Annotated in this window: 55 protein-coding genes (2 of these 55 cut by a window edge); 29 read left to right on the top strand and 26 right to left on the bottom strand. The window is 71.1% G+C overall.

Features of this window, described 5'->3' with window-relative positions; all coding sequences use genetic code 11:
- Positions 1-421, top strand: the final stretch of a protein-coding gene (locus ACIBI9_RS44195; protein WP_397231841.1) for a hypothetical protein. 677 nt of this gene lie to the left of the window's left edge; 421 of the gene's 1,098 nt are visible here — the last part of the coding sequence; its start codon lies beyond the left edge, outside the window; its stop codon occupies positions 419-421.
- Positions 422-747: 326 nt separating this feature from the next.
- On the opposite strand, the gene ACIBI9_RS44190 is transcribed toward ACIBI9_RS44195, so the two are convergent.
- Complete coding sequence (locus ACIBI9_RS44190) at positions 748-2,013, bottom strand: RNA-guided endonuclease InsQ/TnpB family protein (protein WP_397231839.1); 1,266 nt, start codon at positions 2,011-2,013, stop codon at positions 748-750.
- Between the two features lie 23 nt (positions 2,014-2,036).
- On the opposite strand from ACIBI9_RS44190, the gene tnpA reads away from it, so the two are divergent.
- Both tnpA and ACIBI9_RS44180 read left to right on the top strand, forming a co-directional pair.
- Positions 2,037-2,465 carry an IS200/IS605 family transposase gene (tnpA, locus tag ACIBI9_RS44185; RefSeq protein WP_397231837.1) on the top strand — a complete coding sequence of 143 codons (429 nt, stop codon included), beginning with the start codon at positions 2,037-2,039 and terminating at the stop codon, positions 2,463-2,465.
- A 247-nt stretch (positions 2,466-2,712) separates the two neighbouring features.
- The gene (locus tag ACIBI9_RS44180; RefSeq protein ID WP_397231835.1) at positions 2,713-3,558 is read left to right on the top strand and encodes an NmrA/HSCARG family protein; all 846 of its coding nucleotides are present in this window, start codon (positions 2,713-2,715) and stop codon (positions 3,556-3,558) included.
- Here ACIBI9_RS44180 and ACIBI9_RS44175 read toward each other — a convergent pair.
- The gene (locus ACIBI9_RS44175; protein ID WP_397231833.1) at positions 3,551-4,246 is read right to left on the bottom strand and encodes a TetR/AcrR family transcriptional regulator; all 696 of its coding nucleotides are present in this window, start codon (positions 4,244-4,246) and stop codon (positions 3,551-3,553) included. The two genes, ACIBI9_RS44180 and ACIBI9_RS44175, sit on opposite strands and share 8 nt — an antisense overlap.
- A 102-nt stretch (positions 4,247-4,348) precedes the next feature.
- Here ACIBI9_RS44175 and ACIBI9_RS44170 point away from each other — a divergent pair, with 102 nt between their 5' ends.
- Positions 4,349-5,569, top strand: coding sequence for a saccharopine dehydrogenase family protein (locus ACIBI9_RS44170; protein ID WP_397231831.1), 1,221 nt, complete (start codon positions 4,349-4,351; stop codon positions 5,567-5,569).
- 48 nt (positions 5,570-5,617) lie between these two features.
- Positions 5,618-7,267 carry a dihydroxy-acid dehydratase gene (gene ilvD / locus ACIBI9_RS44165; RefSeq protein WP_397231829.1) on the top strand — a complete coding sequence of 550 codons (1,650 nt, stop codon included), beginning with the start codon at positions 5,618-5,620 and terminating at the stop codon, positions 7,265-7,267.
- A gap of 206 nt (positions 7,268-7,473) precedes the next feature.
- Here ilvD and ACIBI9_RS44160 read toward each other — a convergent pair whose 3' ends face one another.
- From ACIBI9_RS44160 to ACIBI9_RS44140, 5 genes are all read right to left on the bottom strand, one after another.
- Positions 7,474-7,896 (bottom strand): hypothetical protein, encoded by a 423-nt coding sequence (locus ACIBI9_RS44160; protein WP_397231827.1) that lies wholly within the window; start codon positions 7,894-7,896, stop codon positions 7,474-7,476.
- 159 nt (positions 7,897-8,055) lie between these two features.
- The gene (locus tag ACIBI9_RS44155) at positions 8,056-8,433 is read right to left on the bottom strand and encodes an STAS domain-containing protein (RefSeq protein ID WP_397231825.1); all 378 of its coding nucleotides are present in this window, start codon (positions 8,431-8,433) and stop codon (positions 8,056-8,058) included.
- 41 nt (positions 8,434-8,474) lie between these two features.
- Positions 8,475-9,452 carry a phosphotriesterase gene (locus ACIBI9_RS44150; RefSeq protein WP_397231823.1) on the bottom strand — a complete coding sequence of 326 codons (978 nt, stop codon included), beginning with the start codon at positions 9,450-9,452 and terminating at the stop codon, positions 8,475-8,477.
- Positions 9,453-9,510: 58 nt separating this feature from the next.
- A complete protein-coding gene (gene metG / locus ACIBI9_RS44145) occupies positions 9,511-10,923 on the bottom strand; it encodes a methionine--tRNA ligase (RefSeq protein ID WP_397231821.1) in 1,413 nt (470 codons plus the stop codon).
- Between the two features lie 282 nt (positions 10,924-11,205).
- Complete coding sequence (locus tag ACIBI9_RS44140) at positions 11,206-11,670, bottom strand: universal stress protein (protein ID WP_397231819.1); 465 nt, start codon at positions 11,668-11,670, stop codon at positions 11,206-11,208.
- An 84-nt stretch (positions 11,671-11,754) separates the two neighbouring features.
- Between ACIBI9_RS44140 and ACIBI9_RS44135 the strand changes: the two genes are divergently transcribed.
- A complete protein-coding gene (locus tag ACIBI9_RS44135; protein WP_397231818.1) occupies positions 11,755-12,120 on the top strand; it encodes a hypothetical protein in 366 nt (121 codons plus the stop codon).
- Here ACIBI9_RS44135 and ACIBI9_RS44130 read toward each other — a convergent pair.
- On the bottom strand, positions 12,081-12,710 hold the full coding sequence (locus ACIBI9_RS44130) for a DUF998 domain-containing protein (protein ID WP_397231816.1): 630 nt from the start codon (positions 12,708-12,710) through the stop codon (positions 12,081-12,083). The two genes, ACIBI9_RS44135 and ACIBI9_RS44130, sit on opposite strands and share 40 nt — an antisense overlap.
- Before the next feature lie 214 nt (positions 12,711-12,924).
- Between ACIBI9_RS44130 and ACIBI9_RS44125 the strand changes: the two genes are divergently transcribed.
- Complete coding sequence (locus tag ACIBI9_RS44125) at positions 12,925-13,899, top strand: aldo/keto reductase (protein ID WP_397231814.1); 975 nt, start codon at positions 12,925-12,927, stop codon at positions 13,897-13,899.
- Between the two features lie 15 nt (positions 13,900-13,914).
- Here the strand turns inward: ACIBI9_RS44125 and ACIBI9_RS44120 are convergent, their stop codons facing one another.
- Positions 13,915-14,844, bottom strand: a complete 930-nt coding sequence (locus tag ACIBI9_RS44120; RefSeq protein ID WP_397231812.1) for an anti-sigma factor RsbA family regulatory protein — start codon at positions 14,842-14,844, stop codon at positions 13,915-13,917.
- A 180-nt stretch (positions 14,845-15,024) separates the two neighbouring features.
- On the opposite strand from ACIBI9_RS44120, the gene ACIBI9_RS44115 reads away from it, so the two are divergent.
- From ACIBI9_RS44115 to ACIBI9_RS44105, 3 genes are all read left to right on the top strand, one after another.
- Positions 15,025-15,579, top strand: coding sequence for a DUF1707 domain-containing protein (locus tag ACIBI9_RS44115; RefSeq protein WP_397231810.1), 555 nt, complete (start codon positions 15,025-15,027; stop codon positions 15,577-15,579).
- A gap of 131 nt (positions 15,580-15,710) precedes the next feature.
- Positions 15,711-16,085: a hypothetical protein gene (locus ACIBI9_RS44110; RefSeq protein WP_397231808.1), complete on the top strand. Its 375-nt coding sequence runs from the start codon at positions 15,711-15,713 to the stop codon at positions 16,083-16,085.
- A gap of 93 nt (positions 16,086-16,178) precedes the next feature.
- Positions 16,179-17,648 carry a DUF2079 domain-containing protein gene (locus ACIBI9_RS44105; protein ID WP_397231806.1) on the top strand — a complete coding sequence of 490 codons (1,470 nt, stop codon included), beginning with the start codon at positions 16,179-16,181 and terminating at the stop codon, positions 17,646-17,648.
- Here the strand turns inward: ACIBI9_RS44105 and ACIBI9_RS44100 are convergent.
- A complete protein-coding gene (locus ACIBI9_RS44100; protein ID WP_397231804.1) occupies positions 17,624-18,721 on the bottom strand; it encodes a glycosyltransferase in 1,098 nt (365 codons plus the stop codon). The two genes, ACIBI9_RS44105 and ACIBI9_RS44100, sit on opposite strands and share 25 nt — an antisense overlap.
- Before the next feature lie 38 nt (positions 18,722-18,759).
- On the opposite strand from ACIBI9_RS44100, the gene ACIBI9_RS44095 reads away from it, so the two are divergent.
- The 3 genes from ACIBI9_RS44095 (at position 18,760) to ACIBI9_RS44085 (ending at position 24,148) form a co-directional block, all read left to right on the top strand.
- Positions 18,760-19,578 carry a PIG-L deacetylase family protein gene (locus ACIBI9_RS44095; RefSeq protein WP_397231802.1) on the top strand — a complete coding sequence of 273 codons (819 nt, stop codon included), beginning with the start codon at positions 18,760-18,762 and terminating at the stop codon, positions 19,576-19,578.
- 49 nt (positions 19,579-19,627) lie between these two features.
- Positions 19,628-20,686, top strand: coding sequence for a lysylphosphatidylglycerol synthase domain-containing protein (locus ACIBI9_RS44090; protein ID WP_397231800.1), 1,059 nt, complete (start codon positions 19,628-19,630; stop codon positions 20,684-20,686).
- 66 nt (positions 20,687-20,752) lie between these two features.
- Positions 20,753-24,148, top strand: coding sequence for a BTAD domain-containing putative transcriptional regulator (locus ACIBI9_RS44085; protein WP_397231798.1), 3,396 nt, complete (start codon positions 20,753-20,755; stop codon positions 24,146-24,148).
- Here ACIBI9_RS44085 and ACIBI9_RS44080 read toward each other — a convergent pair.
- Positions 24,117-24,617: a hypothetical protein gene (locus tag ACIBI9_RS44080; protein ID WP_397231796.1), complete on the bottom strand. Its 501-nt coding sequence runs from the start codon at positions 24,615-24,617 to the stop codon at positions 24,117-24,119. The two genes, ACIBI9_RS44085 and ACIBI9_RS44080, sit on opposite strands and share 32 nt — an antisense overlap.
- A gap of 151 nt (positions 24,618-24,768) precedes the next feature.
- Between ACIBI9_RS44080 and ACIBI9_RS44075 the strand changes: the two genes are divergently transcribed.
- Complete coding sequence (locus ACIBI9_RS44075) at positions 24,769-25,287, top strand: DedA family protein (RefSeq protein ID WP_397231794.1); 519 nt, start codon at positions 24,769-24,771, stop codon at positions 25,285-25,287.
- Here ACIBI9_RS44075 and ACIBI9_RS44070 read toward each other — a convergent pair.
- Complete coding sequence (locus ACIBI9_RS44070; RefSeq protein ID WP_192787332.1) at positions 25,264-25,473, bottom strand: YegP family protein; 210 nt, start codon at positions 25,471-25,473, stop codon at positions 25,264-25,266. The two genes, ACIBI9_RS44075 and ACIBI9_RS44070, sit on opposite strands and share 24 nt — an antisense overlap.
- Positions 25,474-25,574: 101 nt before the next feature.
- On the opposite strand from ACIBI9_RS44070, the gene ACIBI9_RS44065 reads away from it, so the two are divergent.
- On the top strand, positions 25,575-26,411 hold the full coding sequence (locus ACIBI9_RS44065) for a D-alanyl-D-alanine carboxypeptidase family protein (RefSeq protein WP_397231792.1): 837 nt from the start codon (positions 25,575-25,577) through the stop codon (positions 26,409-26,411).
- On the opposite strand, the gene ACIBI9_RS44060 is transcribed toward ACIBI9_RS44065, so the two are convergent.
- From ACIBI9_RS44060 to ACIBI9_RS44030, 7 genes are all read right to left on the bottom strand, one after another.
- A complete protein-coding gene (locus ACIBI9_RS44060) occupies positions 26,373-27,146 on the bottom strand; it encodes an ATP-binding cassette domain-containing protein (RefSeq protein WP_397231790.1) in 774 nt (257 codons plus the stop codon). The genes ACIBI9_RS44065 and ACIBI9_RS44060 overlap by 39 nt on opposite strands.
- Positions 27,143-28,120, bottom strand: a complete 978-nt coding sequence (locus ACIBI9_RS44055) for an ABC transporter ATP-binding protein (protein WP_397231788.1) — start codon at positions 28,118-28,120, stop codon at positions 27,143-27,145. Before ACIBI9_RS44055 ends, ACIBI9_RS44060 begins: the two co-directional genes overlap by 4 nt.
- Positions 28,117-30,036: an ABC transporter permease subunit gene (locus tag ACIBI9_RS44050; RefSeq protein WP_397231904.1), complete on the bottom strand. Its 1,920-nt coding sequence runs from the start codon at positions 30,034-30,036 to the stop codon at positions 28,117-28,119. Before ACIBI9_RS44050 ends, ACIBI9_RS44055 begins: the two co-directional genes overlap by 4 nt.
- 83 nt (positions 30,037-30,119) lie before the next feature.
- Positions 30,120-31,562 (bottom strand): ABC transporter substrate-binding protein, encoded by a 1,443-nt coding sequence (locus ACIBI9_RS44045; protein ID WP_397231787.1) that lies wholly within the window; start codon positions 31,560-31,562, stop codon positions 30,120-30,122.
- A 96-nt stretch (positions 31,563-31,658) separates the two neighbouring features.
- Complete coding sequence (locus ACIBI9_RS44040; protein ID WP_397231785.1) at positions 31,659-32,261, bottom strand: MBL fold metallo-hydrolase; 603 nt, start codon at positions 32,259-32,261, stop codon at positions 31,659-31,661.
- 410 nt (positions 32,262-32,671) lie between these two features.
- Positions 32,672-33,187 (bottom strand): hypothetical protein, encoded by a 516-nt coding sequence (locus tag ACIBI9_RS44035; RefSeq protein ID WP_397231783.1) that lies wholly within the window; start codon positions 33,185-33,187, stop codon positions 32,672-32,674.
- A 52-nt stretch (positions 33,188-33,239) separates the two neighbouring features.
- Complete coding sequence (locus tag ACIBI9_RS44030) at positions 33,240-33,419, bottom strand: hypothetical protein (protein ID WP_397231781.1); 180 nt, start codon at positions 33,417-33,419, stop codon at positions 33,240-33,242.
- A gap of 72 nt (positions 33,420-33,491) precedes the next feature.
- Here ACIBI9_RS44030 and ACIBI9_RS44025 point away from each other — a divergent pair, with 72 nt between their 5' ends.
- Both ACIBI9_RS44025 and ACIBI9_RS44020 read left to right on the top strand, forming a co-directional pair.
- On the top strand, positions 33,492-34,544 hold the full coding sequence (locus ACIBI9_RS44025) for a LacI family DNA-binding transcriptional regulator (RefSeq protein ID WP_397231779.1): 1,053 nt from the start codon (positions 33,492-33,494) through the stop codon (positions 34,542-34,544).
- A gap of 293 nt (positions 34,545-34,837) precedes the next feature.
- Positions 34,838-35,113, top strand: a complete 276-nt coding sequence (locus ACIBI9_RS44020) for a hypothetical protein (protein ID WP_397231777.1) — start codon at positions 34,838-34,840, stop codon at positions 35,111-35,113.
- Here the strand turns inward: ACIBI9_RS44020 and ACIBI9_RS44015 are convergent.
- From ACIBI9_RS44015 to ACIBI9_RS44000, 4 genes are all read right to left on the bottom strand, one after another.
- Positions 35,095-36,549, bottom strand: a complete 1,455-nt coding sequence (locus ACIBI9_RS44015) for an MmgE/PrpD family protein (protein WP_397231775.1) — start codon at positions 36,547-36,549, stop codon at positions 35,095-35,097. The two genes, ACIBI9_RS44020 and ACIBI9_RS44015, sit on opposite strands and share 19 nt — an antisense overlap.
- Before the next feature lie 13 nt (positions 36,550-36,562).
- Complete coding sequence (locus ACIBI9_RS44010; RefSeq protein WP_397231773.1) at positions 36,563-37,357, bottom strand: cyclase family protein; 795 nt, start codon at positions 37,355-37,357, stop codon at positions 36,563-36,565.
- A 75-nt stretch (positions 37,358-37,432) separates the two neighbouring features.
- A complete protein-coding gene (locus tag ACIBI9_RS44005) occupies positions 37,433-38,245 on the bottom strand; it encodes a TrmH family RNA methyltransferase (protein ID WP_397231771.1) in 813 nt (270 codons plus the stop codon).
- Positions 38,238-39,056, bottom strand: a complete 819-nt coding sequence (locus tag ACIBI9_RS44000) for a DUF4184 family protein (RefSeq protein WP_397231769.1) — start codon at positions 39,054-39,056, stop codon at positions 38,238-38,240. The genes ACIBI9_RS44005 and ACIBI9_RS44000 overlap by 8 nt, the downstream gene beginning before the upstream one ends.
- 117 nt (positions 39,057-39,173) lie before the next feature.
- Between ACIBI9_RS44000 and ACIBI9_RS43995 the strand changes: the two genes are divergently transcribed.
- From ACIBI9_RS43995 to ACIBI9_RS43940, 12 genes are all read left to right on the top strand, one after another.
- The gene (locus ACIBI9_RS43995; RefSeq protein WP_397231767.1) at positions 39,174-39,812 is read left to right on the top strand and encodes a hypothetical protein; all 639 of its coding nucleotides are present in this window, start codon (positions 39,174-39,176) and stop codon (positions 39,810-39,812) included.
- 192 nt (positions 39,813-40,004) lie between these two features.
- Positions 40,005-41,774, top strand: a complete 1,770-nt coding sequence (locus ACIBI9_RS43990; protein ID WP_397231765.1) for a substrate-binding domain-containing protein — start codon at positions 40,005-40,007, stop codon at positions 41,772-41,774.
- Positions 41,775-41,892: 118 nt separating this feature from the next.
- Positions 41,893-43,458 carry a sigma factor-like helix-turn-helix DNA-binding protein gene (locus tag ACIBI9_RS43985; protein WP_397231763.1) on the top strand — a complete coding sequence of 522 codons (1,566 nt, stop codon included), beginning with the start codon at positions 41,893-41,895 and terminating at the stop codon, positions 43,456-43,458.
- Positions 43,459-43,722: 264 nt separating this feature from the next.
- Positions 43,723-44,085, top strand: a complete 363-nt coding sequence (locus ACIBI9_RS43980) for a hypothetical protein (RefSeq protein WP_364248025.1) — start codon at positions 43,723-43,725, stop codon at positions 44,083-44,085.
- Positions 44,082-45,212 carry a GNAT family N-acetyltransferase gene (locus tag ACIBI9_RS43975; RefSeq protein WP_397231761.1) on the top strand — a complete coding sequence of 377 codons (1,131 nt, stop codon included), beginning with the start codon at positions 44,082-44,084 and terminating at the stop codon, positions 45,210-45,212. Before ACIBI9_RS43980 ends, ACIBI9_RS43975 begins: the two co-directional genes overlap by 4 nt.
- A 141-nt stretch (positions 45,213-45,353) precedes the next feature.
- Positions 45,354-46,187 carry a glycosyltransferase family 2 protein gene (locus ACIBI9_RS43970; protein ID WP_192787349.1) on the top strand — a complete coding sequence of 278 codons (834 nt, stop codon included), beginning with the start codon at positions 45,354-45,356 and terminating at the stop codon, positions 46,185-46,187.
- Between the two features lie 11 nt (positions 46,188-46,198).
- On the top strand, positions 46,199-47,140 hold the full coding sequence (locus tag ACIBI9_RS43965; RefSeq protein WP_397231759.1) for a glycosyltransferase family 2 protein: 942 nt from the start codon (positions 46,199-46,201) through the stop codon (positions 47,138-47,140).
- Entirely contained in the window at positions 47,137-47,940 is an 804-nt protein-coding gene (locus ACIBI9_RS43960) for a polysaccharide deacetylase family protein (protein WP_397231757.1), read from the top strand. The genes ACIBI9_RS43965 and ACIBI9_RS43960 overlap by 4 nt, the downstream gene beginning before the upstream one ends.
- Complete coding sequence (locus tag ACIBI9_RS43955) at positions 47,933-49,249, top strand: lipopolysaccharide biosynthesis protein (RefSeq protein ID WP_397231755.1); 1,317 nt, start codon at positions 47,933-47,935, stop codon at positions 49,247-49,249. The genes ACIBI9_RS43960 and ACIBI9_RS43955 overlap by 8 nt, the downstream gene beginning before the upstream one ends.
- 89 nt (positions 49,250-49,338) lie before the next feature.
- The gene (locus ACIBI9_RS43950) at positions 49,339-52,437 is read left to right on the top strand and encodes a hypothetical protein (RefSeq protein ID WP_397231753.1); all 3,099 of its coding nucleotides are present in this window, start codon (positions 49,339-49,341) and stop codon (positions 52,435-52,437) included.
- A 70-nt stretch (positions 52,438-52,507) separates the two neighbouring features.
- Positions 52,508-53,713, top strand: coding sequence for a DUF418 domain-containing protein (locus ACIBI9_RS43945; RefSeq protein ID WP_397231751.1), 1,206 nt, complete (start codon positions 52,508-52,510; stop codon positions 53,711-53,713).
- A 6-nt stretch (positions 53,714-53,719) separates the two neighbouring features.
- Positions 53,720-54,352 carry a GNAT family N-acetyltransferase gene (locus ACIBI9_RS43940; protein ID WP_397231749.1) on the top strand — a complete coding sequence of 211 codons (633 nt, stop codon included), beginning with the start codon at positions 53,720-53,722 and terminating at the stop codon, positions 54,350-54,352.
- Here ACIBI9_RS43940 and ACIBI9_RS43935 read toward each other — a convergent pair.
- The 3 genes from ACIBI9_RS43935 to ACIBI9_RS43925 form a co-directional block, all read right to left on the bottom strand.
- Complete coding sequence (locus ACIBI9_RS43935) at positions 54,345-55,043, bottom strand: uridine kinase (protein WP_397231747.1); 699 nt, start codon at positions 55,041-55,043, stop codon at positions 54,345-54,347. The genes ACIBI9_RS43940 and ACIBI9_RS43935 overlap by 8 nt on opposite strands.
- 216 nt (positions 55,044-55,259) lie before the next feature.
- Positions 55,260-55,664 carry a hypothetical protein gene (locus ACIBI9_RS43930; RefSeq protein WP_397231745.1) on the bottom strand — a complete coding sequence of 135 codons (405 nt, stop codon included), beginning with the start codon at positions 55,662-55,664 and terminating at the stop codon, positions 55,260-55,262.
- 228 nt (positions 55,665-55,892) lie between these two features.
- Positions 55,893-56,163, bottom strand: partial view of a tyrosine-type recombinase/integrase gene (locus ACIBI9_RS43925; protein WP_397231743.1) — the 3' portion only. Its footprint extends 200 nt past the window's final position; 271 of the gene's 471 nt are visible here — the last part of the coding sequence; its start codon lies beyond the right edge, outside the window; it ends in the stop codon at positions 55,893-55,895.

The raw sequence follows: 56,163 nt of genomic DNA, 5'->3' as shown, positions 1-56,163 counted from the left end.
GGCGCTGGTCGCGGACACGCTGCCCGCCGTGCGGCCGGTAGCGATCTCCAGGGCCCGCGCGGTGCCCGATCTCGTACGTGCGGCGCCCGACGACACCGTGAGCCGGTTCGGCGAGCTGCCGGACCTGCCGGGAGCGCGGGAGGCGTTCGAGAAGCTCGCCGAGTTCGTGGGCGATCGTCCTCTGTGGTGGAGCCCGGCGCGGGTCACCCAGTTCCTGACGTCCTGGTTGCCCAGGGAGGCCATCCTGTCGGAGGCGGGGATCGCGGCGATGCCGGAGGTGGTGCGGGCCTGGAGCCGGTTCTGCGGAGCGCATCCCGCGGTGCTCGCCCAGGTCGAGGCGGACGCGCCCCGGCTGCCCGCTCTCATGGCCGACGAGTCCCTGGCCAGCCTCGGCAAGCGCATCGCCAAGAACCGCCTCTGACGCCGACGTCCCGGCGCCCTCGGAGGTACGTCGGCGTTCCGGTACCCGATCCGGAAGACGTTGGCGAAGGCCAACGGCGTGAAGTCAGCGCCTCAGAGATACGCCGGCGTTCTGATGCTTCCACAGGGGGACGCCCGCCATATCCGGATGCGGCCGTCGGTGGCCCTCAGCTACGGCCGCTCGGGGAGCCGCAGTCCGTCGATGGCGAAGGTCAGCAGCCGCTCCCCCTGTTCGGGCGTCGTCTGCTTGCCCGCCCGAAAGCGCGTTGATCAAGGTTTGAACTCCGCCCCGGCCCGAAGGCCGGAGATTCTCCCGTCGCGTCGCGGTTAAGCGGCGTACGGGGGTTGACGCTTCACCGACCGGGTAACCCCGAAGTCTCCACGTCCTGACACCGCAGTCCCTGCGGCGTTTTCGATATTGATCGCGGCATTGTGGTCGGCGTTGCCGATCCAGCCGCAGGCCGGGCTGGTGCAGGAGAACACCGCCTGGCTGACACGGGCGGCCGGGTCACGATGCCCACACCGGTGGCAGGTCTGCGACGTCCCCGCGGCGGGAACCTTCACCACCTGGCCGCCACGATCAGTGGCCTTGTAGGCGAGCAGGGTCACGGTGCGGCCCCACGCCTGTTCGCTGATGGCCCGGTTCAGCCCGGCCTTTTGGGCAACGTTGCGGCCGGGCGCCTGTGCGGCGCCTTTCACCGAGCGGACCATGTTAATGACCCGCAGATCCTCTACCACGATCACACCGAAGGTGCCGGCGAGTTCGGTGGTGGTCTGGTGCTGCCAGTCGATGGCCCTGCGCTTGGCTGTCGCGCGAAGCCTGGCGATCTGGCCGTAGGTGCGGCTGATGCGCTGGGAGCGGGGTTCCCCCCTCCGGTGGGATGCCCTCTGGCGGGCGGCCTTCTTCTCCAACCGGCGCAGGCGTTCCCGCTCCCCGCCGCTCAGCCACGGACCGTGTTCGCGGGTCGTGGCGTCCGACAACGCCAACGCCACCGTGACACCCCGATCGATGCCGACCCGCTCACCCCGATGTGAGGCGGGGACCGCATGCGGGATTTCGGTCCGGAATATGATCTGCCAGCCGAAGGCGTCCTTGACCAACCTGGCCCCGGTCACCCGCCCACTCGCGCCCCCCTTGACAACACCGGGCAGGTCTTTGGTCCACCGGAAGCGGACCCGGCCAACTTTCGGCAGGTTGATCGCGCCCCACCGCCGGTTCAACCGTTTGATCTGCAAATCGCGGGCTTGGGGCACATCCACCGCCATCCGAAAGCGGCGCGTCTTGAACGCCGGGCGTCGCGCCCGATGATCGGGGTTGAGGTAGTTGGCCCAGGCTTGCCGGTAGGCCTTCAACACCGCCTGAGCGGCCTGGGCGGGCAACTGCCCCATCCAGTCGATCTGTTTGCGCGCCGCTCGGATCGCCTCGTCACACTCCTTCACGGTGGCAAAGCGGCCCTGGCGGAAGGTGAAGTACTCGTGCAGCAGGTTCCACAACGCGCGGGCGGTGTGTGCTTGGCCGTCCAGCACGGCAACCTGCGCCGTACTTAGGTCAAGCCGCGCCACATGCGCCCTGGCCCGGTTCTCCTTCTCCACAACGTGATCGTAGCTTTTGGTTTATGTCACCGCGATGGGAACCGAATCCTGATGTACGCACCGGACGACATGTCGTCCACAACCTCCATGTCCATTTGGTGTTCGTCACGAAATACCGACGTGGGGTCTTCACTGACGAAATGCTGACCCGATGCGAGGAGATCATGCGCGAGGTCTGCGCCGACTTCGAAGTCGAACTCCGTGAGTTCAACGGCGAGCACGACCACGTGCACCTACTCATCCACTACCCGCCCAAGGTCACTGTGTCCAAACTCGTCAACAGCCTCAAGGGCGTCTCGGCACGCCTACTTCGCAAGGAGTACGCCCCTCATGTTCGCCAGTATCTGTGGGGTGGGCGCTTCTGGTCCGGCTCGTATTTCGCCGGGTCGGTGGGCGGCGCGCCCCTCACTTTCCTGCGCCAGTACATCGAGCAGCAGAAACGACCGGTCTGAATCAAGTGAATGCCGGTCCGCCTGACGGCGAATCGACTCTTCCTGGCCCGCTACACGGGCCGGTCCACTTCACCCGGCCTGAAGACCGGAGCACTGCGGACGAAACCGGTAGAAGTCCGAGACGGTCGCGTCGGGGGCGTACGGCGACGGCCGCCTGCGCGCGTTCGAGGAGCCGTTCGCCGGTGGTCAGCACCGCCTGGCAGGCGGCGTGCGGTTCCGAGATCTCGTCCTCGATGCTGCGCATGAGGTGGCCAGCCCCCGATACATTGCCGCATGCGCGATCCCCGCGCGTGCCCAGCTGCTGGCCTCCGGCTGGCCGGTACGCGCCCTCGTCCGCGACCCGGACGCCCCGGCGGCCCAGGCGCTGAAAGCGAAGGGCGCCGAGCTACGCGTCGGGGACCTCGACGACGCCGGCTCGCTCGCGCAGGCGGCGGCCGGCGCGTACGGCGTCTTCGGCGTCACGCCCGACGACGACGACCTCGACCGGGAGATCCGCCGCGGCCGCGCCCTCGTCGACACCGCCACCACGGCCGGAATCTCCCACTTCGTGTTCGCCTCGGTCGGGGGTGCCGACCGGGGCGCCGGCCTGCCGTACTGGGACAACAAATGGCAGATCGAGCAGCACATCCGCGCGGCCGGCCTGCCCGCGACGATCCTGCGGCCGGTCCGGTTCATGGAGAACCACACCATTCCCGGCCTGCCCTTCGGCGGGATCGCCGACGGCGAGCTCCGGCACCTCTTCGGCCCGGACACGCCGGTGCAGCTCATCGCCGCCGCCGACATCGGCGTCTTCGCCCGCCTCGCCTTCTCCCACCCGCAGGACCACCTCGGGCAGGCGATCGAGATCGCCGGGGACGAGCTGACCCCCAGGCAAACAGTGGAGCTGATCAGCCGGAGCGTCGGGCGCGAGATCGCCTACCGGCAGCTCCCCGTCGGCGAACTCGGTCCGGAGGCCGAACGCGCCTTCGCCGACGAGCGCGGGCTGTGGCGCGCCGACATCGCGGCGTTGCGCGAACGCCACCCCGGCCTCCTGGACTTCCCCACCTGGCTCAGGAACGGCGGCACCGAGCAGATCCGGGCCCTGCTCACCTGAGCTGCGCGGACGCGCTGGACAGGAGCATGTCGAGGGCCGTGGGGTAGGCGCTGTCGTTCATCTGGGCCACCAGCAGCGGCGCCGTCGCGGCGATGTTCGGGTGCGTACGGGCGGGCAGCCGGGCGTAGGTGGCCTGCCACACCTCCTCGTCCGCCTCCCGCGCCGCCTTGGGCAGGGCCAGCGTGGCGGCGTCGAGGATGGCGAAGGCCAGGCTCTGGTCGATGAACGCGTGATAGATCCGCACCGCGTCCCCGTCCGCGAACCCGGCACCGCGCAGGATGCCGAGGATGGTCTCGTCACCGGCCACCTCGTTCGGCCGGCCGGTGACCCGGCTGGCGGTCAGCACCGCGGCCTGCGGATGCGCCAGGTACGCGTGGTGGATGCGCAGGCCGAGGTCGCGCAGGTCGGCGCGCCAGTCGCCGGTAGGCCGCCAGTCGGCCATCGCGGTGCCGAACAGCTCGTCCGCGATCGCCAGCACCAGGTCGTCCATGCCGCGGAAATAGCGGTAGACCGTGCTGGCGTCCGCGCCCAACGCCAGGCCCAGGCGGCGGGCGGACAGCCCCGCCGCCCCGTGCTCGCGGAGCATGCGGAGCGCGGTCTCCACGATCAGCTGGTGGTTGAGGACCTGCCCTTGTTTGGTCGGGCGGCGGCGCCTGCGCGCCGCCTCCGGCACCACTCGCTTGGCCACGAGTACGGCTCCCTTATGCCAACGCCATTGACGTTGACGACCCTATCCAAGTTGAATTCTCGACACACCCCCCAAAACGGCATTAAAAGGGGACTTATCGTCATGCGTATCCTTCTCATCGGAGCCGGCGGCGTGGGAACCGCCATCACCCGGATCGCCGGCCGCCGGCCGTTCCTCGACCACATGGTGGTCGCCGACTACGACCTCCCCCGCGCCAAGGCCGCCGTCGCCGCCCTGGGCGAGCAGGCGGACCGGTTCACCCCAGTCAAGATCGACGCGGCCGACCGGGCCGCGGTCACCGCGCTGCTGAAAGAGCATCGGTGCGACGTCCTCCTGAACGCCACCGACCCCCGATTCGTGCTGCCGCTGTTCGACGCGGCCCTCGCGGCCGACGCCGACTACCTCGACATGGCGATGTCGATGTCCAGGCCGCACCCCGACCGCCCGTACGAGGAGGTGGGGGTCAAGCTGGGCGACGACCAGTTCGCCCGCGCCGCCGAGTGGGCCTCGAAGGGCCGGCTGGCGCTGGTCGGCATGGGCGTGGAGCCCGGCCTGGCCGACGTCTTCGCCCGCTACGCCGCCGACGAGCTCTTCGACGAGATCGAGGAGATCGGCATCAGGGACGGCGCCAACCTGACCGTCGACGGCTACGAGTTCGCCCCGTCGTTCAACATCTGGACCACCATCGAGGAGTGCCTCAACCCGCCGGTCATCTACGAGAAGGACCGCGGCTGGTACACCACCGAGCCGTTCAGCGAGCCCGAGATCTTCGACTTCCCCGACGGGATCGGCCCCGTGGAGTGCGTCAACGTCGAGCACGAGGAGGTCGTGCTGGTCCCCCGGTGGATCCCGGCGCAGCGGGTCACCTTCAAGTACGGGCTCGGCGAGGACTTCATCGGCAAGCTCAAGACCCTGCACGCGCTCGGCGTGGACCGCACCGAGCCGGTCGCGGTCAGGACCGACGACGGCACCGCCAGGGTGTCGCCGCGCGACGTGGTGGCCGCCGTGCTGCCCGACCCGGCGGGCCTCGGCGACCGCATGCGGGGCAAGACCTGCGCCGGGACCTGGGTGAAGGGCGTCAAGGACGGGCGGCCCCGCGAGGTGTACCTCTACCACGTGGTGGACAACCAGTGGTCGATGCGCGAGTACGGCTCCCAGGCCGTGGTCTGGCAGACCGCCGTCAACCCGGTCGTCGCCCTGGAACTGATGGCGAACGGGGTCTGGAAGGGCACGGGCGTGCTGGGGCCCGAGGCGTTCGAGCCGGGCCCGTTCCTGGACCTCCTGGTGGAGTACGGGTCCCCCTGGCGCATGCGCGAACAGTGAGCGCGGGATCATGGAGGTGTAACGACCCGCACGACGAAGGACAGCGCCTTGAGCATCGCCGACGACCCCGACCGCGCACCGGCCCGCTCCCACTTGTACGCCATGGGCTGGTCGGAGGAGGACATGCGCCGCCCGGTGGTCGGCATCGCCTCCACCTGGACCGGCACGATGCCGTGCAACCTCACCCACCGCGAACTGGCCGCCCACGTGGCCGAGGGGGTGCGCGCGGCGGGCGGCACGCCGATGGAGTTCAACACCATCGCGGTCTCCGACAACCTCACGATGCACACCCCCGGCATGCGCGCGTCGCTGGTCAGCCGCGAGGTCATCGCCGACTCGATCGAGCTCATGGGCCGCGCGCACGGCTTCGACGCGCTGGTGGTCATCGTGGGCTGCGACAAGACCGTGCCGGCCGGGATCATGGCGTTGGCCCGCCTGGACGTGCCCTCCGTCGTCCTCTACAGCGGCACGATGATGCCCGGCAGGTGGCGCGGGCGCGACGTCACGATCCAGGACATGTGGGAGGCCCTCGGCGAGCGCGCCGTCGGCCGCCTCGACCAGGCGGAGCTGGACGACCTGGCCAAGCACGCCTGCCCGGGCGCCGGCACCTGCGCCGCCCAGTACACCGCCAACACCATGGGCAGCGTCGCCGACTTCCTCGGCCTGGCGCCGTTCGGGGTGGGTGACATCCCGGCGGTGGCGGAGGAGAAGAACGCCGCGGCCCGGCGCGTCGGCGAGATCGCCATGGAGGCGCTGGCCCGCGACGCCCGCCCCTCGCGGGTGCTGACCGAGGACGCCCTGCACAACGCGATCGTCTCGGTCGCGGCCATGGGCGGCTCCACCAACGCCGTCCTGCACCTGCTGGCCATCGCCCGCGAGGCGGGGCTGCCGCTGCGCATCGACGAGATCGGCGAGGTCTGCCGCCAGGTCCCGATCATCACGGGGCTCAAGCCGAGCGGCGGCGACCACACGGCCCTGGACCTGTGGCGGGCCGGCGGCACCTCGCTGGTGGTGCGCCGCCTGCTGGAGGCCGGGCTGCTGCGCGAGAACGCCACGCTGGTGGACGGCCGCACGCTGGCGGAGGTCGCGGCCGACGCCGAGGAGACGCCGGGGCAGGAGGTGGTGGCGAGCGTGGCGGAGCCGTTCAAGCCGCGTGGCGCGCTGGCCATCCTGCGCGGCTCGCTCGCGCCCGACGGCTGCGTGCTCAAGCTGGGCGGCAAGGACGACTTCCGCCACGAGGGCCCGGCCAAGGTGTTCGACTCGGAGAAAGACTGCTACGTCGCCATCCAGGAGGGTCACATCGTGCCCGGCGACGTCATCGTCCTGCGTTACGAGGGCCCCGCGGGCGGCCCCGGCATGCAGGAGATGCTCTCGATCACTGGCCCGCTGGTCGGCCGCGGCCTCGGGGCCTCGGTGGCGCTGGTCACCGACGGGCGGTTCAGCGGGGTCTCGCACGGGCGCGTGATCGGGCACGTGGCGCCGGAGGCGTACCACGGCGGGCCGATCGCGCTGGTGCGCGACGGCGACACGGTGGTCATCGACAGCGCGGCGGGGACGATCGAGCTGGTGGTGCCGGAGGAGGAGCTGGCGCTGCGCCGGGCCTCGTGGCAGCGGCCCGAGAGAGAGGTCGAGCGGGGGGTGCTGACCAAGTACATGGCGACGGTGGCTTCCGCCTCGGACGGCGCCGTCACGGCCTGATCCGGGATCGAGCAGGCGGCGCGGGCCGCTATGCTGCGCAGTGACGTACTCGAGCCGTTGTTAGGAGATTTGCGCGATGTACAAGGAGTTCGCTGTCGAGGCCGTGATGTGGCTCGTTCCGGTCGCGGTGCTGATCGGGGTAGCACTCCTCGTCACCGCGTGAGCCAGGGGCCCAGCCGGGGGTCGGCCCGGCCCCTGGCGCCCGCTCAGCGGTAGTACCTGTACGAGACGTACGTGTTGGCGTAGCGGTTGAAGCTGGCGTAACCGTCCAGCCAGTTGTTGTACGACTGAGACAGGGCCCGGGTCCGCACGGTGCAGGAAGCCCACTTGAGCCCGCGCGAACGGATGGTGCCGACGTAGTCGTAGCACGTTCCGACGCTCCGGCCGTTGACCCTGAGACGCGCGTTGAGCTTGACGTTGTAGAGCGTCCGGTACGAGACGTTCCGGACGCGGACCTTGATCAGGCACGTGTCCTTGCACCGGCCGAAGTAGACCCTGGTGCGGATGAGCTGCGCGCTGGCGGTGGTCGCCGTCGACTCCGCCGTGGATGCCGACGCGCTGGCGGGTGCCGCCATGAGCGTGGCCGCGGTGGCCGCGACTAACACCGTGCCGGCGAGGCTCTTGATCATTTTGCCCCCTGGGTAAAGAGAAGCCGCTCCCCCCTCTTGGCAGCGGCTCGTGCTTGTCCGACTACTATCAGGAAGCCGACACTACCAACATTTGGTAAAGAAGATCCGATATGAAACGGTTATCCGTTTATGTCGGCCTTATCCCGCGAGGCCAGGGGGCTACGCGGTGAAGCCCCCAGGCTCGTTGAGCTCGGCGATGGCCAGCTCGGCCGTGCTGCGGATGTCGAAGAACTTGTCGAGCGCCGTGATCGCGAACAGGTGCTTGCACCGCCCGTTCAGCCCCGACAGCAGCAGCCGCCCGCCCGAGGCGGTGACGGCCTTGTGCAGGTAGACCAGCACGGAAAGGCCGGAGGAGTCGCAGACGCTGACCGCCTGCATGTCGATGACGAGCATCGGGGGCTGGGTGAGGTCGAGGGCCTTGGTGACGCGGTCGCGGACCTCCGCGGCGGACCCGAAGTCGAAGTCCCCCGTCAGTCGCGCGATGACACAGGGTCCCTGGAGGCCGAGGCTTATCGACAAGGCCTGCTCCGAAGTCACCCAGCTCCACCTACCTGCATTGCTTGCCCGATCCGACTACTTTACGAGAAGTAGCGCTTCGGGTTGAACACCAGCATCTGCTCAATCTGGTCGTCGGTCACACCCGAGTCCAGCAGTGCGGCCAAGACATCGTCGTGGATGTGATCGTAGCGCCAGTTCGGCGCGAGCGTTGAGCGGGCCTCCTCCCAAGCCCCGCCGAAGTAGTCCATGAAGCAGGCCGTGTCGTGGCTGAGGACCATGCGGTCGGCGTATCCGCGGCGGCAGAGCTCGGCGACCGTGGCCACGCGCTGCGCGGTCGGGTTGTACGGGTCCAGCCCGAACCGGTCCATCCCCAGCGTCGCGCCCGTGTCGGCCAGGCGCATGAGGTAGTCGAGGTCGTTGCTGTCGCCCGCGTGCCCGACGACCACCTTCTCCAGGTCGACGCCCTCCTTGGCGAACAGGTCGAGCGCGATCAGGCCGCTCTGCGTGAAGGAGTTCGTGTGGACGGTGATCGGCGCGCCGGTGCGCAGGTGCGCCTGCGCGACGGCCCGGCAGATGCGCTCGACGCCGGGCGTCAGGCCCTTCTGCTCGACCACGCACTTGAGGAACGCCGCCTTCACGCCGGTGTCGGCGATGCCCTCGGTGAGGTCGCGGACGAAGTCGTCGACCATCGGCTCCGGCATGTCGATGAACAGGCCGGGGCCGCGGTGCTCGTACTGGTGGGGCAGCTCCTCGAAGGAGTAGATGCCGGTGGCGACCACGATGTTCAGGCCGGGCACCTGCTCGGCGACGCGCTGGATGCGCGGGACGTAGCGGCCGAGGCCCCACACCGTCGGGTCGACGATCGTCCGCACGCCTTTCGCGGCCACCGCGTTGAGCTTGGCGACCGCGTCCGCCACCCGGGCCTCCTCGTCCCACCAGGCACCTCTGCCGTAGTTGTCGAGATGCTCGGTGGCGAGGACGAACACGTGCTCGTGCATGAGTGTCTGCCCGAGCTCGTCGACGTCTACGGGGCCGCGGATGGTGTGGACGGTGGCCATGGTCGCCTCCATACCGGCTGGTCGGTGTGCGCCACCGTAAGTCCCCTCCGGACCTCCGTCAACCAGCCACTCCAGCCGTGGCGAGGCGGCGGAACAGCGGTTCGGGCCGGGGCAGCCGCTCGCCGGCGACCGCCGCGGCCACCCGCGCCGCCGCCGTCGGCAGGAAGGGCTCCAGCTGTACGGCCAGCGTCCGGCACGCGTGCACCAGCGTCCCCAGCGCGGCCTCCTGCCCGGCCCGGGACTGCCGCCACGGCTGGGTCCGCTCGACGTACCTGTTGGCCTCCTCGACGAGCGTCCAGACGGCCGCCGCCGCCCGCCGGAAATCGAATGCTTCCAGGGCCTCGTCCACCGGCACCGCGGCCAGCTCCTCCCCGGCGGCGGGTACGTGGCCGTCCAGGAAGCGGTGGACCATGGTGACGACCCGGTTGACCAGGTTGCCCAGCCCGTTGGCCAGGTCCTCGTCCGCCCTGGCGACCAGCCGTTCCTCGGTGAAGTCGGCGTCGCCCACGCGCGGCACCTCGCGCAGCAGCCACCACCGCACGGCATCGACCCCGTACGCGTCCACGAGCGCCACCGGATCGGCCGCGTCGCCCGACGACTTGCTGATCTTGCGCCCGCCCACCGTGAGGTAGTCGTGCACGAAGATCCCCGTGGGCAGCGGCTTCCCGGCGGACAGGAGCATCGCCGGCCAGTACACCGCGTGGAACCGGATCACGCCCTTGCCCATCAGGTGCACCTTGCGCCGCTCGGAGACCCACCAGCGGTCGTAGTCGTCGCCTTCGAGCGCGGTGACGTAGTTGGCCAGCGCGTCCCACCACACGTACACCACCTGGTCCGGGTCGCCGGGGACCGGGATCCCCCACCCGCGGGCGCGGGCGGCGGAGCGCGAGACGCTGAGGTCGTCCAGCCCGGCCTCGATGAACGCCAGCACCTCGTTCCGCCGCGCGACCGGCTCGATCCTGAGCCGTTCGCTGCGGATGAGCTCGCTGAGGGCGTCCTGGTAGCTGGAGAGCCGGAAGAACCAGTTCTGCTCGGACACGCGCTGCAGCGGCGCCTCGTGCCCGTCGGGACAGGGGCCTTCCGGGTAGAACTGCTCGCAGCCCACGCAGTAGAGCCCCTCGTAGTGCCGCTGGTAGAGGTCGTGCCTGGTCGCCTCCCAGATCCGCTCGACCCCGGCCCGGTGCCCGGGGTGGGTGCTCGTCCGGATGAACGAGTCGAACGACAGGTCCAGCGGCCCGCGCAGCCCCTCGAAAGCGGCCGCGTTCCGGTCCACCAGCTCGCGCACCGGCACGCCCGCCGCCTCGGCGGCCAGCACGTTCTTCAGCGAGTTGTCGTCGGTCCCGGTCTGGAACCGCACCGGCTCGCCGCGCCGCCGATGGTGCCTGGCCAGCACGTCGGCCTGCACGAGCTCCAGGGCGTGCCCGAGGTGAGGTCGGGCGTTGACGTAAGGGATGGTCGTCGTGAGGTACATCAGGTGCCTCCAAGGGGCCCCGAACACGACGAGAGGCCCCGGGTCGCAGGGCCTCAGCAGGACGTCGCCGACGAAACCCCCTAAGGGGCCATCATCTTCGGCGAGATCGTCATGCCGTCCATGCTAACGACGTCCACCCGCCCCGGCCACCCGTTAACGCGCGGCGCGGTGGCGGACCACCCGGACGGCCAGGCGGGCCGAGGAGGTGGCGTTGCGGTACGCCACGACGCCGGCCGGCACGAGGGCCGGCAGCCCCGCTGACGGCGAGGTGAACGCCTGCCGTCAGGTGTCCTCATCGGTGGAGGGGGCGGGCACGACCAGCACCGGCCGGCCCGCGTGGTGCAGCACCCGGTCGGACGTGCTGCCGAGCAGCAGCGAACGCACCCCGCCCAGCCCCCGCGTCCCCGTCACGATGAGCCTGGCGCCGATCTCGTCGGCCACGTCCACGATCGTCGACCACACCGCCACCGAGTCCGGATCGCACCGCGGGGTGGCGTCCAGGCCGGCCTTGCGGGCGAGGTCCGCGCCGTGCTGGGCGAGCTCCCGCATCGCCCCCTCGATCGCCGCGTCCTCCGTGCCCAGCTGGTCGATCGCCATCATGAGCCCGGCGGAGGCCCGGGCCGAGGCCATCGCCGCCCGCTCCCACACCGTCAGCACCACGGCGGGCTCCCCCTTCAGGAGCTCGCCCGCGAAGGCGATCGCGGCCTTGGAGTCGTCGGAACCGTCATACGCAATCAAAATCGTCATCTCAGCACTCCCACATCGTGATCGGGCCCTTACCTCTTTCCCGGGCAAGCCGTTTCACGCGTGCGTCAGGGGTAGCCGGCCCATATGACCGTTACGCGATTCCACGACCTGCCCCTCGCCCAGCGCGACCGCGAGTGGGACGCCGCCGCGGCGGACAAGCGGGTGCGCAAGTGGGCGGACGCCGAGGACAAGCCGAACGCGAAATATCGCGAGGCCTTCAGCTGGTACGACGCCGACGACGCCGACGAGTTCGGAGCGTACAAGCTGCCGATCGCCGACGTCGTGAACGGGGAGCTGAAGGCGGTGCCGCGGGCCGTGTTCGCCGCGGCCGCGGTCATGGAGGGCGCCAGGGGCGGGGTCGATCTGCCGAAGAAGGACATCGAAGGCGTCAAGGGGCACCTGGGGCGCTACTACGCCAAGCTGGGCGAGGAGCCGCCCTGGGAGCGCTGAGCCAGCGGCTTGAGCATCGACAGCCCGGCCAGCGCCAGCACGCCCAGCTCGGTGACCACCACGGTCCGCTGGGTCAGCCCGGCCGGGATGTCGTCGTTGGTCAGCGGGATGCCGAACATCCGCACCACGTACGGGACCACGACCAGCAGCAGGGCTCCGAGCGCCACCGCGCTGAGGATCCGCACCGCCCTGGCGTACCGGATCCTGGCCTTGGCCAGCAGCATCCCCGCCGCGGGCATCACCAGGAACGCGGCGAAGGCGGCGTACCGGTGGATGCCACCCGACAACGACAGCGGCACGCCCGGCCGGTCGGTGGGGAAGGCGCCGATCAGGAACATGCTCGCCCCCCACGCCAGCAGCAGCGCGACGACCCAGCGGCTCATCCCGGCCCGGCGCATCGCCTCGGCGATCAACGCGGAGCCCACCGCGAACAACGTCAGCGAGGCGGGCAGCAACCAGCCGGACGCCTGGAAGGCGTACTCGCTGATGACGCTGTGCAACGGGTCGAGGTCGGATTCCGCGTGGAGGGTGAGCATGGCGCCGCTTCCGGTGCCGATGGACGCGAATCCGCTGACAAGCAATGCCTTCATGCCTCAAAGCTCGTGGAACGCGGCCTCGCGGAATATCGGAGATCGACCCTGAAGTAGCCTGAACGAACCCTTAATACCTTGGTCGGAAACGACCCTGAGGACACCCGGCCACCTGCGCGGACATGACCCTGAGTAGGGACTCCCCCCTCAGGGTGGGTCACGGGTGCCTGACCCGATTTGACCTGGTGCGTGCTCCAGGGGTGAACCTGGAAACATGAAGAAGCGCACTCTAGGGAACGGCGGCCCCCAGGTCTCCGCGCTGGGCCTCGGCTGCATGGGCATGTCCGACTTCTACGGCCCGGGCGACGAGAAGGAGTCGATCGCCGTCATCCACCGCGCACTCGACCTCGGCATGAATTTTCTGGACACGGCCGACACGTACGGGCTCGGAGCCAACGAGGAGCTCGTCGGCCGGGCCGTCAAGGACCGGCGGGACGAGGTGGTGCTGGCCACCAAGTTCGGCGTCAAGCGCGGCGGCGGCACCCGCTCCGTCGAGAACAGCCCCGAGTACGTCAGGGCCGCCTGCGACGCCTCGCTCCGGCGCCTCGGCGTGGACCACATCGACCTGTACTACATGCACCGCCGCAACAGGAACGTCCCCGTCGAGGAGTCGGTCGGCGCGATGGCCGAGCTGGTCGAGCAGGGCAAGGTCCGCCATCTCGGGCTGTCTGAGGTGAGCGCGGACACCCTGCGCAGGGCCTCGGCCGTCCACCCGATCGCGGCCCTGCAGAGCGAGTACTCGCTGTTCACCCGGGGGCTGGAGGCGGAGATCCTGCCGGCGGCAAGGGAGCTGGGCGTGGCGCTGGTGGCGTACTCGCCGATCAGCCGCGGCTTCCTGTCCGGCGCGCTGCCGCCCGTGGAGGAGCTGCCCGAGGACGACGTCCGCCGGTGGATGCCGCGCCTCGCGGGCGAGAACGCCGAGCGCAACGCCGAGCTGGTCGCGGAGGTACGGAAGATCGCCGACGCCGCCGGGATCACCGCCGCGCAGCTCGCGCTGGCCTGGGTGCTGGCCCAGGGGGACGACGTCGTGCCGATCCCGGGGACGAAGCGGCTGAAGTACCTGGAGGAGAACGCGGCGGCGGCCGACATCACGCTGACCGCCGGCCAGCTCGCCGCCCTGGCCCGCGCCGTCCCGGCGGACGCCGTCGTCGGCACCCGTTATCCGGATATGTCGGAGATCGAGGCGTAGCAGCGCGGGCCCGGCTCAGGCGGAGCCTGGCGCGTCGAAGTAGACGCGGATGGCGGTCGCCCCCGGGCGGGTGTGCACGCGTACGAGGTCGCTCAGGAGGTTGACGATCAGCAGCCCGCGCGACCCCGAGTGGCGCGGGTCGACCGGGCGGCGGCCCACCAGCGGGTCGGTGATGTGCCCCGCGTCGGTGACCTCGCACACCAGCCGCCCGCCCTCGGCCCAGGCCCGGATCGTGCCCGAGCCCCCGCCGTGGTCGAGGCTGTTGGCGCCCAGCTCGGCCACCGTCAGCTGGATGTCGTCGAGCCGGTCGCCGGAGAACCCCATCTCCGCCGCCAGCCGCGCGGCCAGGCCGCGGGCCGCCGACAGGTTGGTGCGGTCGAAGCGCAGCGAGACGAAGTCGGCGGGCTCGTCGAGCGGCCGGTTGTGCGCGGAGACCACCAGCTCGGGCGCGTATTCGGCGCTGGCCCACTCCCCCGAGAGGTCGCGCAGCACGGGGTGGGTGCGCTCCGCCTCCTGGAGGACCTCGGGGGCGAGCCGGTCGGCGTCGTACGGGCACAGGATCGTGACCCGGCGCCCCGCGAACGACAGGTTGATCAGCGCCTCGTGCTGCGCGGCGGCCCCGTATTCGGTCTCGGTGCGCCCCGGCCAGATCGGCTCGCCGATGATCCGCACGTGCCCGCCGGGATGCCGGTCGGCGAAGTCGCGCAGCACGGCGGGGATGATCCGCCCCGGGTTGCGCCCGGCCTCCTGCATGTCGAGCAGGAGCACGGACTTGGCGTCGTCGCCGAGCTCGGCCTCGATCAGGGCCAGATTCCGGGCCGGGACCGCGACCGCGACCGGCTCGTCCAGAGCCAGCCCCGCGCGGACGAACGCGCTGGTGGCAGCCACATACTCCCGGTCACCCCGATAGAGGAGCGCCGGGTGCGTGAACAGTTCCGCCAACATCAGATTTCACGCTACCCAAGGAAGATGACTTCACGGCAATCCGGTGGGTACGTAATTGTCGTGAAGCGAATCCGGGTCGTTCGCCGCCCCCGCCTCGTCCGGGGGCCGCTCCCTCTTGATCTCCGCACCCCTTCCGGCCGACAACTCCCGTTCTGAGCGCTGCGCACCTATGCTCAAGATATGTCGCAATTGCAGATGCGAGTGTCCGATGAGGACCGAGAGCGCACCGCGCAGCAGCTCCAGCACGCCTTCGCCGAAGGCCGGCTCACCCAGCTGGAGCTCGAAGACCGTCTCGAGATCGCCCTCACCGCGAGGACCTACGGCGAGCTGCTGGGCCTGATCGACGATCTCCCCGTCGATCAGCCACAGGTTGACGACGTGGTCGAGCTGGAGTCGAAGAACGGCCACATCAAGCGCGCCGGCGACTGGGCCGTCCCCCGGCGGCTGCGGGCGACCTCCAAGTACGGCAGCGTCGAGCTGGACCTCTCCGAGGCCGTCATCACCCACCCGGTGGTGGACATCGAGCTCGACCTCGCCTACGGCTCCGCCAAGATCACCCTCCCGGACGGCGCCGTCGTGAACGTGGACGCCTTCCGCAGCGACTGGGGCCACGTCCACACCTCCGACGTGCCGAGCAGGCCCCGCGCCGGCGCCGTCCACGTGGTGATCAGCGGCAGGACGAAGTACGGCAGCCTGGCCGTCCGCTACCCACGCAAACGCCGGCTCGCCCGCTGAGGCTCGGCGGCCTGTTTTCGGGCCTGCCTTTACGCCGGCTTGATACCCGTGGTGTTAGTGGGGTGCAAGCAACGGTCAAGGGTTGCACCATAATGTTCCCTTCGTTCGATCAAACCACCGAAGGGCAAGAAATGACTCCCCCTCGTCGTCGCCTGGCCGTCGCGGCCGCGACGCTGACTCTTGCTGTCCTCACCACCGCCTGTGGTGCGCTGGGCCAGGCCGTTGACTGCAACACGGCTGCCCAGGAGGCCACCAAGATCATGAATGAGTGGACCACCGCGATCACCAAGGACGCCACCGACACGAAGGCCATCGGCACGGCCTCGAAGGACGCGGCGGCCAAGACCAAGGAGCTCGCGGGCAAGTACGACGGTGACGTCGCCGCCGCCCTGAACGACCTCGCCGCCGGCTTCGAGACCCTGGAGAAGGGCGACCTCGCCGAAGTGTCCTCGTTCACGGGCAAGATGCAGGGCTTCTCGACCAAGATCACCTCTGCCTGCACCTGATGCGGAGCCCGCGGTCGCCGCTCCGCCTGTGGGGGGCAGGACGGCGCGGCGGCCGCGCCACGTTCGGGCGGATTCGTTCTACCCTTGCTGCCCGTGACGGGTGACACTCTGGCGGCGCGACAGGGGGCGTCCGCCGCCGCCTCCCCCTGGAGGATCCGGCTGTCCGGCCACCGCGTACGCGTGGGCGCCATCGCGCTCGTCGCCGCGGTGGCCTATGCCGTGCTCGGCCTGGTCAAGCTGGCCACGTTCCGGGCCACGTCGTTCGACCTGGTGATCGTGGACCAGGCGGTGCGCAACTACGCGGCGCTGCGGCCGCCGCACATCCCCGTGCTGGGCATGTTCCACGGGCGAGGCATGGACTACGTGCAGCTCGCCGACCACTTCTCGCCCATCTACGCGATGCTCGCGCCCTTCTACTGGATCCACGACGGGCCCGAGACGCTGATCGTCGCGCAGGCGCTGCTGTTCGCCGCCGCGATCCCGTTCATCTGGCTGTTCACCCGGCGCGTGCTCGGCGTCGCGCCCGCCTACCTGGTCTCGGTGGCGTACGCGCTGTCGTGGCCCGTCGCGCAGGCCGTCGCGTTCGACGCGCACGAGGTCATGTTCGTCCCCGTGCTCACCGCGATCATGATCGAGCGCTATCACGCCGGTCACCGGCTGCCCGCACTGATCGCGATGATCGACCTCCTGCTGGTCAAGGAGGACATGGGGCTGATGGTGATCGGGGCGGGGCTGTGCCTGCTCGTCCTGGGCGACCGGCTGCGGGGGTTGCTGTGCATGGCGCTCGGGCTGGGGGGCGTCCTGCTCGTACGCGGGCTGGCGATCACGGCCTTCGGCGGCGACTCCAAGGACTTCTGGGCCTACAACCATCTCGGCCCCGACGTGCCGAGCGCGATCCTGGCGCTGCTGCGCGACCCGATCGCGGCCGTGCTGCTGCCGTTCAGCGAGGAGGCCAAGGTCGACACGCTGTTCCTGCTGGTGTGGCCGACGCTGCTGCTGTGCCTGCTCTCGCCGCTGTCGCTGGTGGCGCTGCCGCACGTGCTGGAGCGCATGTTGTCCGACCGCTCCCAGTGGTGGCAGGCCGACTTCCAGTACAGCGCGTTCACCGTGGTCATCCTCTTCTGCGCGGGCGTGGACGGGCTGGCCAGGCTGCTGCGCCGACTCAAGCGCTCCGACGACACCTCGCTCAAGCTCGCCTGGGCGACGGCCGCCTGCGCGGTCGCGCTCACCATGGTGCCCAGATTCGCGCTCGACCAGCTCTACCATCCGCCCTTCTACCAGGAGCCCAAGGCGGCCGCCGCCGCCGAGGCGGTGAGCAAGGTGCCCTCAGGGGTCACCGTCGAGGCGGTCAACTCCGTCGGCCCCGCCCTGACCTCCAGGACCACCGTCCTGCTCTGGACGGCCCAGTCGCACGGCGCGCCGTGGGTGGTGGCCGACACCTCCCGCTGGGAGTTCCCCTTCGGCTCGGCCGACGAGCAGCGCGCCACGGTCGACGCGCTGCAGGGCCAGGGGTACGCGAAGGTGTTCGAGCGCGACGGCTACGTGGTGCTCCGGCGCGGCTGAAGCGCCTCCTCATAGGCCCGGTCGAACCCGGCGAGGACCGAGGGCCACGAGCCCGCCGCCGGAGGGGTCGCCCGGTTGTGCGCGGCGATCGACTCGCGCAGCGCCGCGTCCGTGCTGAGCCGGGCCACCGCGCGGGCCAGGTCGCCGAGCGTGTGGCCGAGCAGCCCCTCCGTGCCGTCCGCGACGAAGTCGGCGACCCCGCTCTGCGCCCTGGCCACCACCGGCAGCCCCGCGGCCCGCGCCTCCAGCGCCGCGATGCCGAACGACTCGCGCGGCGCGGGCGCCACGAACACGTCCGCGGACTCCAGCACCTTCGCGATCTGCTCCCGCGTGTAGCGGCCCGGCAGGGAGACCCAGCCGGCCATGCCGTGCCGGGCGAGAAAACGTTCCATCTGGCCGCGAGCCGGCCCGTCGCCGACGACGGTGGCGCGCATGGGGATTCTGGAGGGCACCCGCCGCCTGGCCGCCTGGAGCAGCCTCAGCAGGCGTACGGGCTGCTTGCGCGGCGCCAGCCGGCCCACGGCGACGATGTGCACCTCTTCCCGCCGGCCGGGCGTGCCGGGAGCCGGCGCCCAGCCCGACAGGTCGAGGCCGTTGGAGACCACTCGCACCGGCACCTCGGGACCGGCCACGGCGCGGATCGGGACCGCGGCGGCGTTGCTGACCGTGGTCGCCACCAGCCGCCACCGCTGCCAGCCGAAAGCCAGCCGCAGCAGCCGGTAGAGCGCCCGCGTGACCGGATCCCACATGCTGTGCACGGTCACCACGCACGGCAGCCCGGCCCGCGCGGCCGCCCGCACGCCCATCCAGGCGAACGGCGAGACCGCCCCCGTGTGCACGTGCACCACGTCGGGGCGCAGGGACGTGAGCCGGCGCGTGAGATGCCCCACTCCGAACGGGTGAACGGGCAGGTCGAACGGCATCCTCGCGACGATCCGGTGGACGCCGGGCAGCGGCTCGCCCCTCGTCGCCGTGGCCACGGAGACGTCGTGTCCCGCCTCCCGCTGCATCCGCACGAGATCGGCCACCTGGACCTCGATCCCTCCGAGTCGCGGCAGGTAACAGTCGCTCACGTGAAAGATCCGCACCCCTCCCAGACTAATCTGGGCGTGTGCCTCCACGTACCGCAGTGTTCTTTCACGCCCACCCTGACGACGAGGCCCTGCTGACGGCGGGCACCATGGCGATGCTCGCGGCCGAGGGACACCGCGTGGTGCTCGTGGTGGCCACCGCGGGCGAGCGCGGCCTGGCCGAGATGGAGCCGGGCGAGGCGCTCGGCGAGACCAGGCTCAAGGAGCTCTACGAGTCGGCCGCGCTGCTCGGCTGCGCCCGCGTGGAGTGCCTCGGCTACGGCGACTCGGGGCTGAGCCCCAAGGGCGGCATCGCCGAGGAGCGGCCCGACAACGCCTTCATCGACGCCGACACCGAGGCTGCGGCCAAGGCGCTGGCCGCGATCCTGCAGGAGGAGGAGGCCGACCTGCTGGCGATCTACGATCCGGCGGGCGGCTACGGGCACCCCGACCACGTGCAGGTGCACCGGGTGGGCAAACGGGCGGCCAAGATCGCCGGCACGGAGATCGTCCTGGAGGCGACGGTCAACCGCGATCCGCTGGTCAGGCTGCTGCGGCTGGCGGGCCGGTTCTACAAGTTCCCGCCGGAGTTCGACGTACGGACGTTCGAGAGCGCGTACTCGTCGAGCGAGACGATCACCCACCGGGTCAACGTCAGGAAATACACGCGCCAGAAACGCGCGTCCATGGCCGCGCACGCCTCCCAGGCCAGCGGCGGCGACAGCGACCGCACGCTCGCCGTCATGCTGAAGGTGCCCCGCCCGCTCTACCGCCTCGTCTTCGGCACCGAGTGGTACGTCCGCCGCGACCTGCCGCCGGGCACCCGGCTCACTCATCCCTTCGACCAGTGGCCGAAATGATTCCTCCGGAGGAGGATCCTCGTCCGCGGACCCGTCAGACTGGACCCCGATGAAGAACAAGTGGCTCCAGATCGCGCTGTCCGTGCTGTCGCTCGGGCTGGCCGTGCTGCTCGTGGTCTACCTCCCGCAGATCGTGCGCACGCTCACCGGCAAGCCCGTCTCCTGGCACGAGATCGGCCGGGTCTTCGGCACGCTCGGCGCCGGCGAGATCGCGCTGATGGCCGCGCTGTGGCTGCTGAGCCTGCTGGCGTACACGTTCGTGCTGACCAACTCCCTGCCCGGCCTCAACAACCTGCAGGGCCTCACGCTCAACGCGGCCGGGAGCGCGGTCAGCAACCTGCTGCCCTTCGGCGGGGCGGTCGGCGTGGCGGTGTCGTTCGCGATGACCAGGGGCTGGGGCTTCTCCACCCGCTCGATCGTGGTCATGACGCTGGTCAGCGGCATCTGGAACACGATGTTCAGGTTCATCCTGCCGGCCGTGGGGATCATCGCGCTGCTGGCGGCCGGCGAGGCGCCCAACGCCACCGTCGCCAAGGCCGGGTGGACGGGCGCGATCTCGATCCTCGTGCTCTGCGCGATCGTGGCCGTCGCCCTCTACTGGGACCGCGCCGCCGCCGTGCTCGGCCGCGCGCTCGACGGCGTCACCCGGCTGCTGCGGCTGAAGATCCACGCCTCCGACGCGTTCCACAAGCTGCGCGCCGACACCGCCGGCGTCGTCCGGACCAGGTGGCCCGGGCTGTCGCTCGCCATGATGTTCTTCCTCGGCTTCCAGTGGTCGATCATGGCGACGTGCCTGCACGCGACGGGCGCCTGGCCGGGGTTCGCCCAGTCGATCGCCGTCTTCGCCCTCTCCCGCGTGCTCACCGCCGTCCTGATCACGCCCAGCGGGGCCGGGATCATGGAGGGCGGCGTGGTGCTCCTCCTCACCGAAGGTTTCGGCGTCGGAGTCGCTCCGGCCACCGCGACCGCACTGCTTTTCGGCTTCTGGACTTACACTATCGAGATCCCGTTCGGCGGCCTGGCACTGGGCGCATGGGCGCTCCTGCGCAGGCGCAACGGCCGGAACGCCGGCGCGGAGCCCCCGTCCGCGATCTCGAAGGCCCAGTAGTGACAATCCCAAACCCATCAAAGACCTTGTGCGTGATTCATAGGCCCGCATAGCGTGGCGGCTGACATGGTGGCGTTCCGAGTTCTGGGGCCAGTCGAGGCGTACGAACACGACGACGAACTCGACCTCGGCGGGTTGCGGCAGCGGGCCGTCCTCGCCCGGCTTCTCGTGGCCAGAGGTCAGGTCGTGCCCGTTGACACGCTTCTTTACGATCTGTGGGATGACGACGGGGCCAAGGGCGCGCAGTCGGGCCTGCAGGTCTACATCTCGCGCCTGCGCCGGGTGCTGGAGCCCGGCCGCCCGCGCGGGGGGCCCAACCGGCTGCTGGTGACGGTCGCGTCCGGCTACGCGTTGCGGGTGGCCTCCGACCAGGTCGACGCGCTCAGGTTCGAGCAGCTCGTCCGCGCGGCGGGCGAGCACCTCGAAGAGGGCGATCCGCAGTCCGCCCGAGGCCGCCTGGAGAAGGCGCTGGGCCTGTGGCGCGGCACTCCCTATTCCGACTTCGCCGACCAGTCGTGGGCCGAGGCCGAGGTCAACCGGCTGGCGGAGCTGCGTCTCGTGACGCGCGAGCGGCACGCCGACACCGGGCTGCGGCTCGGCCTGCACGCCGAGACCGTTCCCGACCTGGAGGCGCTCACCACCGAAAATCCGCTGCGCGAGGAGGGCTGGCGGCTGCTGGCGCTGGGCCTCTACCGCTGCGGCCGGCAGGGTGACGCGCTGGCCGCGCTGCGCCGGGCCAGGAACATCCTGGCCGACGAGCTGGGCATCGACCCGGGGCCCGCGCTGCGCAAGCTGGAGTCCGACATCCTGGCCCAGTCTCCGGAGCTCGACCTGGCCGTCCCCGCGCGCCCCGCGCGGCCGGCCGCGCCGGTCACCGACACCTGGCCGCCCAGGCCGGCCGCGGCCGTCGAGCCGCCGCCGCTGGAGCCCGAGCCGTTCGTCGGCCGCGACGCCGAGCTGGCCAGGCTGACCACGGCGGCCTCGCGCACGGGCCGGTTCCAGGTCGCGATCGTGGCCGGGGTCGCGGGCGCGGGCAAGACCACGCTGCTGCGCCAGCTGGAGAGCAGGCTCGGCACCGACGGCTGGATCACCGCGTCCGGCGCGTGCCCCGACTCCAGCGCCACCCCGCCGGGCTGGGCGTGGGTGGAGATCCTGCGCGCCCTCACCGGCACGACCGGCGCGGGCGAATACGCGCAGCTGCTCGCGCCGCTGCTCGACGACGCCGCCCCCGATCCCGACGAGGACGAGGCGTCCGGCGGCTTCCGGCTGCACCGCGCGGTCGGTGGCTACCTGGCCGGGGTCGCGCGCCGCGCACCGGTGCTGCTGACCCTGGAGGACCTCCACTGGGCCGACGACCAGACGCTCGCCCTGCTGCGCGCGCTGCCGAGCCTGCTGGCGACCAGCCGGGTGCTGCTCGTGGTGACGTGCCGGGAGAGCGAGCTCGACGACCGCCAGTCCGACGTGCTGGCCGCGCTGGCCAGGCTGGGCCCGGTCCGCGTGGGCCTGTCGGGGCTCGACCCGAAGGCCGTGGCCGAGCTGGTCAAGGCGACGTGCGTACGTGAGATCGACGAGGAGGCCGTCGAGTCGATCGTCGAGCGCACGGGCGGCAACCCGTTCTTCGTCCGCGAGACCGTGCGCCTGCTCGACTCCGAGGGCGCGGCCGACCGGGCCAGGGCCACCGAGGTGCTCTCGCAGGTGCCGTCCGGCGTGCGCGACGTGCTGCGGCGGCGCATCTCGCGGCTGCCGTCGGGCGCCCAGCAGATCCTGCTCCAGGCCGCCGTGATCGGGCGCGACGTGGATCTCGACGTGCTGATCGCCGTGTCCGGCGACGAGGACGCGGTGATCGAGGCCGTGGAGGCGGCGCTGCTGGCCGGGCTGGTGACCGAGCCGGGGCCCGGGCTGCTCAGGTTCGACCACGACCTGGTGCGCGACACGATCTACTCCGACGCCTCCAGGCTGCGCCGCACGAGGCTGCACGCGGCCGTGGCGGCGGTCATCGAGCAGCACACGCCGTCCGACGTGGCGGCGCTGGCCCACCACTACTTCCTGGCCGACGCGGCCGGGAAGGCGGTCCACTACGCGGGGCTGGCGGCCGAGCAGGCCGAGCGGCGTTTCGCCCACCGCGAGGCGGCCACCCTGTGGGAGCAGGCCATCGCGGCGTTCGACCGCTCGCGCGACGAGCAGAGCGGCGCGCAGACGCCCGAGCGCAGCAAGGATCGCCTGCGGCTCATGCTGCGCCAGATCAGGGCGCTGGCGCTGTGCGGCGACATGACGGCGGCCCGGCTGCTGCGCCGCCAGGCCATGGACGCCGCGCTGCCCCTGGGCGACCTGGAGATCACCGCGAAGGTGGCGGCGTCGCTGGCCGTGCCGCACAAGGGCATGGCGCGCGACTTCACCCGCACGGCGTGGGAGATCGTCGACGTCACCGAGCAGGCGCTCATAGACCTGCCCGCGGGCGAGCAGCGGCTGCGGGCGAGCCTGCTGACCACGCTGGCGCTGGAGCTGGAGGGCTCCTCCTCGCCCGAGCGCGGGCGTCAGGCGTCGCTGGAGGCGCTGGAGCTGGCCAGGCAGAGCGGCGACCCGACGCTGATCGCGGCGGCGCTGAGCGGGCGGCTGCGGCAGTCGTACGACATCCCCGCCGTCGACACCCGGGAGAGCATCGGCAGGGAGCTGCTGGAGGTCGCACAGCGCTCGGGACAGATGGCCACGCAGGCGCTGGCCCACCTGGTGCTGCTGGAGTGCGCGGCGGCCAGGGGTGAGTTCGCGGTCGCCGACGAGCACGCGGCCGCCGCCGACGCCCTGGCCAAGCAGTACGACCTGTCGGCGCCGGCCGCGGTCGTGGTCTGGTACGCGGGCCAGCGGCTGATGATCGCCGGTGACTACGCGGGCGCCGAGCGGGCCTACCGCGACGCGGCCAGGATGACGGCGCGGGCGGGCATGCTGGAGGGCCGCGAGGCCCTTCCGCTGATCACGATGTTCTGCCTGCACCTGGTGGACGGCCGGGCGGCCGAGATGGTCGACCTGCTCGCCGAGGCCCACCGGCGGGGCGCCAAGTGGACGCTCGACGCGTACGCGCTGGCCCTGGCCTCGGCCGGGCACCTCCAGGACGCCAAGGCCGTGGCCGCCACCCGCCCGCCGGTGCGGCCCGACTTCCTCTACGAGCTGGCGATGACCTGGCGGGCGCTGGCCGGCATGCTGCTCGACGACCGGGAGCGGATGGTCGACTGCTACGACAAGCTCAAGCCGTTCGCCGACCGGGTGGCGGGCGCGGGCACCGGCGTGGTGGCGCTGTGGCCGGTGGCGCTGACGCTGGGCGACCTCGCCGTGCGCCTGGGCCAGCCGGACGCCGCCCGCGACCACTACGAGAAGGCTCTGGAGGTGGCCGAGCGGGTCGGGGTGCCGCGCTGGGTGGAGGCGGCGCAGCGCTCGGTCAGCAGCTCATCTGGAAACGGTCGCTCGTGACGGTCTTGAGGCCCTTGGCCGACAGCTCGACGCGGTACCAGCCGGGGTCGCCGGAGATCTCGGGCCGCCACTCGACGGTTTCCTCGGCGCCCAGGAAACCGTCGTAGTCGACCAGGTACGTGCGCCAGGACTTGGTGGAGGGGCTCCAGCGGGCCAGCTTCCAGCCGTAGTGCACGCTCTGGCCGGGCTCGGGGCTGACGAGCACGCTGCGCGCGACGAGCGGCCCCGAGCAGGCGCCGGCCAGCCCGTCGAGGGTGACCTCGCCGGGCCGGGCAGCCGGGGCCAGTTCTTCGGCGACGGGGACCTCGCGGGCCGACAGGGTGATGGTTTTCACAGCCGACGGCGCGCCGTCGGCGGCGCTGTAGGCGGAAAAGCCGACGTACGCGCTGGTGAACGCCAGAGCGGCCACGAACAGCTTGGCCGCGTTCGCAGTGCCACTCGCCAGGACGGCCGCGCTTCTCGACGCCATCTTCAACACCCCTTTTGCCTCACCCATAGAGTGAACTCGGGTGGTTGAGTCCTGGTTGTCGGCTGGTTGCGGCGGCTTGCAAGCCGATATGGCGAAAGCTTGCAACTTGAACTAAGGTAAGCCTGACCTAAGGCTTGGTGAGGGGTGAGACATGACCGGCATCGCCGATCCCACGAGGCCTTATTGGCTCGGTCTGCCCTACTGGCTGGTGGGCGCCATCCTGATCCTCGCCCTGTTCGGCGCGTTCCAGGTCTACTACTGGGTCGGGCGCAAGCTCGGCGTGAAGCTCTACGACTCGCGCGTCGGCGCCCGGGTGGGGCGCGAGCGCATCGCGAAGATCGAGCACGTCGTCGAGAAGTGGGGCGCGCTGGCCGTCTACGGCTGCTTCTGGGTGCCCATGCTCCGGCACACGCTGCCGTGGGTGGCGGGGGCGCTGCGGGTGTCCTACCCCTGGTACGTGGTCGCGAGCGCGCTGGGCTGCCTGACCTGGGCGCCGATCTGGTGGTTCGGCATCACGGCGCTCGTGTGGGGCTGGCTGGAGCTGGCCGCGCGCTCGCCCGTCACGGCGGGGGTCGTGGCCGTGCTCGCCGTCGCGGCGGCGTTCTGGCTGGTGGTGCGGCGCAGGAGGAAGCGGCGCGCGGCCTCGTCAGAGAAGGCTCTGGTCTCCTAGACCCCGCCCGGTCCGGTCGTCGATGACGGCCTCCGGAGCGTTCCTGCGCACCGTCTCGATGCCGTTCACGCAGGCGGCCTTGCTCGGGTAGCCCTCGCCGACCGCGAGCGTCTGCCCGTTGTTCGCCACGAGGGCGAAGCGGAAGCCGCCCTGCCCGTCCTCACTGATCACGAACCTGCCCGCCACGACCGCTCCTCTCTAACCTGGCATTGATTTACCCCCATCTGATCGGGCTTTATGGCGTAGTTAGGCAAACGAACCCTTGATCTCCTGCCAACATGATTGCCATGCGTATTGGGGGTTTCATTGGCTCCGCCGTACTCGCGCTGGTTGTGGGGGTCGCCTCCCCGGCCGCGGCGGCGGACGCGCCGGAGGTCGCGGCCAAGTCGGCGTACGTGGTCGACTCAGCGGGAACGATCCACTTCGGCAAGCGCGAGACTCGCCGGGTGCCCGTGGCCAGCCTGGTCAAGGTCATGACGGCGTACGTCGTGCTGCGCGAGGCCCGGCCGGGCGACACGATCACGATCACGGCGACCGACGTCAAGCACGCGACCAGCAACGGCGCGACCACGGCGGCGCTGAAGAAGGGCGAGCGGCTCACGGTCAGGGACCTGCTCTACGGCCTCATGCTGCCGTCGGGCGCCGACGCGGCCAACGCCCTGGCCCGGCGCTACGGCCCGGGCAAGACGGCGTTCGTCGCCAAGATGAACCGCACCGCCCGCGCCCTCGGGCTGGCCGACACCCGCTACACCAACCCCGACGGGCTGCCCACCCCCGGGAACGGCGGCTACTCGACGGCCGTCGACCAGGTCAAGCTGGCGGAGCGGGCGCTGGACGACAGCACCTTCGCGGCCGTGGCGGGCACCAAGGTGCACAAGGTGGCCAAGACCGCGCTGCACCGGGCCCACACCTGGCGCAACTCGAACAAGCTGCTCTCGCGCGCCGACGGCGTGCTCGGCGTGAAGACCGGCTACACGCGCGCCGCCGGCTACTGCCTGCTCTTCGCCGGCGAGCGGGGCGGCAAGCGCGTGGTCGGCGTGCTGCTCGGTGACCAGAACGAGCGCCGCTTCGAGACGGCCGAGCGGCTACTGGACTACGCGGGCGAGCAGATCGCCGGCGGCTAGCAGCTCGCGGGTGTACGGGTCGGCGGGGGCGGCCCACACCTGACCGGCCGGACCGGTCTCGACGATCCGGCCGTGGCGCAGCACCGCCACGCGATGCGCCACGTGCCGGATCAGGGCCAGGTCGTGACCGATGAACAGCTGGCCCAGCCCCAGCTCGTCGCGCAGCTCGGTGAGCAGGTTGACGATCCCGGCGCGTACGGACGGGTCCAGCGCGGACACGGGCTCGTCCAGCACGAGCAGCCTGGGCTCGCAGGCGAGGGCGCGGGCGATGCCGACGCGCTGGCACTGCCCGCCGGACAGCTCGTACGGCCTGCGCCCGGCGAGCGAGGGATCCAGGCGGACGAGGTCGAGGAGCTCGCGCACCCGGGCGGGGCCGGTCAGCGGGTCCCAGCGACCCTGGACGCGCAGCGGCTCCGCGATCGCGTCGTGCGCCCGCAGGCGCGGGCTGAGCGAACCGTACGGGTCCTGGAAGACCGGCTGCAGCGCGGGCCGCAGCGGGCGCAGGGCGCGCTCGTCGAGCGCGGTCAGCTCGCGGCCCTCGAAGCGCACCGAGCCCGCCTCGGGCCTGCGCAGCATGAGGACGGCGGCGGCGATGCTCGACTTGCCCGACCCCGACCCGCCGACCAGCGCGAGCGTCTCGCCGGCGGCCAGGGTGAACGAGACGCGGTCCACCGCCAGGACCTGCGCCGGGTAGCGCACGGTGAGATCGCGCACCTCCAGCAGGGGTGTCGTCATGCGGGCTCCTGGTAGAGATCGGTGGTCGGACCGGGCAGCTCGCCGAGCCGGTGGCAGGCTGCCAGCCTGTTCTCCCCGGCCTCCTGCGGCTGTGGCTCCCGCTCGCGGCAGACGTCGACGGCGGCCGGGCAACGGGGGGCGAAGGCACACCCGGACGGCAGCGCTCCTGGCGCGGGCGGCGAACCGGCGATCGCCGGGAGCGGCCGTCCCGTCACCTCGCGCGGCGGGAGGGACGCGACGAGGCCGCCGGTGTAGGGGGCGCGCGGCCCGCGCAGCACCGCGCCGGCCGGGCCCGACTCGACGAGCCGTCCCGCGTACATGACCAGGACGCGGTCCGCGTACGCGGCCGCCGCCCCCAGGTCGTGCGTGACCAGCAGCACGGCCGGCCGCCTTCCCTCGCGCGGCTCCGTCAGCAGGCCGAGAATCCGGGCCTGGACTATGGGATCCAGCGCGGTGGCCGGTTCGTCGGCGACGACGAGGGCGGGGTCGTTGACGGTGGCCATGGCGATCACCGCCCGCTGGCGCATCCCGCCGGAGAACTCGTGCGGGTAGGCGCGGGCCCGCCGTGCGGCGTCGGGGATGCCGACCCGTTCCAGCGCGGCCACCGCGCGCTCCCAGGCCCGCTTGCGACCCAGCCGCCGCACGGCGCGGGCGAGCTGGTCTCCGACCGGGTGCACGGGGCTGAGCACCGACAGGGCGTCCTGCGGGACGAAGGCGATCCGCCGGCCGCGTACCTGCCGGTAGACGTGCTCGGGCGCGCCGGACAGCTCCCGCCCGTCCAGGCGCACGCTGCCGGACATGCGCGCGCCGGGCGGCAGCAACCCGAGCACGGCCCGGGCGGTCAGCGACTTGCCCGCGCCGGACTCGCCGACGACGGCGAGCGTCTCGCCCTCAGCCACGTCGAACGAGAGCCCCCGTACGACCTCCGTGCCCGCCACGCCGACCCGCAGATCCCGTACGCGCAGCAGCGTCATGCGGCACCCCCGATCCGGCGGCCCGCGGTCGAGAGCGAGACCGCCAGGGCGGCCAGCAGCAGGAGCATCCCCGCGGGGACCAGGGCCGCCCATGGCGCGCGCTCCACGTACGGCAGCGACTCCGCCAGCGTCAGGCCCCACTCGGGCGCGGGCGGCTGGGCCCCCAGGCCGAGGAAGCCGAGGGACGCCATGGCCAGCGCGATCCCCGGCAGCCGCAGCACCGCGTGCCTGGCGACCGGGCCCGCGACCGCGGGCAGGACGTGGCGGGTCAGGATCCAGGCGGGCGAGGAGCCGATGGCGCGCTGGGCGGTCAGGTGGGCGGCGGCGCGTACCTCGGAGACGAGGGCCGCGGCGTGGGCCGCGAGCGCGGGCCACGAAACGAGGGCGACCGCGACGGACGCGCCCAGCGTGCCGGGCCCGAGCACCGCCGCGACCAGGATCCCGGCGATCACCGGCGGCACGGCGTTGGCCACCTCGGCGGCTCCGGAGGCCAGTCCGGGCAGGAGGCCTACGGTCAGGGCGATGACGTACGAGCCCGCGCAGACGAGCGCGGAGACGCCGAGCGTGGCCGCGGCGCCATGGCCCACCCTGGCCAGCACGTCCCGGCCCAGCGCGTCGGCGCCCAGCGGGTGATCCCAGCTCGGCCCGGCCAGCCGCACGGCCACGTCCACGGCCAGGGGGTCGAGCACCAGCCCCCAGCCGACGGCCACCGCCAGCACGGCCCCGCACACACCGGAAACCGGCCCGACCACCCTGCCCCCGCCCGCCACCACGCTAAGGACAGCCCCGACCCGCCGGAGCACCCACCCACCAACCAGCCCACCACCCCGGCCGCGGCCGGCCCCAGCATCACCGCCTCGCCGGCCACCGCTGCCTTGGCCGCCGCCGATGACCGGTGCGGGAAGCGAGAGGGCGGCGTCGCGGAGTCCCGGGCCGAGCATCCAGTGCCGGGCGGCGCTCGCCAGGATCCCGGCGAGCACACCGAGCAGGACGAGGGCGAGCACCGCGGCCTGGAGCAGCGGAAGGTCCTGAGCCTCCGCGGCGCCCAGCGCGGTCCGGCCGATGCCGGGCACCGCGAACACCGTCTCGACCGCCACCGCCCCTCCCGCCAGCCCCACGGCGACCAGCCCGAGCTGAGGCACCAGAGCGGGCAGCGCACGGCGCAGCGCCGCCCGCGCGATCACCCCGGGACCACAACCCGCCGAACGCCACAGCCCCACCCACGGCTCGGCGAAGGCCGCGGGCAGCGTGTCGTCCACCAACCGCCCCAGGACCCCACCGGCCGGGATGCCCAGGGCCAACGCGGGCAGCACCAGGTGCCGCGGCTCCTGCCAGCCGTAGGGCGGCAGCCAGCCCAGCCACACCGACAGCGTCACCATCAGCACCGTCGCGATGAGGAATTCAGGCAACGCCCCCAGCACCGCCGCCACCGCCCCCGTACCACGACCCCGCCGAGTCCCCCGCGCGCCGCGCACCAGGGTGGGTGCGCACAGGGCGCACGTCAGCGCCAGCGTCACCGCCAGCGCGGCGGCCATCAGCGTCAGCGAGACGCCGAGCCCGGACAGCACCGAGGGCAGCACCGCGCTGCCGTCCGCCCACGAACGGCCGAAGTCGCCGCGCAGGACGCCGCCCAGCCACTCGCCGAGCAGCGGCAGCGGACCGCCGTCCAGGCCCAGCTCGCGACGGATGGCCTCCAGCGCCTCGGCCGTCGGCTCCTGCTCGGCCGACCGGGCCCGCAGCAGCGACAGAGCGGCATCACGACCGGACAACCAGGGCAACAACCCGACCACGACGACGATCACAACAAGCGCGACACTCCGCGCGAACAGCACCCCGCCACTCCTCGCCACGGCCCGGGAGAGCACCCTGCGAAGCCGCGTCCCCGCAGCATCCGAGGGCACCCCGCGAACGCGCATCCCAGCGGCACGCGAGAACAGCCCGCGGAAGCGCGTCGTGCTGGCCTGTGAGGGCGGCCCGTCGGTGCGCGTTGGGGATCCGGTCATTTGACGCGGGTCTCCGCCGTGATCAGGACGCGCTCGCGCGGGTCCTTGGCCGAGTCCAGCACCGTGGTGGCATCGCCCTGGATCACGCGCTCGTGCAGCATCGGTATGGCGGCGTCGGTACGCAGGATCATGGCCTCGGCCTCAAGGGTGGCCGCGTGCCTGGCGGGACCGGCGTCCGCCGCCGCGGCCTTGCCCACCGCCCGGTCGACGTCCTCGTCACACAGGCAGGCCAGGTTGAAGGAGCCGTCGCAGGTGAAGTCGGCCTGCATGTACGCCACCGGATCCCCCGAGTCGAGCACGGTCGCCCGGGAAAGGACGAACGCGTCGAACTTCCCGGCCAGCGCGTCCTCCTCGATGTGCGCGTACTCCCGTACCACCAGCTCGACCGCGAACCCCGCGCCCCGGAGCTGCTGCTGCAGCACGGAGGCGACCTCGGGCAGCTCGGCGCGGTCGGAGTAGGTGGCGAGGGTGATCGCCACGCCCTTCGCGCTCGCGGGAGCCGTACGCTCCCCCAGGCTCTTGCGGCCCTCGGCGGCCCATGGCAGGGCGGGCCCCAGCAGGCCCGAGGCCACGTCGGCGCGTCCCTCGTACACCCCCCGCACGAGCTGCCCCGCGTCGATGGACGCGCGCGCGGCGGCACGCAGGCCGGGGCTCTTGAACGGCCCCTTGGCGGTGTTCAGGTACAGGGTGTTGGTGCGCGGCATCGGCACCTCGCTGATCGTCTCCTTCGCCAGCAGCGCGGCCTGCGAGACCGGCACCGCCTCCGCGATGTGCGCCTCGCCGCTGCGGATGGCGGCGGCGCGGGCGGCGCCGTCCGGTACGAAGGAGACGTCGATGCCCGGCGCCTTGGCCTTCGTGCCCCAGTAGCCGTCGTGGCGGTCGAGGGTGGCGGTGGTGGTGCCGTTCACCTTGATCAGCTTGAACGGGCCGCTCCCGGTGCCGACCGGATCGACCTTGCCGTCAGTGCCGTACGCGCGCTCGGCCAGGATGGCCAGCTGCGGCGAGGACAGGCGGTGCGGGACCAGCGGGTCGGGCACGCGGGTGGTCACGACGACCTTGCCGCCCTCGGCCGTGGCGGTCAGCTCGACGCCGTCGAGGATGCGCGGCTTGGGCGTTGCCTGGGTCGCGCGGGTCAGCGCGTTGGCGGCGACCTGGGCGGTCAACCGGCTGCCGTCGTGGAAGGTCACGCCGTCGCGGACGGTGAACTCCCAGGTCCGTTCGGAGGTACGGGTCCACGCGGTGGCGAGCGCGGGGTGTGCGTCGCCTCTCGCGTCCAGGTTGACCAGGGTCTCGGCGGTGGACCAGCGAGAGAGCTTGAACGCGTCGTCGCTGAAGGGCGACAGGCCGGAACGCGGAGGTTGGAGCATCGCCACCTTGATCCGGCCCGTGCTCTGCCCGCCCGCCGGGGCGGAGCACGCGGACAGGGAGAGGACTGTCAAGAGGGCAAGCCAGAAGCTGCGGTGTTGCACGGATTGTCCCAAATTCAGGGGGAATGAGCGGGACGAGACACTAGCATATGATAACCGTTTCCATATTCACGCCCGATAGGTGCGCCCCTCGACGCCCCACTCCCCGAACGGCGGCTGCTCACCCCGGTCGATCGCCCGGATCGAAGGGCGGCCGACATGGGCGAACACCAGCCGCCCCACCCGGCGATCACGTGCCTCCCGCGCGACCTGGAGCACGCTGGCATGCCCACCCACGCCCCCGGCGAAGCGGATCGGCCGGTCCCACCCGGCGGCGTCGGCGAACATCAGGTCCACCCCTGCCGCCCAGTCCGGAAAGACCCAGAACTCCGGCGCCCAGACGGCCCGCGCCCCGGCCGTCCTGACCAGGTAGCCGTAGGTGGGGTGAGAGGTGTGACTGACCGGCAGCGGCACGATCTCCACGCCCGGGCTCTCATAGGACGCCACCCCGACAGTCAACGCGAGCGCCCGCGCCGTGCGGCGGATCTGCGGCATCAGTTCGGCCCGCTCGTCGCAGACCAGCCAGCCGTCGAGCCGCTCACCGTCCGCGGCGTCACCGCCCCCGTCGAGCAGGACGCGGTGCCCACGCCAGCCGACCAGCAGCCCGGCGGAGCGGTAGCGCGGGGAGTTCATCGCACCGACCCCCACCAACCGCAACCACACGACCGTCACCCCCGATCCCACCTTCCCGGCCCGCCACCGAGACCGCCCCGAAGGCGCCACACCCTCCCCTGCCCGACGTCCGGCGCCCCTGACGCGCCCGCGCCATAGTCGGCTACCAGCGGACCGCAGATGGCAGCTCTCAGCGGCGCCCCATGGCCCTTGGCAGCGACCTGCGGAGGCGGCACCCCGCCCGACACGCCCGGGCCGCAGGCGGCGACCGGTAGTCGCAGCCCTGCGCGACACGCCCGCGACGGTCGGCGGGCGCGGCGCACCGATCTCCGCGACCGCGCCGTGGACGCGGGTGGCGTCTCGAAGGTGACCGGCGGGACGCGCCGACGACCGGCCGCCCTCCAAGAGCAGGGGCATGCCGGACGCCGTTCACGGCCGGTCATGGCAGGTGCCCGCAAAAGGCAACAGGCTCACCCGAAGGTGATCCGGCCGCTGCCGGGAAGCGTGTTCATCCCCCGTGTCGCGCAGCCGAGGATGGCCGCCGCCGGCGAGAGGCCGCCGCGGACGCGCTCCCCCTTGAGCGCGCCGGCGGCGATGGTGCCGGTGAGCAAAGCATCGGCCGGATGCTGGGTGGCGAGCCGGTCGGCCTTGATCCGCAGCCTCGAGATGCCGACGGGCCGCCCGTCCGCGCCGAACCAGGTGATGACGGCACCCCCGCGCACATGGCGGGCGCTGGTGCACGAGGCCTCCGCCGTGGCCTTGACGGCGACCCAGCCGGAGCGCAGGGACGTGGCCGAGCCGTCGGGTGAGGTGCAGCCGGTGAGCTGGAGGTTCCCCCGGGCGGCGACGCGCCGCGGCGTGAGTCCGACCTGCGGCGCGAAGGCCAGCGGCCGCTCGGACGGCGTGGCGACGGTGCAGGTCAGGGCCGGGCCCGGGAGGCCCTCCGGGGCCGAGGTGACGATGGCGATGATCCAGTCCAGGTACATGAGCCTTCCCCATGGGCTGCTGTACGTAATCAACCCCTCACATTGTGCTGCATCACGCGGTACGGCATGCAGGATCCAGCCGATCCGCGGTCCACCTGAGCGAATGCGCCACCCGTACGCGCACCCTGGCCCTCGTGCGATTCGCCCGCCGGGGCGCGCCCGGCAGGGCTTCGCCCAGCGACTCCCGATAGCCCATCGCGGTCTGGTGGGCGAGTACTTGCATGGCGTCCATATATCCTCCTTAATCAATTAAGACCTTAATCGATTAAGACAAGCCGGGCAAGCTCTTCGGTACGGTGGGACGATGGCCAGGGTGACACTGCAGACGATCGCCGACCGGCTGGGCGTGTCCCGGGCCACCGTGTCCTACGCGTTCTCCCGGCCCGACCAGCTCAGCGACGGGCTGCGGCAGCGGATCATGGAGGTGGCCGACGAGCTCGGCTACGCCGGGCCCAACCCGACGGCGCGATCGCTCAGGCTGGGGCGGGCGGGGGCGCTCGGGCTGCTGTTCAGCGAGACGCTGGCGTACGCGTTCGCCGACCCGTACTCGATCGGGTTCTTCCAGGGGCTGGCGACGGCGGCCGAAGACGCCGGGGTGGGGCTGCTCATCCTGCCGCTGCCGCACGGCGACCGGCGGAGCGAGACCGTCAGGGACGCGGTGGTCGACGCGTTCTGCGTGATGTCGCTGCCCGACGGGCATCCGGCGCTGGCGGAGGTGCTGGCCAGGAAGCTGCCCGTCGTGATGGTGGACGAGCCGTACGTGCCGGGGCATCCGTTCGTGGGCACCGACGAGCCGGCGGCCGCGGCGACGGCGGCGCGGCACGTGCTCGAGCTCGGGCACCGGCGGATCGGAGTGGCCATGGTCGGGCTGCACGACGACGGCCACACCGGCTGGGCCTCCCCTGAGCGTCAGGAGAGCGCGGTGTACGAGGCCATGCGGCGCAGGTGCGGCGGCTACCGGCAGGCGTGCGAGGAGGCCGGGATCGACTGGTCAGGGGTGCCGTTCTACGAGGTGGCGCGCAACTCCCGCGAGGCCGGCAAGAAGGCGGGGCACGCGCTGCTGGGGCGGGACCCGCGCCCCACGGCGATCCTCACCAACACGGACGTGCTGGCGCTGGGGGTCCTCGACGCCGCCGCCGACCTGGGGTTGGAGGTGCCCGGGGAGCTGTCGGTGGTGGGGTTCTCCGACAGCGCGGCAGAGGAGGCGGGGCTCACCACGATCCGGCAGGCCAAGCAGGAGATGGGAGCGGCGGCGGGGCGGCTGCTGCTGTCGGGGGGCGCGGCGGAGCCGGAGCGGCTGGTGTTCCCGCATGAACTGATCGTCCGCGCCTCGACCGCTCCCCCGGCGCACGCCTGACGAACCGGGTCACGCCGGGAGGAGCAGCACGCCCGCCGCGGCGCCGACCAGGGCGGTACCGCCGTGCATGCCCCACGAGAGGCCGGGGTGGCCGCCGCGCCTGCGCCGCATGGCCTCGTACACCGCGCTCTCCTGACGCTCAGGGGAGGCCCAGCACCCCGCCACCGCCCAGAACCACTGCTCTGCTCGTCATCCGCACTCCTGCGGTTGACGGCCCGGCCGCGGGAAATCGGTTACCGGCCGGGGGTCACGTAGGTAAGGTTGCCCTCACACCCCTCCCGAAGGACAGCCCCATGGCGGAATTCATCGAGGTCCGAGCGACGGTCGAGGGCCACGAGAGGGCGGCCGCCCTGGCGCACGGCATCTTCAGCGCGGGCCTGGCGGCCTCGATCGACATCGCCGAAGTGCCGTCCCCGCGCCACGGCACGACCGTCTGGGAGCTCACGCTCATCACGACGGACGGGCAGGTCCCCACGCTCGAACGGCGCATCAGGGAGACCGACGACCGCTGCTCCGTCACCAGCCGGCCGGTCACGCCCGACGCCGACGGCTACCCCGACTGGCTCTGAGCCCCGCCACGCGCCTCCTCGCGCCAGGTCCCGTGCTCGTCGACGGTCAGGCGGAGCAGCGGCGCCGCCGAAGGCGCCGAGGGGAGGTTCCCGACCGCCGCCAGGAGGGCGTCCACCGCGTCCGGCGGCAGCGCCCGCCCCGCGTTGGCGCGGAACTTGACCCCCAGCTCATCCGCCGTCAACGGGTGCTCAGGCCCGCCCCGCGAGGAGTCCACGCGGTGCTCCAGCGTCGAGCCGTCACGCAGCCGTACCCGCATCACCGCCGCGAACGCGCGCGGGAAGATCTCCGACGCCCGCTCGTCGGCCACGCAGCGCACCCGCTTCGCCAGCTCCAGCCGTTCCGGGGACAGGGCGGCGAAGTCGTCCAGGGAGAGCCCGAGCCCGCCGCCGCCGTGCAGCGCCGCCGCCACCGTGTAGGGGCCCGAGAACTTCGCGTGGTACGGCGACCTGGGGGCGGTCTTCTCCTCCCTGGGCTCCGCGATCGTGCGCAGCACCGGGGCGGGCACGCCCAGCTCGATGTCCTCGACGTCGTCCGGGGACAGGCCGCCGGCCCGCAGCGCCAGGGCGCAGTCGATGGCCGGGTGGGTGAAGTGGTTGGTCGGGTAGGGCTTGTAGACCGTGCGCAGGAGCTCCCAACGCTCGCCGAGGCCCGACAGCAGCGCCGAGTCGTCGTACCGCCCGTCGAGCCAGGCCTGGAAGAACCCGAACCGGCCCTCCAGCACGGTCGGCGGTCCGGTCACGCCCTCCAGGGCGAGCACCGCGGCCGAGACGCCCGCGTGCGCGGCCCAGCCGCAGTGGACCCGCTTGATCGTCCCGCCCGTGCGGTTGGCCTCGATCACGCCCGCGCCCATGCTGGCCGCCACGCCGACCGCGTGCGCGATGCCGTCCGCCGTCAGGTCGAACAGCAGCCCCGCCGCGACCGCGGCGCCCAGCGTGCCGCAGATGGACGTCGCGTGCTGCCCCTTCTCGAAGAAGAGCGAATTGCGCGCCTCAGGCAGGTAGGAGGCCATCCCGAGGCGGTTGCACACCTCGACGCCCGCCGCGATCGCCGCTGCCAGCGCGGCCCCGCTCGCCCCGGTCGCCTCGGCGACGGCCAGCGCGGCGGGCACCACGGAAGCGCTCGGGTGCAGCACCGACGGCAGGTGCGTGTCGTCGTAGTCGAGCGCGTGCGCCAGCGTGCCGTTGACCAGCGCCGCCGCCGGGGCGGGGAGCCGGTCGCCGCTGCCGATCGCGCTCGCCTCCTCGACGCCGCCCCACCGGCGTACGGCCCGCAGCACGGCCGGTCCCGCGTCGCCCTCCGGCTCGGCGTAGGCAGCGAGGCAGTTGCCCAGCACGTCGAGCACCCGTCCGGTCACGTCGTCGCGCACCCGGTCGGGAACGCCCTTGTCACGGCAGGCGGCGGCGAACTCGGCCAGCCGCTGGACATGGGTTGTCATGGTCCCTCTCAGGTCAGTCGATCACGGCGAGCGGACGGACGGGGGCGCCGGTGGCGCCGACGACCGGCAGCGGGTTCAGCACCAGCAGGAACTCGCGTGCCCCCGAGTCCAGCAGCTCGGACAGCCGCATGGTCTCCACGATGTGGATGCCCGATTCCACCAGCATGATCCGGTGCACAGGGAGCGTGGCATGCCCGCGACCGGGCGCGATGTGCTCGAAGGCGATGGTCTCGCCGCCCACCACGCGCGGCCGGCGCTCGGCCAGCCAGCGCCCCGCCTCGGCGCCCGGCCCGGGGACGCCGTCCCGCTGGCCGACGAACTCCGCCGTCGATGCCCAGAGCCGTGACCAGCCGGTGCCGATGAGCACGGCGTCGCCGGCGCGGATCTCCAGGTCGCCGGCGGCCCGCGACAGGTCGTCGGGGGTGATCTCGTAGCCGGCCGGCAGCGTGTCCACGCCGTGCACGGCGGCCACGTCGAGCAGCACGCACCGGCCCACGTACGGCTCGAAGGCGTCGATGCCGAGCGCGCCGAACCCCTCGTGCGACATCACCTCGGAGGCGGGCCGCCCGCCGTACAGGAGCCCTTCCTGCGAGACGTGCGCGAGCGCGTCGACGTGCGTGCCGACGTGGCCGCCCGTGACGATGATCTCGTTGGCGGCGGAGCCGCCGTCCGGCCTGACCATGTCGCCGTGCCTGCGCTCCAGCGCCATCCGGAACGGGGGGTGGTTCGGTGACTGCGGCATGCCTTTGCGCATCGGCTGCGCGAGATCCAGGACACGCGCACCTTCCAGCGCCTTCCACAAGGACATCTCGGACGGCTCTCCTTTGTTCCGATCATGAAGACGGGCGTCTCGACAGTACACAAGACGGACAAACCGCCCCGATCAGCCCGCAGATCGCATCAACCCGTGACAGGCGATGGCCGCGGCGGCCACCACGTTGAGCGAGTCGACGCCCGCCGCCATCGCCGACCCGCTCATCGGGATGCACACCGCCCGGTCGGCCTCGTGCAGCCAGTGGGAGGACAGCCCGTCGCCCTCGGCGCCGAGCAGCAGCGCGACCCGGTCCGCCAGCTCGACGGTGTCCAGGGGCGTGGCCGCCTGGTCCGGGGTCAGGGCCAGCGTCTGGAAGCCCGCCTCCCTCAGCTGTGCCAGCCCGCCGAACCAGTCGTCCATCCGCGCGTACGGGATCGAGAACACCGCTCCCATCGACACCTTCACCGCCCGCCGGTACAGCGGGTCCGCGCACCGGGGCGACAGCACGACCCCGTCCACCCCCAGGGCGGCGGCACTGCGGAAGATGGCGCCGATGTTGGAGTGGTCGACCAGGTCCTCCAGCACGAGCAGCCGCCGGGCGCCGCCCTTGAGCAGGGTCTCGACGGCGGGGAGCGGGAGGCGTTCCATCGAGGCGAGGGCGCCGCGGTGCACCTGGAAGCCCGCGATGCCCGACATGATCTCGTCGCTCACCACATAGACCGTCGCGTCGCCCAGGACGTCCTCGAGCGAGACCAGCCAGCGGCGCGTCGTCAGGACCGAGCGGATCGGGTAGCCGGCGCCGACGGCCCGCCTGATCACCTTCTCCCCCTCGGCCAGGAACAGGCCGCGCGACGCCTCCAGGCTCTTGCGCAGCTCCACGTCCCGAAGCCGGGTGTAGTCGGACAGGCGGGGGTCGTCGACGTCGGTTACGTACTCAAGCACCTTCCGATACTGCCATGCGCCGCCTGACCTGCCAGACCGCCGCATAGCAGGCGAGCACCAGGCACAGGCCGATCAACGTGCCGGCGCCCGTCTTGGTGATCACGCTGGGCACGCCCAGGTGCGGGACGGGCTCGTCCACGAGGGGCCAGAGGAACGCTCCAGCCACCGTGCCGATCGAGCACAGCACCATGACGGCCGCACGCACGCGCGGGGCGATCCGCAGGTGTGCCGGTACGGGGGCCGCGGCCATCCGGGACAGACCGCGCCAGGCCCACCACACCACGACGGCCAGGCCGACCACGGACGAGACGTACTGCAGCAACCGGAAGACCCTGATCACGCCCATGACCGAGACCGCCAGCCAGTCGCCCCACTCCACCGGCCCGGTGGAGTGGGTGAAGGAGTCCCACAGGACGTGGCTGCCCGCGCCGATCACGCCCCCGACGACCATGGGGAGCAGGCGGAGCCGGGACGGCGCCAGGAGCGCTGCCCGGCCGGCCAGCGAGGGCGGGAGCAGCGAGATCAGCGGGTCCCTGAAGACGGCGTGGAAGAGCGGCAGCAGCACCAGCACGGCGGCCAGGTCGATGGTGACGACGCCGAGCCAGGAGTGCCAGTTGCCGTAGTCGGGCAGGAACGGCAGGAAGATCGGCAGATCGGGCACCATCGCCCCTAACGCCAACGCCCACGGGTCGGCGAACCTGCGTACGCGCTGTGACGAAATCAGCGGCACCATCGCGGCCATATGACTGGGCGTGAACGGCAACCGGCCCTCCCTCGGCGATCCGGGCAACCTTCGCGACCTGGTGATCACCGCTCATTATGCGGGCAAGCTTGACCATTCTTTGCCCGGGCGAAACTACGCTACGGTCTGTAATGGGTACGGTACGTATCGCTGTCGACGGCCGGATAGCCGGGAGTGCGGGGGGTCATGGTGCCTGACCAGCGGATTCATGAGCGTCCGGCCGCGTCAGCCGATTGGCTGCGCGCAGCCCGCGCCGCCCGGTCGCTCTCCGTCGCCACCCTGGTCTGGCTGAGCGTGGAAAGCACGCTCGGCCTGGCCGCCGGCTTCGCGGCCCACTCGCTGGCGTTGATCGGCTGGGGGCTGTCGGCGTTCGTGGAGGCGGCGGCCAGCCTGATCGTGGTCTGGCGGTTCACCGGCACCCGCACGCTCTCGCCGAGCGCGGAGAACACCGCCAGGAAGGCGGTCGCGGTGAGTTTCTGGCTGCTCGCGCCGTACCTCGTCCTGCACGTGGCGCACGACCTGGACGCGGGGCACCGGGCCACGCCGAGCGTGCTGGGGATCGTGGTGACGACGTTCAGCCTGATCAGCATGCCGGCGCTGGGGATGGCCAAGCGGCGGCTCGGCGCGCGCCTGGCGTCCGAGGCCACGTCGGGCGAGGGGACGCAGAACCTCATCTGCGCGGCCATGGCGGCGGGGGTGCTGGCGAGCCTGTGGCTCAACACGCTGGGGTGGTGGTGGGTCGATCCGGCCGTGGCGGTGGTGCTGGCAGCGGTGGCCGTACGGGAGGGAAACCGGGCGTGGCACGGCCATCAGTGCCGCCATTGATCCCCGATTCACCGATCATGCATATCTCTCATAAACCGTCACGCACGTGGCCAACTCCGCCCACACAGAGTAATCACCGCACCAAAAGGGCTGTTTTCCCGCACTCGCCACACCGAGTATCGTTCCCGGAGTATTGCGGAGCATCTCCCGCTAGGGTCTCCGGAAGGTCTCAAGCACACCTAAGAGGACATCGTGGGGCGACACCGCACAGACGAGCTTGATGGCGGATACAGAGCGCACGAACCCCCAGCCCGCAGAAGATCGAACGGGCGCGGCAGGGTTCTCGTACCGCTGGCCGGCGCCGTCGCGCTGGCCGTGCTCCTCGGTGTCGCCGCTTTCGTGATCTTCAACCGTGACCACGACTGCTCGGGCGGCAAGCTGGCCCTGCGGGTCGTCGCGACACCCGACATCCAGCCCGCACTGAACAAGATCGCGGGCAACTACAACAAGGCCATGCACTCGATCGACAGCAAGTGCGTCGAGGTGACGGTGGCCAAGGAGGCCGCGGCCAGGACCGCGAACGCGGTGGCCGCCGGCAAGGCCAAGGCGGACTTCTGGGTGGCGGACTCCAGCCTCCTCATGGAGAGCCTGCGCAATACCCCCGCCGGCCAGGCCCTGCCGCAGATCGAGGGGTCGGTCGCGACCTCGCCCGTCGTGCTGGCGACGGCCAAGTCGTTCGCGTCGAAGCTGAGCGGCGCCCTCCAGCCGAGCTGGGCCGCCATGATCTCGGCCGCGAACGTGGCCAACGTGGACGGGCCGGGCAAGAAGGTCCGCGTCCTCGCCCTCGACCCGCAGAAGAACTCCGCCGGGCTGGCCGCCCTGCTGGCCGCCGCCGGCACGGCGAAGGAGGCCGGGCTGGACAAGGCGCTGGTGGGCGCGATGAAGGAGCTGTCGGGCCAGCTCGCCTCCGACCCCACTGCGCTGCTGGCCAGCCTCACCGTGAAGTCCGGCAGCCGGGTGCCCATCGGCGTCACCTCCGAGCAGGCCATCTACGCCCACAACGCGAAGAAGCCGGAAGCGCCGGTGGTCGCCCTCTATCCGAAGGAAGGCACGCTCAACCTCGACTACCCGGTCACGGTCCTGACCAAGGACCCGGCGGTGCTCAAGGCGGCGGCGGACTTCAAGCAGGACCTCGCCACGGAGTCGGCCAAGAAGGCCCTGCGCGACGCGGGCTTCCGCAGCACGGACGGCAAGGCGGGCGACGCGCTGGCGGCCGACAAGGGCTTCAAGCAGGAGACGCCGACCGCGCTGGAGCCACCGGACGGCAAGACCGTGGCCAGGATGGTGCAGACCTGGTCCAGGCTGAACCTCGGCAGCCGCCTGCTCACGCTGCTCGACGTCTCGGGCACGATGGCGCTGCCGGTCCCCGGTACGGGCATGACCCGCATGCAGGCCATCAACAAGATCGCCACCGAGGGCCTGGGCCTGTTCCCCGCCGACTCCGAGCTGGGCCTGTGGACGTTCTCCACGCATCTGGACGGACAGGACAAGGACTGGAAGGAGCTCGTCTCCCTCGGGCCGGTCAGCGAGTCGGTCAACGGCACGCTGCGCAAGGACATGCTGGGCCGGGCGTTCGCCTCGATCCAGGCCAAGCCCACGGGCGACACCGGGCTGAACGACACGGTAAAGGCCGCGTACACGCAGCTGACGAAGACGTACCAGGAAGACAAGATCAACACGCTGCTGGTCCTCACGGACGGCGCCGGCAACGACGATCCTGACGGCGGCGTCAAGAACAGCGAGATCATCCAGTTCCTGAAGAAGACCTACAACCCGAAGCGGCCCATCAGCATCCTGCTCATCGCCTTCGGCCCGGAGGCCGAGAAGGGCAAGCAGCAGATGGACGCGCTGGCCAAGGCCGCGGGCGGCGAGGCTTACATCGCCAAGAACGTCCTGCAGGTGCGCGACTTCTTCCTCCAGGGCATGGAACGCCGCCTCTGCATGCCGGGCTGCGACGGCTGAGGGCTGACCGAGGTGCACCCTTATGCCCGATGGGCATAAAGGGCGAACCCGTCAGAATGCGGCCGCGTCCTCTCCGCGTGGGGCTTGAGTGCCCGTTCTACCCGCGGGGAGGGAATTCGTGCCTGGATGGCCGTCCGTCGGTCGCGCCGAGGATCATGAGCTGGTCGAGGCTCTGCGGCGCGCGGACACCGACGCTCCCGCCAAGCTGTACGACTGCTACGGCGAGCGGCTGCACGACTACGCCGCCTCCTTCGCCCAGGACCTGGCCACCGACGCCGTCCATGACGCCCTGGTCACCGCGCAGGGGTGCGTGCACCGGCTGAAGGAGCCGGCCAGGATGCGGGCCTGGCTGTACGCGCTGACCAGGTTCCAGGTGCGGGCCAGGATGGCGCATCGGACGCCAGTGGACGGCGTGCCGCTGCCCGAGCTGGAGGCGCAGGAGGACCCCGAGCTGACCGACCTCGTCCACGAGACGCTGGGCGAGCTGCGCAGGAACGAGCGCGAGGTCCTCGAGCTGTCGGTGCGCCACGGCCTGACCCCGGCCGAGGTCGGCGCGGTGCTCGGGCTGACCTCGCGGCAGGCGGCGGGCCGGCTCGCCAGGGCCCGCGACCATCTGGAGAACGCCGCCGCGGCCGTGGTGCTGGCCAGGACCGGGCGGGCGCACTGCCCCGACCTGTCGGCGATGCTGGACGGGTGCGAGTACCCGCTCACCCCGCTGCTGCGGCGGAGGTTGTCGGGCCACATCAGCGGGTGCGAGGTGTGCACCGAGGGGCGGCACCGGCAGGTCTCGGCGGCCAAGCTCCTGGACCTGGTCCCGCTCGCGTTCCCGCCCATCTCGCTGCGCCGCCGGGTGATCGACACGTGCGTCAACCCCGAGCGCGATCAGACCCGTACCCTGATCACCGATCGCGGTGACAGCTTCGACCGGACCGGGTTCCCCATGGCCGTCGAGCACCGCTCGCGGCGGCGCAGGCCGCGCCGCCTGGCGCCGGTGCTGCTGGCGGGCGCGTGCGTGCTGGCCGCGACGGGGGCCATGGTCGTGATCAACGGCCGCGACGCCTCGACCGGCACTCCCCTGCGCTCGGCGCCCTCCCCCTCCTCCCCCGCCGTCCCGCTCGACCCGGGCGAGGAGAGCCCGACGCCCGACCCCGCGCCGGAAGAGGACGAGCTCACGCCGGCCCCCACCCCCACCCCGACCCCGAGCCGCACTCCCAGCAGCCGCGCCACGCCGGCCGAGCGGCCGAGCGCCCGGCACGCCGCCGGGCCGACGCCCACCCGCCGCAGGCCCGTGCCCGCCGCCCGGCTCCGCACGGCCTGCCCGAAGGCGATCGACGGCGCGGCCAAGATCGGCCTCAGCGCCCGCAACGCCACGGTCTCGTGGGTGGCGACCGCCTCGCAGGGGCTGGACGTGTTCCCCGCGAGCGGGTCGATCAAGGCGGGCGGGTCCGTGGCGATCTGGGTCACGATCGTCGACCCGAGCGCCGCCGGCCGCGGCCGCGTCGCGTTCACCTCGAACGGCGGGAGCGCGAGCTGCTCGCTGTCCTGGGACGGCGACGGGCCCGAGACTTCGGACCCGACCGACGAGCCGACGACCTCCAGCGAACCGACTCCATCACCCTCCGTAACCGCATCAGCCGAAAATACGGAGACCCTGGACGGCAAAACGGACACCAAGTCCGAGTAGATCAACTTTTCTTGCCCACAAACCCGGATAAATCGGACCCTGGCTCGAAGAACCTCGGTCACATAGGGCATTCTGGTGTGCTTGGGGGTCACGTCCGGGCCGGAGTCACTTGACCGTGTGTTGAACATCACACGAGAAATATCTGCCTGCCGGTAAACCGGGATGCGCCCTCAAGCGTCGGCATTGACGTGTCCTGGCGCGGATTGGTCCCATGAACTGCGATCAATCGTGCTTTAACCAGCAGAAGCAGGAGAGAAAAGGGAGATGCTCAAGCACCGGAGAGCGCTGGCCTGGCTGGTGGCGCTCGCCTGCATCGCGGGGGCGGTCGTCGCGCTGTTCGACATAGAGACACCGCTACGCCCGTTCCTGATCTCTCTGTTCCTTCTGGTCGTCCCAGGGGCGGCAGTGGTGGGACTGTTGCGTGATCGTGACCCCCTTGCCGCACTATCAGTAGGAGCCGCGGCAAGTCTCGTGCTGAACGTGCTCCTCGCCCAGGCCATGCTGCTCTTCGGCGCATGGTCGCCCCGGGCGGGCGTCGCGACGGTCGCCGTGCTCGGAGGGTTCATGTACGTGCTTCGCGTGTTGTACCGGGGGAAGAGCATGCAGACCCAACAGGGGGCCAGGTGAACATCCAGGTAGTTCGGCCCAGAGAGCTCGGGGACTCCGAGCGGGCACGATGGCGGGAGCTGCAGAAGGCCGACCCGAGTCTGGACAACCCGTTCCTGTCAGTCGAGTTCGCCGTGGCGATGGACCGCTTGCGCGATTACGTGAGGGTGGCGGTCATCTCCGACGAGAGCGGCATCGTGGGGTTCTTCCCGTACGAGCGGCACAGCTTCGGCATCGGCAAGCCGCTCGGCGGCTTCCTCACCACGTGCCACGGCCTGATCGCGGCCCCGGACCTGAAGCTCGACGCCAAGGCCCTGCTGCGGGCCTGCAAGCTCAGCGTGTTCGACTTCGACCACCTGGTGGCGGGGCAGCCCACTTTCGCCCCTTACGAGCAGGATGTCCGGCCTGCGCCGGTCATGGACTTCACCGCCGGGTTCGACGCCTGGATCGAGCAGGTGAAGTCCAACTCCCCGAAGAACCTCAAGACCGTCCGCTACAAGGAGCGCAAGCTCGGCAGGGAGCAGGGCGAGCTGCGCTTCGAGTGGGCCTCGGCCGACCCCGAGGTGCTCCGCACGCTGCTGGCCTGGAAGTCGGACCAGTATCGAAGAACTGGCCGTGTGGACAGGTTCGCCCAGCCGTGGATCGTCGAATTGACGGACATGATGCATGCCGAAAAGTCATCGGACTTCGCGGGCGTCCTGACCATGCTTTATGCCGGGGACGTCCCGGTAGCCGGACATTTCGGCCTCCGCACGGCCACCACGCTTGTAGGGTGGTTCCCCGCCTACGACACCGAGTTCGGCCGCTACTCGCCGGGCATCGTCCATCACCTGCAGATGGCCGAGGCCGCCGCGAACGACGGCCTGCACATGGTGGACATGGGCAAGGGCGGCAAGGAGTACAAAGACTGGCTGAAGAGCGGGGTCCTGTACGTTGCCGAAGGCCGCATCTCGCGACCGTCCGCCGCCGCGGCCGTTCACTGGATGGGCCGAACTCCTTTCAACAAAGCCCGAACAATTGTCATGGACCGGCCGTCTCTTTATAGGGCGGCCGACCGTGTCCTCAAGGGCTTCGGTCGGGTGCGCAGCTCGATGCAGCAGCAGGAGTCACCCAACGGAGTAGTCAAAGAACCAACGGGAGCGCGCTGAGCTCTCCCGAGTCCCGGCAGACACCCTCACAGCACAGGACCCTTCAATGCACCGTTCACCGGCTTCACCATTCCCGCAGCACCCGGGGGTGGCTCCGACCGGGCCGCAGCAGGGCGGGGTCCCGGAAGGATTTCCCTCGCCATGAGTCCCGAGATAGCCAAGCACAACGGCAAGCTGCAAGCCTCGCCCTTGCGGTCCATGCCGCCCCCTTCGAGCTTCACGCCCGTCACGCCGCACCTGGCCATTTCGCCGACGGTCAGCGTGGTCGTGCCGGCGATGAACGAGGCCGAGAACCTGCCGCACGTCTTCGCCACGATCCCCCAGTGGGTGGACGAGATCGTGCTCGTCGACGGCAACTCCGTCGATGACACGGTCGCCGTGGCCAAGCGGCTGCGGCCGAACGTGAAGATCGTCACGCAGACCGGCAAGGGCAAGGGTGACGCCCTGTCCGCCGGCTTCGCCGCGTGCACGAGCGACATCATCGTCATGATCGACGCCGACGGCTCGACCGACGGCCGCGAGATCATCAACTTCGTGGGCGCGCTGGTGACCGGCGCCGACTTCGTCAAGGGCTCGCGCTACGCCTCCGGCGGCGGCAGCGACGACCTGACGCTGAACCGGCGGCTGGGCAACAAGATCCTCACCGGCATGGTCAACGTCATGTACAACACCAAGTACACCGACCTGTGCTACGGCTACAACGCCTTCTGGGCCCGTCACCTCGACGCGCTCAACCTCGACTGCGACGGCTTCGAGGTGGAGACGCTGATGAACGTGCGCGCGGCCAAGGCCGGGTTGAAGGTGCACGAGGTGCCCAGCCACGAGCGCAATCGCATTCACGGCGAGAGCAACCTGCATGCCGTACGAGATGGCTTCCGCGTGCTCAAGACCATCCTGAGGGAGTGGCGTCGCCAGCCCGCTCCCGCTCAGCCTGAGCCGACCGCCACTCCCGCCGCTGACCGAGGCGTCGCTTAAGAAGGAACGCTGTGAACACGTCTGTTGTCATCTGCGTCTACACCGACGAGCGGTGGGAGGACATCAGGCAGGCAATCGAGTCGGTCGAGAACCAGACCCGCCCGGCACACGAGCTGATCCTGGTGGTCGACCACAACCCCGACCTGCACCTCAAGCTCAAGCTCGCGTATCCGCAGGCCATTGTGGTGGAGAACACGCATGAGAAGGGGCTGTCGGGAGGCAAGAACACCGGGGTGGCCACCGCCGGCGGTGAGATTGTCGCGTTCCTGGACGACGACGCGGTCGCCGACGCCGGGTGGCTGGAGGCTTTGGAGGAGGGCTTCCAGGAATCCGGTGTGGTGGGCGTCGGGGGGCGCACGGATCCGCTGTGGGCGTCCGAGCGACGCCCGCGGTGGTTCCCGTACGAGTTCGACTGGACGGTGGGGTGCACGTACCGCGGCATGCCCGAGGTACGCGCGCCGATCCGCAACGTCATGGGCGGCAACGCCGCGTTCCTGCGCGACGTCGTGTCCGAGGTGGGCGGGTTCCACAGCGGCATCGGGCGCAGCGTGCAGGGGCGCAAGTCGCGTCCGCTGGGGTGCGAGGAGACGGAGTTCTGCATCCGGCTGAGCCAGCGCAAGCCCGGCTCGGTCATGCTGTTCGAGCCGCGTGCCGTGATCGGGCACAAGGTGTCGAAGCAGCGCGAGCGGTTCGCCTACTTCAGATCCAGGTGCTATGCCGAGGGCCTGTCCAAGGCCCTGGTGACGAAGGAGGTCGGCACCCAGGACGGGCTGGCCAGCGAGCGGGCGCACGCGCTCAAGACGCTGCCGCTCGGCGCGCTGCGCGGGATCGGTGAGGCCGTCCGCGGCGACGTGGGCGGGCTCGGCCGGGCCGCCGCGATCGTGATCGGGCTGGCCTGGACGACCTGGGGTTACGTGGTGGGCTCCGTACGGCTGAAGGCGGCACGATCATGACCCGCATCCCGATCCTGATGTACCACTCGGTCACCGACACGCCCAACGACGAGACCAAGCCGCACTCCGTGCGGCCCTCGGACCTGGCCGAGCAGCTCGCATACCTGTCGGAGAGCGGCTTCACCCCGCTCACCCTGGGCGACCTCGTGGCCTCACTCAACCAGAACAACGCCCGCTCGATGCCGGACAAGCCGATCGTGGTGACGTTCGACGACGGCTACGCCGACTTCCACAGCCACGCCCTGCCCCTGCTCGAGCGCTACAGCTTCCCGGCCACGGTCTTCCTGACCAGCGGCTGGGTGTCCGACGCGGGCAAGGACGCGGCCGGCCGGCCGCTGGACGACATGCTGTCCTGGGGCCAGGCCCGCGAGATCGCCCAGACCGGCATCGAGATCGGCGGCCACAGCCACAGCCACCCGCAGCTCGACCAGCTGCGCATCGAGGACCTGCGGCAGGAGCTGCGCAAGAACAAGGGCCTGCTGGAGGAGAAGATCGGCGCGCCGGTCGCCACCATGGCCTACCCCTACGGCTACTCCAGCGCCCGCGTCCGCCGCGAAGTGCGCAAGGCCGGCTATTTCGCCGCCTGCGCCGTGAGCAACACGATCGCCGCCGACCGGCACGACATGCTCGCCATCCCCCGGCTGACGGTCGGCAAGCACACGACCATCAGCATGTTCAAGCGCGCCGTCGAAGGCACCGGCGTACCCCTCATCTATCTGCGCGAACGCATCCTCACCAAGGGGTACGCGGTCGTGCGCAGGACGAGGTACGGGCTGCAGCGGGTGCGCGGAAATGTCTAGCGTCTGGGGGAAGATCCTCCACGACCTCCGTAACCCGCTGTTCCGCCAGGGCTACGCGCTCATGGCGAACACCGTGGTCACCGGTGTGCTCGGCATGGGCTACTGGCTGCTGGCCGCCCGCCTCTACTCCCCCGAGGAGTTCGGCCGCGGCCAGGCGGTGATCACGGCGATGCGGCTGTTCGCGTCGCTGACGGCGCTGGGGTTCGTGGGCGCGCTGGCCCGGTTCCTGCCGGTCGCCGGGCGCCGCACCCCCGAGCTGGCCCTACGCGGGTACGGCCTGGCCGCCGCCACGGGCGGGGTCGCGGCGCTCGGCTTCCTGCTGACGCTGCCGATGTGGGGCAAGACGTACTCGGTGCTGAGCGGCTTCTGGCCCGGGCTGTTCTTCCTGGCGTCCGTGCTGGTGTGGGCCGTCTTCACGCTCCAGGACGTGGTGCTGACCGGGCTGCGGCGGGCCACGTTCGTGCCCCTGAACAACCTGGTCTTCGGCATCGTCAAGATGGGGCTGCTGGTCGCGCTGGCCGGCGCGCTGCCGTCCGGCGGGATCTTCGTCTCGTGGGTCATCCCGACCGCCCTCGCGCTGATCCCCGTCAACTGGCTGATCTTCGCCGTCGTGGTGCCCAGGCACGTGGAGAAGAGCGACGCCGCGCAGGAGCCTCCTCGGCTGCGTGAAATTGGAAGGTTCCTAGCTGGGGACTTCCCCGGGACGCTGTCCATCCTCGGCATCGTCTACCTGGTGCCCGTGGTGGTCGCCACGCAGGTGGGCGAGGCCACGTTCGGCCGCTTCTCGATGGCGCACACGCTCGCGAGCATGATCGAGCTGCTGGCCATGAACATGGCGGTCTCGCTGACCGTCGAGGGCTCTTTCGACCGTGCCAAACTGGCCGAGAACTGCCGGCGGGCGCTGCGGCGGGCCTTCATGATCGTCACCCCGATCATCGCGGTGGCGATCCTGGCGGCGCCGCTGATCCTGACCGTCTTCGGCTCGGCCTTCGCGGCCGAGGGCACGACGCTGCTGCGGCTGATGTCGCTGGCCGTGCTGCCTCGGGTGCTGATCGAGGTCTACCTGAGCGCGCTGCGGGCGCAGAGCCGGGCCCGTACGCTGGCGACCGTACAGATCGGGCTGGCCGTGCTCGTGCTCGTGTCCACCGTCGTGCTGTTCCCGTACGCGGGCGTGAACGCGGTGGGGTACGGGTTGCTCTTCAGCGAGCTTCTCGTGGCAGTTTTGATCTTTGGGAATCTACGTAAAATTCTCAAGTTCGGCGAAACCCGTACGCCGGTTGTCACCCAGGGGTCGTCCGGGGCCGCATGATGGTCAACGTGAAGCAACGGGACGGCGATGGCATTGCAAGCTCCTCGGAGGTGCGCGGGGCCGTGCGCGGAGACAAGGAGGAGTCAGACGTGCCCTTCGATCCGGAGGCTACCGGGGTCATCCCGAAGCTGACGTTCGACACCGCTCCCCCGGAGGGCTCGCCTTCGGAGGACCAGGCTTCGGAGGACGCCGAGCCGGATTCGGACACGACGACGATGATCCGGCTGCCGGCCACCCTGCACATCGGGCACCCGCCCACGGTGGAGGAGGCCGCCGACCCGGACGCGACAGGCACGGTCACCACGCCGACGCAGGGGGCCGGTTCCGCCCCGTCCGCCGACGCCGCCGACTCCGCCACCAAGCCCGGCCTTCGCACGCAGCCTGCCAGCGGCCCGCAGGCCGTCCGGCCGCAGCCGTCCAGCGGGCCGCAGGCCGTCGATGGTGCGCGGGCCGACGGCGATGGGCAGCGTGGCGCCTCGGCGGAGGCGACGAGCACGAAGCCCGATACCGCCGCCACGCCCGGCACCGCCAAACCCGGCACCGCCAAACCCGGCACCGCCACGCCCAGCGCCGCCACGCCTGGCACCGGCACGCCCAGCGCCGCCAAGGACGCCGCGACTGGGAAGGCGCCTGCGAAGGGCGGATCCCCTGCTGAAGCGCCCGCCAAGCGGCCGGTCACCGAGACGGCGGCCGCCGGGACCGTGCCCGTGCCCATAGTCCGTCCCGCCTCGGCACCCTCCGCCGAAGGAGGAGCACCGCCCGGAGCGACGCCCGCCGGCGGGTCGGCCACTGCGGCGCCTGCCGACGGTGCCAAAGCGGCGAACGCGCCGTCCGCCGGTGCGCGCCCTGCCCAAGGGACCACCGCCCAAGGGACCGCGGCGCCCGCGGAGGCGCCGCAGCAAGCGTCGCCCATGCCCGCCGCAGCCCCGCCCACGGCGCCCCTGCAGGCCGTAACCTCCCAGGCCGCCACGAAGCAGGCCCCGCCGCAGCAGACGACCCCCAAGCCATCCCCTCAGCCGGCCCCCGGCAAGCCGCGCACCCTCGGCGGTCGCATCGGCGCGCTGGTCGCCAATGCGCCCCAGTGGCTGCCCGTGCTGCTGGTCCTCGAGGGCCTGGCCATGTACATCCTGGCCCTCAAGGTCGCCCCGGGCCCCCTGCGCGGCGTCAACCCCGACAACATCGACGGCCTGGGCCTGATCTCGGCCCTCCCGACGACGGCGTTCATCGCCATCCTCATCATGATCGTGTCGTTCTTCGTCACGGTCGCCCAGAGCACCGACCGCAAGTTCCTCCTGCTGTTCCAGATCGCCGCCATCACCTTCGCCCTGCACGGCGCGGGAGCCCTGGTGGCCACGGCGCCGCGCTTCCCCACGGCGTACATCCACGCCGGTTTCGTGGAGTTCATCAGCAGGACCGGCGAGTCGGCCATCAGCATCGACGCCCGCATGGGCTGGCCGGGCTTCTTCGCGCTGTTCGCCTTCGTGACGAAGGCCGCCGGGATCACCGACCTGACGCCGATCCTGCAGTGGACGCCTCTCGTCTCCAACCTGCTCTACCTGCTCCCGTTCGTACTGATCCTGCGCCAGGTCGTGGCCACCACGCGGGCGCGGTGGTTCGCGGCGCTGCTGTTCGTGCTGGTGCAGTGGATCGGGCAGGACTACTTCTCGCCGCAGGGCTTCACGTTCGCCTTGTACCTGGCGTTCATCGCGATCCTGCTCAGATGGTTCGGACGGGTCGAGCAGCGTACGAAGCCGATCCCGCCCAAGGGCCTGCGCAAGCTGCTCGGCAAGCTGGACTCGATGACCCCGGGCGAGCTGGCCAACACCGGCACGTACCGGGCCGACAAGCTGCTCATGCTGATGATGCTGCTGGCGCTGTTCGTCGCGTCGGTGGCCTCGCACCAGATCACCCCGTTCATGATGCTCGGGGTCGTGACGGCGTTCCTCATCTTCAAGCGGACGTCGCTGACCTGGGGGCTGCCGTTCTTCCTCGGGCTGCTGGTGCTGGCCTGGATCAGCTACATGACGGTGGGCTTCTGGTCCAGCCAGATCGGCGCCATCTTCGGTGGCTTCGGCCGGATCCTGCAGAACATCGGCAACAGCACCGGCGACCGGATCGAGGGCAGCGACCCCGCGCACGCGCTCGTGCTGCAGGCGCGGCTCGGCATCCTCGTGGTGATCCTGAGCCTGGCGGCCACGGGGCTGGTCAGGCGGTTCCGGCGCGGGGTGTTCGACCGGTCGGCGCTGATCCTGCTCTGCGTGCCGGTGCTGGCGCTGGGGCTGCAGAGCTACGGCGGCGAGATCGGGCTGCGGATCTACATGTTCGCACTGCCCGGGGCCTGCCTGCTGGCCGCGTACGCGTTCTTCCCCAACCTGCCGGCCGACAGCGCGGACGTGCGCGAGGAGACCGTGCCGCTGCGCAAGCGGAACGTGCGCTTCAACCCGCAGTTCACCAAGAAGCTCTCGGTCGTGCTCGCGGCGTGCTTCGCGGTGCTGTTCGCGTTCGCGTTCCTGCTGGCCAGGTACGGCAACGAGAAGTTCGAGCGGGTCACCACGGGTGAGGTGGCCGCGCTGCACTACGTCTACGAGCACGACAAGCCGAGCGCCAAGGTGCTCTACCTGGTGCCCAAGACGGGGCCGGAGGTCACGCCGACCCTGCCGTGGGGCGAGAAGGACGTCGAGCTGGTCAACTTCGGCGTGCAGGCCCTGGTGCACAAGGACCCGGCGCAGATCGCGGACGCCGTCGCGGCGCTCAAGGAGCAACCGCGTAACTCGTACCTGATCGTGAGCCGCGGGCAGGTGAGCTACCTGCAGCTCAACGAGGGCTTCCCGGACGACTGGGGGACGAAGTTCCGCGCGGCGCTGGACGCCTCGCCGGACCTGAAGCGGGTGTTCTCCAACCAGGACGCGGCCCTCTACACCTGGAAGAAGTTCGTCCGGGGCACCGAGATCCCCGCACCGCAGCCCTACAAGGGACGCGGCGACCCCACCACCCCGTGGACGCCCGTGGGCATCGGCGCGCTGGCCGTGACATGGGTCTCGCTCTTCGCGTACGAGGTCATCCGGCTGAACGGCCCCAACCGCGCACGCAAGACCAGGAAGCGGCTGCTCTTCCTGGCCGTGCCCGCTTTCGTGGTCGCGCTAGCGGTGATCATCGAACGATTCATCTATATCGCACAAAATAACTAAATTCACAGGAAACACTCAGCTTGTGCGGGATGATGTTCTCCATATGAGGACACAGGAGACACTCCCCGCCATGCCGAACGCACGACTCGCGGCTGCGAGGATCGCTTCCGTCGACGCCTTACGAGGCTTCGCACTCCTGGGCATCCTCGTTGTCAACATCGCCTTCCTGGCCTCCGGCTACCGGATGGCCGGGATGGCCGAGCCCGCCTTCCAGTCCCCGCTCGACTGGACCGTGCGGTTCACCGTGACGCTGCTCGTGGAGAACAAGTTCTACCTGCTGTTCTCCTTCCTGTTCGGCTACAGCTTCACCCTCCAGGTCGACTCGGCGGCGCGGCAGGGGCGCCCGTTCGGGCCGATGTTCCTGCGCCGCCTGGCCGGGCTGCTCCTGATCGGGCTGGCGCACGCCGTGCTGCTGTTCCCCGGGGACATCCTGACGACGTACGCGGCCGTGGGCCTGGCCCTGCTGATCTTCCGCAAGCTCCGGCCCAAGACCGCGGTGGTGCTGGCGGTCATGTTGACCGCGATGCTCGCGCTCGGCTTCGTGCTGCTGGCCCTGCTCGCGACGTTCGGCCTGGACATGGGCGGCACGGTGGCCGACTCGGCCGCGGAGGCCACCAAGGCGGACACGGCGCTGGCGGCCTCCGCCCTGCAGATCATCTCCGAGCACCTCAGGAAGCTGTCGCTGATCATCGTGTTCCGCGTCCTGTTCCAGGGGCCGGCGGTGCTGGCGGCGTGCCTGATCGGTCTGGCGGTCGGCAAGCTGGGCGCCATGCGTGACCTGTCGGCCCACACGAGCACGCTGCGCAAGCTGCAGTGGACCGGGTTCACGGTCGGGCTCGCGGGCGCGTTCGTCTACACGACGTCGGCCTGGCACGGCACGATGCACAAGTTCTGGGGCGAGGCCGTGGACCTGGTGACGGCCCCGCTGCTGGCCGCCGCGTACGCGGCGACGTTCCTGCGGCTGCTGCCGTACATGCCGCGCATCGCCCGGGCGCTCGCGGCGCCGGGCCGGATGGCGCTGTCCAACTATCTGGCGCAGTCGATGATCTGCTCGCTGATCTTCACCGGGTACGGGCTGGCGCTCGTGGACCGGGTCAGCCCGCCGCTGGAGGTGCTGATCGCGCTCGGCATCTTCGTCTGCCAGGTCTTCTACAGCCACTGGTGGCTCAAGAGGCACCGGTACGGGCCCGTGGAGTGGCTCCTGCGCTTCCTCACGTACTGGCGCAAACCAGGCCCCAGCCGCCCGCACCGGGCGCGCCACTCTTTGGAAAAATGACGCGGTATGCGTCACTGGCCCGTACTCAACCTCCGCCTCACCACACCCCGCCTCGAGCTCCGCATGCCCTCCCTGGACGATCTCGACGAGCTGGCCGACCGCGCCGCGGAAGGCGTGCACGACCCGGACCTGATGCCGTTCGGCGTACCGTGGACGGACGTCCCCGCCGACGAGCTGCCGGGCAACGTCGTCCGCTTCCAGCTCGGCGTCATCTCGCGGTGGCAGCCCGAGCGGTGGTGCTGCAACTTCGTCGCCGTCCACGAGGGACGGGTGATCGGCACCCAGGATCTGTCCGCGCACGGCTTCCGGGTCACCCGCGAGGTGCACACGGGCTCGTGGCTGGGCCGCGCCCATCAGGGCAAGGGCCTCGGCACGGAGATGCGCGCCGCCGTCCTCCACCTGGCCTTCACGGGGCTCGGGGCCCTCACGGCGGTCTCCAGCGCGTTCCTGGACAACCCGGCCTCGCTGGGCGTCTCCCGCAAGCTCGGCTACCGGCCGGACGGGCTGATAGTCGACGAGGTACGCGGCAAGCGGGCGGTCCAGCAGCGCCTCCGCCTCGACCGGGCCGACTTCACCGACCCTGTCCCCGTGCGAATCGACGGCCTGGAGCCCTGCCTGCCGCTCTTCGGGCTCACCTGATGCGAGGCCGGTCGAAGGCGGTGTTGTCGATGACGACGTCCATCCGCTTCAGCGGGTCGGCCTCCTCGAGATAGATGCGCTCGGCGACCAGGTACCGGTTCCGATGGATCGACTCGGCCTCGGACCCGGCCCAGTCCTGGTCGCGTTCGGCCCCTCTGCGCACCGACAGCTCGGCGTCCACGTCCAACCAGATCCGGAAATCCCAGTACTTGTCGATCTCCAGCCGGAACGCGAACACCCCGTCCACGATCACCACCGAGTCCGCCGCCAGCGGCGTCGTCGTGCCGGAATGATCGATCTGCGTCAGCGGATCGATGCCGCACAGCGCACACGCCACCGCCTCGGCGGACCGGCCGGGCTCCAGCAGCAGCCTCTTGACCGCCTCATAGTCGTAGGCGTTCCGGTAGTACCCCTCGCCCGACTCGCGGTCGTAGAGGTGCCGGTCCTTCCACGGCTTCTTGAAGTCGTCCAGGGTGGCGCGGAGCGCGGGCCGCCCCGCCTTGACGATCTCCTCGGCCAGCTCGTGCCCGAAGCTCGTCTTGCCCGAGGCGGTGAACCCGTCGATCCCCACCAGCACCCGTCCACCGCCGCAGGCCAGCACGCGCTCGGCGACCCGCGCCACGAGCGCGGAACGCTCCGGCGAGGCCGGGGCCGGGCAGGGCTGCTGCCACGTCGAGACGGAGTACTGCACCCGCGCACCAGAAGCACCAGAGAATCCCACCAGCACACCCTATCCACGGACATTTCACTCAACGGACGAAGGTCATGGTGTGCGGCGTGGCCGCGGACGCGTTTGCGGACGTCGTGCAGGCAGCGGGCACGATGAGCAGCTCGAAATCCTTGGTCGGCGGGGATGAGCCGGGGTCCGGAGAGGACCCCGTGACACCGTTGTAGCGTCGGCATCCCATCAAGCGGCGTCGAGGGCTGCGGTGATCTTGCGGGCCATGTCGGCCAGGGTGGGGCTGGGCTGGCCCCGGTGGGTCCCGGCGGCTGCTTCGACGGCGACGACGACGGTGCGGCGGAAGTTGTCGGCCTCGGCCGGGTCCTGCTGCTTGAGCAGGCTCATGGATGCGGTCAGGGCGGGCAGGACCTGGTCGGCGAGTTCGGCGACGGACTTGCCGTACTTGACGCCCTTGGGCGCCTTGGTGAGTACGTGTCCGGCCAGGCCGGTCGCGGAGGTCAGGGCGATGGAGCCCTCGGTGGCGACCTTGTGGGCCGAGCCGGCGGCGCCGGCGGCCGACATCAGCGAGACGGCGCCCCAGGCGGCGATGCGCAGGGTGGTCTTGTCCTGGTCGGTGAGGGTGATCGACATGGTGGTGAGCTCCTTCAAGCTGTTACGAGATTCAACTGAACGGACAGGCGCTGAACCGTTCATGGCATTTACGATCGCCGACCGCTCTGATACCGGGCCGTTGCTGCGCTGATACGGCCGCTGACACGAGCAGACCTGATCCGGGGGTGAGGAACCGGCGGACAGCCATTGGCGCTGAGAATGGTCTTTATTGCAGCGTGAGAGGTTGTTCGAGATTGTGAGGCTTTCTCAGCGCGTTGTATCGCGTCGCCGCCGGGCGGCGCGGATCTCGGCGTCGGCGATCTTGTCTTCCAGCAGTGCGTACAGCTGGGTGGTCTCGGTTGAGGCGTGGCCGCGGCCGTTGATCGAGGCGCGGAACAGCGGCCCGGCGCTGTAGCGGGCGCTGGTGAGGTAGAGCTTGAGCAAGGCGACGTAGCCGCGGTCGTCCAGCAGCACGGTGCGCACGCTTCCGCCCTTGCCGTGGATGCGGACGTGTTCGTCCAGGCGCAGGTCCAGGTCT

The sequence above is a fragment of the Nonomuraea sp. NPDC050451 genome (assembly GCF_044458585.1).
This window is presented reverse-complemented; position numbering and strand designations above follow the sequence as displayed.

Coding starts and splice junctions, on each gene's coding strand:
- ACIBI9_RS44035 (WP_397231783.1), bottom strand. CDS start 33,187: ATGTACCTGGACTGGATCATCGCCATCGTCACCTCGGCCCCGGAGGGC.
- ACIBI9_RS44055 (WP_397231788.1), bottom strand. CDS start 28,120: ATGACGCTGCTGCGCGTACGGGATCTGCGGGTCGGCGTGGCGGGCACG.
- ACIBI9_RS44030 (WP_397231781.1), bottom strand. CDS start 33,419: ATGGACGCCATGCAAGTACTCGCCCACCAGACCGCGATGGGCTATCGG.
- ACIBI9_RS43955 (WP_397231755.1), top strand. CDS start 47,933: ATGTCTAGCGTCTGGGGGAAGATCCTCCACGACCTCCGTAACCCGCTG.
- ACIBI9_RS44160 (WP_397231827.1), bottom strand. CDS start 7,896: ATGATCAAGAGCCTCGCCGGCACGGTGTTAGTCGCGGCCACCGCGGCC.
- tnpA (WP_397231837.1), top strand. CDS start 2,037: ATGTCACCGCGATGGGAACCGAATCCTGATGTACGCACCGGACGACAT.
- ACIBI9_RS44125 (WP_397231814.1), top strand. CDS start 12,925: ATGAAGAAGCGCACTCTAGGGAACGGCGGCCCCCAGGTCTCCGCGCTG.
- ACIBI9_RS43945 (WP_397231751.1), top strand. CDS start 52,508: ATGCCGAACGCACGACTCGCGGCTGCGAGGATCGCTTCCGTCGACGCC.
- ACIBI9_RS43995 (WP_397231767.1), top strand. CDS start 39,174: ATGGTGCCTGACCAGCGGATTCATGAGCGTCCGGCCGCGTCAGCCGAT.
- ACIBI9_RS44130 (WP_397231816.1), bottom strand. CDS start 12,710: ATGAAGGCATTGCTTGTCAGCGGATTCGCGTCCATCGGCACCGGAAGC.
- ACIBI9_RS44120 (WP_397231812.1), bottom strand. CDS start 14,844: ATGTTGGCGGAACTGTTCACGCACCCGGCGCTCCTCTATCGGGGTGAC.
- ACIBI9_RS44050 (WP_397231904.1), bottom strand. CDS start 30,036: ATGCGCGTTCGCGGGGTGCCCTCGGATGCTGCGGGGACGCGGCTTCGC.
- ACIBI9_RS44025 (WP_397231779.1), top strand. CDS start 33,492: ATGGCCAGGGTGACACTGCAGACGATCGCCGACCGGCTGGGCGTGTCC.
- ACIBI9_RS44150 (WP_397231823.1), bottom strand. CDS start 9,452: ATGGCCACCGTCCACACCATCCGCGGCCCCGTAGACGTCGACGAGCTC.
- ACIBI9_RS44080 (WP_397231796.1), bottom strand. CDS start 24,617: ATGGCGTCGAGAAGCGCGGCCGTCCTGGCGAGTGGCACTGCGAACGCG.
- ACIBI9_RS44010 (WP_397231773.1), bottom strand. CDS start 37,357: ATGTCCTTGTGGAAGGCGCTGGAAGGTGCGCGTGTCCTGGATCTCGCG.
- ACIBI9_RS44020 (WP_397231777.1), top strand. CDS start 34,838: ATGGCGGAATTCATCGAGGTCCGAGCGACGGTCGAGGGCCACGAGAGG.
- ACIBI9_RS44015 (WP_397231775.1), bottom strand. CDS start 36,549: ATGACAACCCATGTCCAGCGGCTGGCCGAGTTCGCCGCCGCCTGCCGT.
- ACIBI9_RS44115 (WP_397231810.1), top strand. CDS start 15,025: ATGTCGCAATTGCAGATGCGAGTGTCCGATGAGGACCGAGAGCGCACC.
- ACIBI9_RS44060 (WP_397231790.1), bottom strand. CDS start 27,146: ATGACGACACCCCTGCTGGAGGTGCGCGATCTCACCGTGCGCTACCCG.
- ACIBI9_RS44135 (WP_397231818.1), top strand. CDS start 11,755: ATGACCGTTACGCGATTCCACGACCTGCCCCTCGCCCAGCGCGACCGC.
- ACIBI9_RS43930 (WP_397231745.1), bottom strand. CDS start 55,664: ATGTCGATCACCCTCACCGACCAGGACAAGACCACCCTGCGCATCGCC.
- ACIBI9_RS44110 (WP_397231808.1), top strand. CDS start 15,711: ATGACTCCCCCTCGTCGTCGCCTGGCCGTCGCGGCCGCGACGCTGACT.
- ACIBI9_RS44170 (WP_397231831.1), top strand. CDS start 4,349: ATGCGTATCCTTCTCATCGGAGCCGGCGGCGTGGGAACCGCCATCACC.
- ACIBI9_RS44075 (WP_397231794.1), top strand. CDS start 24,769: ATGACCGGCATCGCCGATCCCACGAGGCCTTATTGGCTCGGTCTGCCC.
- ACIBI9_RS43960 (WP_397231757.1), top strand. CDS start 47,137: ATGACCCGCATCCCGATCCTGATGTACCACTCGGTCACCGACACGCCC.
- ACIBI9_RS44140 (WP_397231819.1), bottom strand. CDS start 11,670: ATGACGATTTTGATTGCGTATGACGGTTCCGACGACTCCAAGGCCGCG.
- ACIBI9_RS44090 (WP_397231800.1), top strand. CDS start 19,628: ATGAAGAACAAGTGGCTCCAGATCGCGCTGTCCGTGCTGTCGCTCGGG.
- metG (WP_397231821.1), bottom strand. CDS start 10,923: ATGTACCTCACGACGACCATCCCTTACGTCAACGCCCGACCTCACCTC.
- ACIBI9_RS44065 (WP_397231792.1), top strand. CDS start 25,575: ATGCGTATTGGGGGTTTCATTGGCTCCGCCGTACTCGCGCTGGTTGTG.
- ACIBI9_RS43940 (WP_397231749.1), top strand. CDS start 53,720: ATGCGTCACTGGCCCGTACTCAACCTCCGCCTCACCACACCCCGCCTC.
- ACIBI9_RS44085 (WP_397231798.1), top strand. CDS start 20,753: ATGGTGGCGTTCCGAGTTCTGGGGCCAGTCGAGGCGTACGAACACGAC.
- ACIBI9_RS43980 (WP_364248025.1), top strand. CDS start 43,723: ATGCTCAAGCACCGGAGAGCGCTGGCCTGGCTGGTGGCGCTCGCCTGC.
- ACIBI9_RS43970 (WP_192787349.1), top strand. CDS start 45,354: ATGAGTCCCGAGATAGCCAAGCACAACGGCAAGCTGCAAGCCTCGCCC.